The sequence below is a fragment of the Halocatena pleomorpha genome, assembly GCF_003862495.1.
GTDB lineage: Archaea > Halobacteriota > Halobacteria > Halobacteriales > Haloarculaceae > Halocatena > Halocatena pleomorpha.
Map to the genome: position 1 here is coordinate 1 of NZ_RRCH01000007.1, position 47714 is coordinate 47714.

43 protein-coding genes and 2 tRNA genes are annotated in these 47714 nt (G+C 58.5%); 25 read left to right on the forward strand and 20 right to left on the reverse strand.

The window, feature by feature from the left end; genetic code table 11:
• Positions 1–71: 71 nt before the first annotated feature.
• The 4 genes from EIK79_RS04145 to EIK79_RS04160 form a co-directional block, all read right to left on the reverse strand.
• The gene (locus tag EIK79_RS04145) at positions 72–623 is read right to left on the reverse strand and encodes a hypothetical protein (RefSeq protein WP_124953880.1); all 552 of its coding nucleotides are present in this window, start codon (positions 621–623) and stop codon (positions 72–74) included.
• A gap of 342 nt (positions 624–965) precedes the next feature.
• The gene (locus EIK79_RS04150; protein ID WP_124953881.1) at positions 966–1631 is read right to left on the reverse strand and encodes an HD domain-containing protein; all 666 of its coding nucleotides are present in this window, start codon (positions 1629–1631) and stop codon (positions 966–968) included.
• Positions 1632–1695: 64 nt separating this feature from the next.
• Complete coding sequence (locus EIK79_RS04155; RefSeq protein ID WP_124953882.1) at positions 1696–2481, reverse strand: enoyl-CoA hydratase/isomerase family protein; 786 nt, start codon at positions 2479–2481, stop codon at positions 1696–1698.
• A gap of 45 nt (positions 2482–2526) precedes the next feature.
• Entirely contained in the window at positions 2527–4278 is a 1752-nt protein-coding gene (locus EIK79_RS04160) for a Rieske (2Fe-2S) protein (RefSeq protein WP_124953883.1), read from the reverse strand.
• Between the two features lie 118 nt (positions 4279–4396).
• On the opposite strand from EIK79_RS04160, the gene dnaJ reads away from it, so the two are divergent.
• Complete coding sequence (gene dnaJ, locus EIK79_RS04165; RefSeq protein ID WP_124953884.1) at positions 4397–5539, forward strand: molecular chaperone DnaJ; 1143 nt, start codon at positions 4397–4399, stop codon at positions 5537–5539.
• Between the two features lie 61 nt (positions 5540–5600).
• The gene (locus EIK79_RS04170; protein WP_124953885.1) at positions 5601–6305 is read left to right on the forward strand and encodes an acyl-CoA synthetase family protein; all 705 of its coding nucleotides are present in this window, start codon (positions 5601–5603) and stop codon (positions 6303–6305) included.
• A 51-nt stretch (positions 6306–6356) separates the two neighbouring features.
• Here EIK79_RS04170 and EIK79_RS04175 read toward each other — a convergent pair whose 3' ends face one another.
• Both EIK79_RS04175 and EIK79_RS04180 read right to left on the reverse strand, forming a co-directional pair.
• The gene (locus tag EIK79_RS04175; protein WP_124953886.1) at positions 6357–7307 is read right to left on the reverse strand and encodes a CPBP family intramembrane glutamic endopeptidase; all 951 of its coding nucleotides are present in this window, start codon (positions 7305–7307) and stop codon (positions 6357–6359) included.
• A gap of 71 nt (positions 7308–7378) precedes the next feature.
• Positions 7379–9376 carry an AMP-binding protein gene (locus EIK79_RS04180; RefSeq protein ID WP_124953887.1) on the reverse strand — a complete coding sequence of 666 codons (1998 nt, stop codon included), beginning with the start codon at positions 9374–9376 and terminating at the stop codon, positions 7379–7381.
• Between the two features lie 173 nt (positions 9377–9549).
• Here EIK79_RS04180 and EIK79_RS04185 point away from each other — a divergent pair, with 173 nt between their 5' ends.
• From EIK79_RS04185 to EIK79_RS04215, 6 genes are all read left to right on the forward strand, one after another.
• Positions 9550–10161: a GNAT family N-acetyltransferase gene (locus tag EIK79_RS04185; protein ID WP_124953888.1), complete on the forward strand. Its 612-nt coding sequence runs from the start codon at positions 9550–9552 to the stop codon at positions 10159–10161.
• A gap of 116 nt (positions 10162–10277) precedes the next feature.
• Positions 10278–11960, forward strand: coding sequence for an acyl-CoA mutase large subunit family protein (locus tag EIK79_RS04190; protein ID WP_124953889.1), 1683 nt, complete (start codon positions 10278–10280; stop codon positions 11958–11960).
• Positions 11961–12050: 90 nt separating this feature from the next.
• The gene (gene mce / locus EIK79_RS04195) at positions 12051–12461 is read left to right on the forward strand and encodes a methylmalonyl-CoA epimerase (protein ID WP_124953890.1); all 411 of its coding nucleotides are present in this window, start codon (positions 12051–12053) and stop codon (positions 12459–12461) included.
• A gap of 96 nt (positions 12462–12557) precedes the next feature.
• Positions 12558–12992 carry a hypothetical protein gene (locus EIK79_RS04200; protein ID WP_124953891.1) on the forward strand — a complete coding sequence of 145 codons (435 nt, stop codon included), beginning with the start codon at positions 12558–12560 and terminating at the stop codon, positions 12990–12992.
• Between the two features lie 793 nt (positions 12993–13785).
• Positions 13786–14274 carry a deoxyuridine 5'-triphosphate nucleotidohydrolase gene (locus EIK79_RS04210; protein WP_124953893.1) on the forward strand — a complete coding sequence of 163 codons (489 nt, stop codon included), beginning with the start codon at positions 13786–13788 and terminating at the stop codon, positions 14272–14274.
• An 81-nt stretch (positions 14275–14355) separates the two neighbouring features.
• Entirely contained in the window at positions 14356–15897 is a 1542-nt protein-coding gene (locus EIK79_RS04215; RefSeq protein ID WP_124953894.1) for a winged helix-turn-helix transcriptional regulator, read from the forward strand.
• On the opposite strand, the gene EIK79_RS04220 is transcribed toward EIK79_RS04215, so the two are convergent.
• From EIK79_RS04220 to EIK79_RS04230, 3 genes are all read right to left on the reverse strand, one after another.
• Positions 15894–18563: a valine--tRNA ligase gene (locus EIK79_RS04220; protein WP_124953895.1), complete on the reverse strand. Its 2670-nt coding sequence runs from the start codon at positions 18561–18563 to the stop codon at positions 15894–15896. The two genes, EIK79_RS04215 and EIK79_RS04220, sit on opposite strands and share 4 nt — an antisense overlap.
• A 167-nt stretch (positions 18564–18730) precedes the next feature.
• Positions 18731–19150 (reverse strand): PIN domain-containing protein, encoded by a 420-nt coding sequence (locus EIK79_RS04225; RefSeq protein WP_124953896.1) that lies wholly within the window; start codon positions 19148–19150, stop codon positions 18731–18733.
• Complete coding sequence (locus EIK79_RS04230) at positions 19151–19456, reverse strand: AbrB/MazE/SpoVT family DNA-binding domain-containing protein (RefSeq protein ID WP_124953897.1); 306 nt, start codon at positions 19454–19456, stop codon at positions 19151–19153. It lies immediately after the preceding gene.
• 160 nt (positions 19457–19616) lie between these two features.
• On the opposite strand from EIK79_RS04230, the gene gnd reads away from it, so the two are divergent.
• The gene (gene gnd / locus EIK79_RS04235; RefSeq protein ID WP_124953898.1) at positions 19617–20510 is read left to right on the forward strand and encodes a phosphogluconate dehydrogenase (NAD(+)-dependent, decarboxylating); all 894 of its coding nucleotides are present in this window, start codon (positions 19617–19619) and stop codon (positions 20508–20510) included.
• A gap of 212 nt (positions 20511–20722) precedes the next feature.
• Here the strand turns inward: gnd and EIK79_RS04240 are convergent.
• Both EIK79_RS04240 and EIK79_RS04245 read right to left on the reverse strand, forming a co-directional pair.
• Positions 20723–20795: transfer RNA gene (locus EIK79_RS04240), tRNA-Arg, on the reverse strand.
• Positions 20796–20858: 63 nt separating this feature from the next.
• A complete protein-coding gene (locus tag EIK79_RS04245) occupies positions 20859–21449 on the reverse strand; it encodes a 2Fe-2S iron-sulfur cluster-binding protein (protein ID WP_124953899.1) in 591 nt (196 codons plus the stop codon).
• 261 nt (positions 21450–21710) lie between these two features.
• Between EIK79_RS04245 and EIK79_RS04250 the strand changes: the two genes are divergently transcribed.
• The 3 genes from EIK79_RS04250 (at position 21711) to EIK79_RS04260 (ending at position 23461) form a co-directional block, all read left to right on the forward strand.
• The gene (locus EIK79_RS04250; RefSeq protein WP_124953900.1) at positions 21711–22169 is read left to right on the forward strand and encodes a MaoC family dehydratase; all 459 of its coding nucleotides are present in this window, start codon (positions 21711–21713) and stop codon (positions 22167–22169) included.
• A gap of 126 nt (positions 22170–22295) precedes the next feature.
• Entirely contained in the window at positions 22296–22886 is a 591-nt protein-coding gene (locus tag EIK79_RS04255; RefSeq protein ID WP_124953901.1) for a PH domain-containing protein, read from the forward strand.
• Positions 22883–23461 carry a PH domain-containing protein gene (locus tag EIK79_RS04260; protein ID WP_124953902.1) on the forward strand — a complete coding sequence of 193 codons (579 nt, stop codon included), beginning with the start codon at positions 22883–22885 and terminating at the stop codon, positions 23459–23461. The genes EIK79_RS04255 and EIK79_RS04260 overlap by 4 nt, the downstream gene beginning before the upstream one ends.
• Positions 23462–23468: 7 nt before the next feature.
• On the opposite strand, the gene EIK79_RS04265 is transcribed toward EIK79_RS04260, so the two are convergent.
• The 4 genes from EIK79_RS04265 to EIK79_RS04280 all read right to left on the reverse strand — a co-directional run bounded on the left by EIK79_RS04265 (position 23469) and on the right by EIK79_RS04280 (position 27929).
• Positions 23469–25175 (reverse strand): acyl-CoA carboxylase subunit beta, encoded by a 1707-nt coding sequence (locus tag EIK79_RS04265; protein ID WP_124953903.1) that lies wholly within the window; start codon positions 25173–25175, stop codon positions 23469–23471.
• A gap of 74 nt (positions 25176–25249) precedes the next feature.
• Positions 25250–26224 (reverse strand): DUF2804 family protein, encoded by a 975-nt coding sequence (locus EIK79_RS04270; protein WP_124953904.1) that lies wholly within the window; start codon positions 26222–26224, stop codon positions 25250–25252.
• A 77-nt stretch (positions 26225–26301) separates the two neighbouring features.
• Entirely contained in the window at positions 26302–27144 is an 843-nt protein-coding gene (locus tag EIK79_RS04275) for a class 1 fructose-bisphosphatase (protein ID WP_124953905.1), read from the reverse strand.
• The gene (locus EIK79_RS04280) at positions 27141–27929 is read right to left on the reverse strand and encodes a class I fructose-bisphosphate aldolase (RefSeq protein ID WP_124953906.1); all 789 of its coding nucleotides are present in this window, start codon (positions 27927–27929) and stop codon (positions 27141–27143) included. The genes EIK79_RS04275 and EIK79_RS04280 overlap by 4 nt, the downstream gene beginning before the upstream one ends.
• 147 nt (positions 27930–28076) lie before the next feature.
• Here EIK79_RS04280 and EIK79_RS04285 point away from each other — a divergent pair, with 147 nt between their 5' ends.
• Positions 28077–28940 (forward strand): 3-hydroxyacyl-CoA dehydrogenase family protein, encoded by an 864-nt coding sequence (locus EIK79_RS04285; RefSeq protein WP_124953907.1) that lies wholly within the window; start codon positions 28077–28079, stop codon positions 28938–28940.
• A gap of 43 nt (positions 28941–28983) precedes the next feature.
• Here the strand turns inward: EIK79_RS04285 and EIK79_RS04290 are convergent, their stop codons facing one another.
• On the reverse strand, positions 28984–29211 hold the full coding sequence (locus EIK79_RS04290; protein ID WP_124953908.1) for a hypothetical protein: 228 nt from the start codon (positions 29209–29211) through the stop codon (positions 28984–28986).
• Between the two features lie 192 nt (positions 29212–29403).
• Here EIK79_RS04290 and EIK79_RS04295 point away from each other — a divergent pair, with 192 nt between their 5' ends.
• A complete protein-coding gene (locus tag EIK79_RS04295; protein ID WP_124953909.1) occupies positions 29404–30546 on the forward strand; it encodes an acyl-CoA dehydrogenase in 1143 nt (380 codons plus the stop codon).
• Between the two features lie 66 nt (positions 30547–30612).
• Entirely contained in the window at positions 30613–30882 is a 270-nt protein-coding gene (locus EIK79_RS04300) for a DUF7111 family protein (RefSeq protein ID WP_124953910.1), read from the forward strand.
• A gap of 138 nt (positions 30883–31020) precedes the next feature.
• Here EIK79_RS04300 and EIK79_RS04305 read toward each other — a convergent pair whose 3' ends face one another.
• Positions 31021–32166, reverse strand: a complete 1146-nt coding sequence (locus tag EIK79_RS04305) for a DsbA family protein (protein WP_124953911.1) — start codon at positions 32164–32166, stop codon at positions 31021–31023.
• A 332-nt stretch (positions 32167–32498) separates the two neighbouring features.
• Positions 32499–32571, reverse strand: a tRNA-Asp gene (locus EIK79_RS04310).
• Positions 32572–32762: 191 nt separating this feature from the next.
• Between EIK79_RS04310 and EIK79_RS04315 the strand changes: the two genes are divergently transcribed.
• Genes EIK79_RS04315 through rpoA2 form a run of 5 tightly spaced genes read left to right on the forward strand, consistent with a single transcriptional unit; the run spans position 32763 to position 40517 of the window.
• Positions 32763–32993, forward strand: a complete 231-nt coding sequence (locus EIK79_RS04315; protein WP_124953912.1) for a DNA-directed RNA polymerase subunit H — start codon at positions 32763–32765, stop codon at positions 32991–32993.
• On the forward strand, positions 32990–34552 hold the full coding sequence (locus tag EIK79_RS04320; RefSeq protein ID WP_124953913.1) for a DNA-directed RNA polymerase subunit B'': 1563 nt from the start codon (positions 32990–32992) through the stop codon (positions 34550–34552). Before EIK79_RS04315 ends, EIK79_RS04320 begins: the two co-directional genes overlap by 4 nt.
• Positions 34553–34561: 9 nt before the next feature.
• Positions 34562–36388 carry a DNA-directed RNA polymerase subunit B gene (gene rpoB / locus EIK79_RS04325; protein WP_124953914.1) on the forward strand — a complete coding sequence of 609 codons (1827 nt, stop codon included), beginning with the start codon at positions 34562–34564 and terminating at the stop codon, positions 36386–36388.
• Positions 36388–39324: a DNA-directed RNA polymerase subunit A' gene (locus tag EIK79_RS04330; RefSeq protein WP_185715502.1), complete on the forward strand. Its 2937-nt coding sequence runs from the start codon at positions 36388–36390 to the stop codon at positions 39322–39324. Before rpoB ends, EIK79_RS04330 begins: the two co-directional genes overlap by 1 nt.
• Positions 39324–40517 carry a DNA-directed RNA polymerase subunit A'' gene (gene rpoA2, locus EIK79_RS04335; RefSeq protein ID WP_124953915.1) on the forward strand — a complete coding sequence of 398 codons (1194 nt, stop codon included), beginning with the start codon at positions 39324–39326 and terminating at the stop codon, positions 40515–40517. The genes EIK79_RS04330 and rpoA2 overlap by 1 nt, the downstream gene beginning before the upstream one ends.
• A gap of 42 nt (positions 40518–40559) precedes the next feature.
• On the opposite strand, the gene EIK79_RS04340 is transcribed toward rpoA2, so the two are convergent.
• On the reverse strand, positions 40560–40829 hold the full coding sequence (locus tag EIK79_RS04340; protein ID WP_124953916.1) for a hypothetical protein: 270 nt from the start codon (positions 40827–40829) through the stop codon (positions 40560–40562).
• Between the two features lie 122 nt (positions 40830–40951).
• On the opposite strand from EIK79_RS04340, the gene EIK79_RS04345 reads away from it, so the two are divergent.
• Both EIK79_RS04345 and EIK79_RS04350 read left to right on the forward strand, forming a co-directional pair.
• Entirely contained in the window at positions 40952–41380 is a 429-nt protein-coding gene (locus tag EIK79_RS04345; protein ID WP_124953917.1) for a 30S ribosomal protein S12, read from the forward strand.
• Between the two features lies 1 nt (position 41381).
• Positions 41382–41996: a 30S ribosomal protein S7 gene (locus EIK79_RS04350; protein ID WP_124953918.1), complete on the forward strand. Its 615-nt coding sequence runs from the start codon at positions 41382–41384 to the stop codon at positions 41994–41996.
• 33 nt (positions 41997–42029) lie between these two features.
• Here the strand turns inward: EIK79_RS04350 and EIK79_RS04355 are convergent, their stop codons facing one another.
• Complete coding sequence (locus tag EIK79_RS04355; protein ID WP_124953919.1) at positions 42030–42920, reverse strand: DUF5781 family protein; 891 nt, start codon at positions 42918–42920, stop codon at positions 42030–42032.
• Positions 42921–43127: 207 nt separating this feature from the next.
• On the opposite strand from EIK79_RS04355, the gene EIK79_RS04360 reads away from it, so the two are divergent.
• The 3 genes from EIK79_RS04360 to EIK79_RS04370 form a co-directional block, all read left to right on the forward strand.
• Positions 43128–43895, forward strand: a complete 768-nt coding sequence (locus EIK79_RS04360) for an ABC transporter ATP-binding protein (RefSeq protein ID WP_124953920.1) — start codon at positions 43128–43130, stop codon at positions 43893–43895.
• Entirely contained in the window at positions 43892–45499 is a 1608-nt protein-coding gene (locus EIK79_RS04365; protein ID WP_124953921.1) for a hypothetical protein, read from the forward strand. Before EIK79_RS04360 ends, EIK79_RS04365 begins: the two co-directional genes overlap by 4 nt.
• Positions 45500–45604: 105 nt before the next feature.
• On the forward strand, positions 45605–47714 hold a 2110-nt coding region (locus EIK79_RS04370; RefSeq protein ID WP_124953922.1), incomplete at its 3' end, for an elongation factor EF-2.

Consider the following 47714-nt stretch of genomic DNA (forward strand, 5'->3'; position numbering starts at 1 on the left):
GTTGCGTTTTCGAGGACTTCGTTCGCGGTGAGTGACCTGCCCGCTCCGCGACCGCTACCGCCTTTCTGTTCTCAATCGTCGGCGTGGACAGCTGGCGGCGCGTCCACGACACGAGCCACGTCAGGGTAACAGGCCCGCAGTCCATCGAGATCGCCGCGCTGGCGATACTGACAGTACTCCGCCAACAGCTCTACCAGTGCGGCCGGGGCACTCCTCGCCTCGGGTTGTTCGGTCATCGCAGTCGGGTCCTGGTCGTCTTCGGGCGTGTACACCGACTGCACCACGGTCCCATCGCGCTGTTCGTGGTACCGAACGCGGCCACCGTTCTCGAACCACCCGGTGGTGACCAGCTCGCCCGTCGCCTCATACCGCGTGATGTTCGCAATGCCGGGCAAATCGTCGTACGCCACTTGTGACCGACCAAGCCCGGCCGTCGCTAAGATCTCCTCGATCTGGGTGGCGTGCGCACAGCCTGTACTCCGACAGGGCTTGCACCACACTCCTGTCCCCACGTCCATCACGTAGTACAGCTCAGCCTTCGAGATCTTTGATCGATCGTCGAGGGTCGAGATGTTCACCGACTCGCCCAGCCGATCCCAGAACTGAAACACCGGCAACGTCATCGACGACCCTCCAGCAGTGGACACCCCACCCGATGCGCGTACCGTGACCGAATCGGACGGCCACAGTTCCGGCAACGCTGGCGCTGTTCATATTCTTGATACGATTCGACACCGTTACATGTCTCTGCTTCGTTCCCAATCATGGGTTCTTGCACCGCAGAGGACCCAGCGTCGGGTGCTTGTGACACCCGGCGCGTTCACTATGAACGCACACGCCATGGGGCGCTGCTGGCGTCCTCGTTTATCGTTCCTTACCCCATCACATATAAAGGTACTGATCGTATCGGGTATATTATAATACACTAACAACTCGTCCGTGATGCTCACGCAGGGATCGCGGCCCTACCGGTTCCCATCAACACCGAGTTCAGCAGCGAACCGGTCGAAAAACGCCTCCATGAACTCCCAGCGAGCGGCTCCGAGCTGGCGCGCTGGTGGCGTGTACAACCGATCCAGACGCTCCCGCGCCCACTCTCGAAGGAGTGTCACGTCCGGGCGATCCGATTCGATCGTCTCCGATGCCGTCGCGTCGTCGATCACGGCGTACTGCTCTCCGGCTCGTCCCGATCGCTCACCGACGATACAAGCCAGCCGAACGATACCGCGCGCACCGGCAGCGTCCAACTTGTCCGCGTCGAACAGCAGTTTCGCCTCGATCGTCTCCGGCTCTGGAGAACTCGACCGAATGCTATGGGCACGGACGCAGTGTGTGATCGCATCGATTCGGGCACTTGCCACGCTTTCGGCGTCGAGCAGCGCCGCCGCTTTCGTCGTCGCCCACTTATCGTGATGATCGATCGCCCCGACGCGCTCCCGTGGACGACCAATGTCGTGGAGCCACGCCGCTGCGGACAGGATCGCGCGATCAACGGCAGTATCACACTCATCCGCCAGCCGAACAGACAGATCTCGCACGCGTTTAGCGTGGAATTCATCGTGCGCCGGAAGCGCGTCCTCGTAGTAGGGCATCGCCAACCGTCGAGCAAGCGAACCCAATTCTTCCGTCATAGGCGGGATCGACACCCAGACAGTATAGCGATTGTGGCTGGAATCCCCGACGCCGGTGGCCGATCTACCGACCAACGAACGCCGGATCGTCGTCGTCGAAAAACGCCGCATACCCCCGTTGATAGTCTTCAGTTCGGGCGGCAGTTGCGATAGCGTCGGTTTCCTCTGCGAGCTGTTGGGCGAGATCCCGGTCGAAGCTCTCGGTGAGCAGCCGTTTGGTCGCGCTGAGCGCGGCGGTCGGGCCGTCCGCGAGCCGTTGCGCGACGGCGTCGAGCCGCTCGTCGAACGAATCGGCGGAAACGCTCTCGGTAACGAGACCGAGACTCACCGCATGATCGGCTCCGATGGGTTCATCGAGCAGAGCGATCTCCTTGGCCCGGCGAAGCCCGACCAGTCGGGGCAACAGAAACGTCGCGCCGCCGTCGCCGGTGAGGCCGATCTCCGGATACGCGAACTGGATCGTTGCGTCTTCTGCCATCACGACGAGATCCCCACCGAGCGCCAGCCCGACGCCCGCACCGGCGGCAACGCCGTTGATCCCGGTCACAACCGGCGTGTCCGCCTGGTGAAGTTGGATCACGCTGTCGTGCAACATCGACGCGAGCCGTCGCAATCGCGGTGCGTCCCGCTCATCTCCATCCAATGCTGTGAGATCAGCACCCGAACAGAACGCGTCCGTCCCCGTGAGTACCAAACACCGTACGGCGTCATCATCGTTCAGCTCCGTGATCACGGTGAAGAGTTCCTCGGCCATCGTCGTCGTGAGCGAGTTGAAACCGGCTGGGCTGTCGAGCGTGATCCGAGCGACCGACTCGTCGGTCTCGACGCGAAGGGTCTCGTAATCGGTCATGACCCGTGTACAAGCGCAGCTGTGATAAAGCAAGTGGAGTGAAATTCATTCTGCCGTCGATGTGTGGATCGATTCACCCCGGTGGAGGCGGTCAGCGATCGTGTACGTCTGTTCGGCTTCGCGTCGGGTCGGGAAGTGGGCGGCCATATACCGGGCGGTCGCCATAAGCGCCACGCGTCGATCACCGTCGCAGTCAGCTCGGTCGAACTGCGAGAACGCGGCTTCAACGTTTTGGAGCGTGTGGAAGTTCGCGTCTTCGCGCAACAGTCCCGTTCCCAGCGTCTGTTTGAGTGCCACAGGATCACCACCCGCGTCGAAATGCTCGTTTACCAGCCGCGCGGCCCGATCGACCTGCCCCTGTTTGTCGAACGTTTCCAGCAGTCCCTCCCGAATCTCGGCAGGATCGCCGTCGGATGCTCCCGGTTCGGGATCAGGGATCGGGGCGGGAGGCGTGTTGAGAAACCGATCGAGGTAGACGCTCATCGCAGCGTCAATACAGCCACGATACACCTCGATGGCGTCGGTTCGTCGGGCCATGCCGTGAACGGCGTTCGCGTAGGAAAACGTGTGATGAACGGTGTTCCAGTCCGAGAACTCGTTACTGGTCGAAAACTGCACGATCCGGCGGGCGGCGGCGGTGGTGACCGCGTGGGCGAGTTGTTCGTGTGTCGCCCCTAAACGGATAGCGTCGGTGAGCGCCTCCGTGATCGCGTGGGGATCGTCTCCGAGGAGCGTTTCGATGAATCCAGCCGGGCGCTCCCACGTTCGACCGTCGCCCGCAACGACCAGTTCCGACAGCCGCTCGTCGGCGTCGAAACACAGCTGTGCCACGTCGATCGGTTGGCGCCACGCTGAGCGCTCCTCGCTCCGACTCGCGTCCGTGATCTGCTGGACCGTCGCTGCGAGAATCGAATCGGCGTGCTCCCACCCGAGGTGATCAACTGTTTCGAGCGCTTTGTTGATGAAATCGAGCGTATGTCCCGTATTCATGTACAGGTGATCAGTGGCGGCAGCGACCAGTATCCCCGCGACCTGTGGCGGAGCGAGGTTCTCGACAGCAGTGAGCAAACACCGCTCAGCGCCATCGGTGTCGCGCACGGCACACGTCTCCCGGAACCACGATTTCAGCCGGTCGTAGCCTAACGATCGATTCGCAAGCTGATACTGGCTGAACCGTGGTGGCTCATCCGCGCAGTCATCAGCGACGTATCGAACGCCCGTGTACAGCGCGCGGGTCCGATCGGCAACCGCGAGATCGTCGTAAATGTTCGCCATCGCAGCCAACACTGTCAGTCCTGATCCCCACCCCATATCACGGTAGTTCGTTCCAAAGTTCACCGCAGTCTCGATGGGCGTGTAAAACCCCTCGTCCTCGGCGTCGAGTCCGATGACCGCCTTCGCCATAACGAGCGGAAGGTTCTCCTGAAGACCGTCCGCGAGTCGGTTGCGCCAGTAGATCGGTTCGGAGACGGTTCGCTCGGGATCCGGATTCAGGTACACGCCGTCATCGCGGAGTTCAACCGGATACGTCTGTACGTCGTCCGCCCAGATGTCGAACGTGTCTCCCTCTGCTAGCTCGAACCGGGCGTGGTGCCAGTGACAGGTCAGTATTCCCGAATCGACCGTTCCCTGTGAGAGGGGAAATCCCATGTGGGGACACCGGTTATCGACCGCGTACACCGTGCCGTCGTGGTGAAAGAGCGCGATTGCCTTCCCCGGATTGACGACCATCTGCCCGTCCGCCTTGACTGCCGACCGATCGGCAACCCGGACGAACGCTGATTCATCATCAGTCATACAGTGGTATGGTATTCCAACACACAAAACAGTTCCCTGAACAGTATTTTTGTAAGTAAATACGATAGATCGGGAGGCGTTCTTTTCAAGTATCTCAACAGCCAATAGTCTCTAACGAATGAGCGACGATTTTTATGATGTACTCGGCGTCTCTCGAGATGCGAGCGAGGACGAGATCAAATCGGCGTACCGGAAGAAGGCTGCGGAGTACCATCCAGACGTGAGCGATGAGCCGAACGCAGAAGAGAAGTTCAAGCAGGTGAAGAAGGCCAAGGAGGTGCTCACTGATCAGGAGGCCCGCAGAGCGTACGACCAGATGGGTCATGAGCGCTTTGAGCAAGCCGAAAAACGCGGCGGGTTCGATGGCGGTGCTGGAGCAGGGGCGGGGGGCAATCCGTTCGGTGGTGCTGGCGGTGATGGTCCCTTCGGTGATATCTTCGATCAGTTCTTTGGCGGCGGAAACGGTCGTCGCAGCGGTGCTCGTCCGGGGCGCGATCTCCAGACACGACTCCGGATTGATCTCGAAGACGCCTATCACGGCGTCGAAAAACGGATGACAGTCAACCGGCCCGAGCAGTGTGACGAATGCGGCGGGGCGGGACACCCACCGGACGCGGAATCTCGCACCTGTTCGGTGTGTAACGGCAGGGGGCAACAGACAACAGTTCAACAGACGCCGCTGGGACGGGTCCAGCAGACACAGACGTGCCGGGAGTGTGAAGGAACCGGCACGGTGTACACGGCAAGCTGCTCGGTGTGTGATGGTGACGGGCAGGTCATCAATGAGACGACACTCACGGTCGACGTTCCGGCAGGGATCAACGACGGACAGACGCTTCGCCTCGAACGGGAAGGTGCCCCGAGCGAGAGCGGCGGTCCGAACGGCGACCTCCTCGTTGAGATCGCCGTCGAATCGCATCCGGACTTCGAACGCGATGGCGACGACCTTGTCCATCGACTCGCGGTGTCGTTCCCACAAGTGGTGTTCGGTGATGAGGTCGAAGTGCCGACGATTGACGGGGCTGCGACCTTCGAGATCCCATCGGGAACCCAAAGCGGCGAACAGTTCCGGTTACAGGGGAAGGGAATGTCCCGGTTGCAACGGCGCGGGCACGGCGATCTCTATGTGTACGTACAGGTCGTCACGCCCGAAAGCATGAACGACGAACAGCGCGAGGCGCTGCAAGCGTTTGCCGAAGCCGGTGGCGAGGAGATCGACGTGAGCCAAGGATTCTTTGAGAAACTCAAACATTCCTTGTGAGACGATACGCACTGGTCTCTCTCCGACCGACGGTGTTTCCCGAGCGAGGGCAATCTCAGACATGACCAGACTCAACGAGTTACTCGCCCGCGATCGACGAACCGATGTGCTGGCGTTACGGGACGAAGCAAACGACCATCAGTACGACTACCGGCGGTTCTGTACGACGGCATGGAAAGTCGGGAACCTGCTTCATCACTTCGGTGTGCGGACGGGGACAACCGTCGTTGTCGCCGGAAGACAACGACCGGAACCAATACTGTCGGTGCTCGGAACGGCGTTGCTCGGCGGGACCGTTCGCGTCGGCTCTGAGATTGCAGACGCACGGGCACTGATTGCGCCGACAGTCGATTTCGACAGTGACACCCGTCAACCGGGAACTCACCGGATCGGGTATGGTGAGCGACCGACCGATCCGAGCGACACCTTTTTCGAACAGGATGTGTGGCGGGAGAATCCCACCCAGCCACCGGGTCGTGTCGCTCCCGATACACCCTTGGTAGAAACGACCGAAGCGACCTACACCCACAAGGCGGTGTTCAGCGCTGCCCAGTCGGTTGTCGACCGGTGGGATCTCACAGCCGACACCACGGTCGCCGTTCGCGCACCGCTTAAACGCCCCGAAACGATTGTCGCCGGCGTCGTCGCACCGCTGATGGCTGGTGCAACCGTTCTGCTTCCTGACGGCGGCGTGGGCGACTGCGCCGTCGTTGCTGAAACCGGACCAGAATCGCGGACGCTGACGGTCGATGCAATCGATCTCTGATTCAATTCGGTTGAGAACCTTACACAGCCAGTGAGACACTCCCGTCTGATATCATCCGAACGAATCCGAGCGAACGAGCAGCCACAACGCGAGCACCGCCAGCGGAAGAGACCCGACTACCCCGATCACCATCGGACCGAGCAGCCGACTCGGATCGCCCTGCTGGAAGAGCACGGCGAGACCCGTGTTCGCGTTGATGGCGGCGTGACCGATCACGGCTGGCCAAACGCTTTCACCCCGAAGTGCCACCCACGCCAAGAGCACGCCCACAACGGTAGTGAAATACACCATCCCGACGCTGCCGAGCAGCGGTGTGTCTGGGTAGTTGTGCCCCATCAGAATCAGTGGCCAGTGCCAGACGCCCCAGATCACGCCCGAGAGGAGGACCGCTTGCCGATTCCCGAGCGGGAGTAGTTTCGGAACGAGATACGCCCGCCACCCGAATTCCTCTCCGAACGTGGCGACACAGTTGATGGCAGTGGCAATTGTGAGCGCGCTGATCGTCTGAATGAGTACGAATTGCTCTGGTTGGAACGGAATCTCGCCGGACTGTCCCGTGCGGTGGAGCAACTCATTCACACTGCTCAGTGTCGGATCGAAAAACGCTGGGAACAGCGCGAAAAACAGCCCTCCTCCGAGATAGATCAGGAGCGGCAGACCGACCCACGCGAGAAGCCACCACTGCCAGTTGCGACGCAGGTGGGGACGGAGGTACAACCCACGCCAGCCTTCGTCCGTGACGACCCGTGTAAGAACGTTCCCGATCGCCGGTCCGAACATGTAGATTACGAGGAGCGCGTTCCACAATCGTATCCCAGCAAACAGCTCGGGACTGTCGGGACCGATGCCACCCGTCACGTAGACGACCGTTCCGATTATCCACGAGAATCCCATGGAAAACGCCACGAACAAATACACACGACGCCACGCCACCGCGCTGCGCTCGATCGCGCTCCATGTAACGGGAAGCAATGATAGCGTTTCAGGTTCTAATTTTGACATTCGTCGCTAGAACGAATTGCAATTATATTATACTATCGTCGTAAATACACTCTGGACGAGTAAATCAGTTGTTAGCGGGCGTCTTCGAGCCGATCGAGCGCACGGGGGTTTTCGATGCTCGAAAGGTCACCGAGGTGCTCGTCGTTGTACACCGACTCGATGGCGCGCCGGACGATCTTTCCGGACTGTGTTTTGGGGAACTCCTCGACGAACAGTATTTCTCGGGGCCGGAACGGCTTTCCGAGCGTCTCGCCCACCAGTTCCCGCAGTTGCGTCCGGAGATCGCCGGACACTTCGACATCGTTCTCCGCAATGACGTATGCGACAACCGCCGTTCCGGTCGTGGAATCGTCTGCACCGATGGCTGCGGCTTGGTTGACGGCGTCGCTGTCCATGAGCGCGCCCTCCACTTCAGCGGGACCGACCTTCCGCCCGGCCACGTTGAGCGCGTCATCAGCGCGGCCGTGAAGGAACCAAAAGCCGTCGGCGTCTTGTTGCGCCCAGTCACCGTGATCCCACAGCGGCGGGTCCTCGAACGTCGACCAGTACTCTTCGAGATACCGCTCGTCACCCGACCAGAGTGATTTCGTCATCGAGGGACACGAATCGCGGGCGACGAGAAACCCGCGCTCGTTGTCTTCAGCGACGCTCTCGCCCGACGCGTCTACGATGTCGACAGCCATACCGAGTCCGGGCTTACCGAGCGTGCACGGTTTGAGCGCCATTCCGGGGAGGGGCATCAGGAAACAGCCACAGATCTCGGTGCCGCCGGAGATGTTGATGATGGGAATCTCGCTGCCTCCCACGTTCTCGAAGAACCAGTGCCACGATTCGGGATCCCACGGCTCACCAGTCGATCCAAGGAGGCGAAGGGATGAGAGATCATAATCTGACGGCCGCACGTCGTCTTGCTTGCGGAGCGCACGGATCGCAGTGGGAGAGACGCCGAACACTGAGAGTTTGTGGCGATCGATCATCTCCCAGAACCGATCCGGGCTGGGATAATCAGGCGCACCCTCATAGATGAACACCGTACCGCCGAACGTGTGGTTACCGATGAGCGTCCACGGTCCCATCATCCAGCCGATGTCTGATACCCAGAAGAACCGATCGCCGGGCTTGTGATCGAAGCCGAAGTACACTTCCTTTGCACACTGCATCTGGATGCCGGCGTGGGTGTGCACGATCCCTTTCGGCATTCCGGTGGTGCCCGAGGAGTAGAGTAGCATCGATTCGTCGCTCGCGTCAAGTTCGCGGGTTTCGAACGCGGCCGAACACGCACCGACAGCCTCAGTCCACCGTTCATCACGGGAATCGTTCCACGGAACGTCAGCACCGAGCCGATCGTAGACGATCGTGTGCTCGACGTGGCCCGCCGCGTCGATCGCCGCGTCGGCGGTGTCTTTCAGGATGACATCGTTTCCGCGCCGACGGAAGCCGTCACCGGTGAACAACACCGAACAGCCCGCGTCCGCAATCCGGGTTGCGGTAGCATCCACGCCGAAGCCCGAAAAGATCGGCACCGCGATCGCGCCCGCTTTGAAACACCCATACAAGATCGACACGACTTCGGGGACCATGGGCATGTACAACCCCACCGTGTCGCCCGGTTCGATCCCCCGCTCCACCAGCGCGTTGGCCACCTTGTTCGACTCTCGGTACAGTTCGTGGTAGGTGACTTCCCGAACGGTGCCGTCTTCGCCCTCCCAGACCGTTGCAACCGAATTCCGGGTGGGGCTGTCCGGCGCAGCGTGACGATCGACCGTATTATGGGCGATGTTGATCGTCCCGCCGGGATACCAGTCGGTAAACTGAGGGCCTGCTGTGTCGTCGGACCGCGCCCGACTGCCTGAGGTGTCGTCTCGAACGCTGTCGTACGGCTCGTAAAATTCAATACCCAGATAATCCACCAGCTCGTCCCAGAACCATTCTACGTCTTGGCTGCGTTCGATCAACGCGTCGTAATCCTCGATGTCGTGTTCGTCCATGAACTCGAAGACGTTCGTCGATTCAACGGTCGCTTGGTCCGGCTCGTAAACGATCTCATCCATCGTCGGTGCATCGCTCATACTGGCGAATGTTACCCGAACAGCAAGTAATTTCGGACATATATCACTGATCGAGACAGGAACGGGACCGCTCCGGTGGAACGGACTGGATCAGGATTCATCCGGTGAAGGACGTGATCAGATGGAGTAGCGGGCGATAAACGCTTTTGTCGACTGCTAGCCAATCATCGAGTATGTACGTCCGGGACGCCAAAAACCGAGACGAAGTTTGGTTGCTCGACCACATCGAGGAAATGGAACTCGATGAAACCACGTTCCGGTCGCGTGATTACGTCATTGCTATCGACGAGCAGACAAACGAAAAAGCAGGATTCGGCCGTATTCGTCTGCACAAAACGGGGGCGGAGACCGAACGAAGCCCGAGCGGACAAGGTGAGGGTGGCGAGATCTGTGAACTCACGAGCATCGGTGTGCTCGACCACTGGCGCCGGCAAGGCGTGGGTGCACACGTCGTTGAGCGACTCGTCGAGACCGCTACGGACCAAGGGTACGAAACGGTGTATTCTCTCACCGACGAGCCGAGATATCTCGCACAGTTCGGATTCGAAGCGATCGAAACCGACGAACTCCCGACAGTCCTGCAACACCGACTATCGGAAAAACGCGAATCGCTCGCCCCCGAAGCGGTCCCGATGGCGATCGACAGCGGAGCGTTCGAGATGCCGACGCGACTCCGAGAGCGGTTCAAACACGCCTCCGAGCAGGTCCCAGAGGACGAACCGGAAGAGACACCCGAAGACTTCGGTATCGACTCCGAATCAGCGACGTACAAATACGACATATAATGTTTATTTTCACCCACTCCTCACTGACAGGTCTGTTCTACCTCGTAATATAAATATGATAATTTTTGAGCGGCAACCCACCAAGGGTTAAGCCTGCTCGTCGCCACGATCCACGCATGTTCGATGAAGAGGACCTTCGTTCGATTCGAGAGGGTCGAGACGAATGGGAAGAAGCGTTCCACCAGCCTACACTCGATCGGTTCGGTGAACGGAAAGACCAGTTTATGACCGACACGGGCGGACACGAAGTCGACGCCCTGTACACACCGAGTGATATCGCTGATCTCGACTACGAGGACGACCTCGGATTTCCGGGTGCAGAACCCTACACGCGCGGTGTCTATCCAACGATGTACCGCGGGCGGCTGTGGACGATGCGCCAGTATGCCGGGTTTTCGACGGCCGAAAAGACGAACGAACGATATCATTACCTCCTAGACGAAGGCCAAACCGGGCTGTCGATGGCGTTCGATCTCCCGACCCAAATGGGGTACGACTCCGACGCGGAGATGGCAGCAGGAGAAGTCGGAAAGTCCGGAGTCGCCATCGACTCGTTACACGACATGGAGACGGTGTTCGACGGCATCCCGTTGGACGAAGTATCGACCAGTATGACGATCAACGCACCGGCATCGGTGTTGTTGGCGATGTACATTGCCGTCGGTGATCAGCAAGGTGTCGACCGCTCACAGCTCCGGGGCACCATCCAAAACGACGTTCTCAAGGAGTACATCGCTCGCAACACCTACATCTATCCACCGGAGCCGTCGATGCGGATCATCACCGACATCTTCGAGTTCTGCGCGTCGGAGGTTCCGAAGTTCAACACCATCTCGATTTCTGGGTATCACATTCGAGAAGCCGGCTCGACCGCTGCACAGGAGATCGCCTTCACGCTCGCGGACGGGATGGAGTACGTCGAGACGGCACTCGACGCCGGACTAGAAGTCGACGAATTCGCCCCGCAGCTGTCCTTTTTCTTTGCGGCGTACAACAACATCTTAGAGGAGGTTGCGAAGTTCCGCGCCGCCCGGCGACTGTGGTACTCGCTGATGGAGGATCGATACGGCGCGGAGAATCCGAAGTCGAAACAGCTGAAGTTCCACACCCAAACGGCAGGCTCGACGCTCACTGCCCAGCAGATCGAGAACAACGTTGTCCGTGTCGCGTATCAAGCGCTCGCGGCCGTCCTCGGGGGAACACAGAGTCTCCACACCAACGGGAAAGATGAGGCGCTGTCGCTACCGACCGAGGAGAGCGTCCGTACTGCCCTCCGTACACAGCAGATCCTCGCCCACGAGTCGGGCGCGGCCGACACGATCGACCCCCTCGGAGGCAGCTACTACGTGGAGCACCTCACGGACAAACTGGAACAGCAAGCCCGCGAGATCATCGAGGAGATTGACGAACGCGACGGGATGCGCAACGCCATCGAAGAACAGTGGGTGCAACGCCAGATCCAAGACGCCGCGTTCGAACGCCAGCGCGAGATCGAGACGGACGAACGGATCATTGTGGGCGTCAACGAGTTCACCGTCGATGAAGAACCGACCGAAGACATCAAAGAGGTCAATCCTGCGGACGAAAAGCGCCAGATCGAACGGCTCGAAGGCGTCCGAAAGCGCCGCGACGACAGCGAAGTTGAAGACGCCCTCGGGGCGCTCAGAACGGCCGCCCGTGGCGAAGACAATCTGATGCCGTACCTCATCGACGCAGTCAAGGCGTATGCGACGACCGGCGAGATCTGCAACGCAATGCGAGACGTGTTCGGAGAGTACCAACCCGGTACCGCACTGTGAGCGATTGGTCACAGTTCCCACGGCGGACACCGCCGTCCCGAACTGCCCGTTCCCGAGTGTTTTATTCGTGGGGCCAATTACCAATCACATATGGACTTCGATCACGCCGGAATCGCTACGGACAACGCGGCGGAACTCGCCCACCAGTACTGTGAACTGTTCGAAACAAGCGTCGTTCACGAGGAGGAACTCGACAGCCTGCGCGTCCACTTTCTCGATGTCGACGGGGGCTACTTCGAACTACTCGAACCAACCGAACCGGGGACTGTCCAACGATATCTTGACCACAACGGTCCTGGCGTCCACCACCTCGCACTCACCACCCCGAACATCGAAAACGCACTCGAACGCGCACGAGAGATGGGAATCGAACTCATCGACACGACACCCCGTCCCGGTGCATGGGGACACGATGTCGCATTTCTCCACCCGAAGTCAACCGGCGGAATCCTCATCGAATTCGTTCAACACACCGATCGTGAATCGAACCCACGACACTGACGTCAGTACGAACGTAATAAATAATAGGTGATGAAAATGCTTACGGATATGGCTGCGATGGAGTAACTAATGACCATATCGATAGATCATTCAACTATGGATATAGAAGATGATAAAATATCTGAGCGAGGGGAGCTTAATAAGGGTTTTATTCGACGGCAGAAAGAGCGCATAGCGACCATCGAAGATCGAGACGATCACATCATTTACGACCGTCCTGCCAAGATCAGAATTCAGGCCGTCAAAGGACGGAACATCTCCGATTGGGATGTCGATTTTGAGACGACCGTAGAGGGGGGTGGATGGACTACGTTCGAGGTTACCGGCCACGAATATCGGATCAAACTGTACGGCATTGAGAAACGAGAAACCCATATCCACCAATTACAAAGTGGATTACACGTTTGCGTTTCAGTCGATCGGTTCGAGAACGACAGATGGGTCGAGTACATCGATAAGGGAGGGAGCCACCACCACGACCTGCGATGGGATGTCTCCTACGACATCGAATTCCTTAAGTTCATGGAATAATTTCGGTTCTCGAATCGATTCCCTGTCACATTCGTTCGCAGGGAACCCGAGCGGACCACTTCGACATTCTCAAACAAACCGAAGCGTTCGCTGTGATCTTTTGGAATAAACGGATAGCAACTGGTAACGAGATCACTTCGACCGACAAGTTAAAGCTGTATGAGTTCGTAACACATTCGCGCGCAGATACTATGGAGGGTGAATATGCTGATCCAGTGTAACGAATGTGGCAGTAAAAATACCGTGATTACCGAGGACAGGGAATTTATCCGTTGTCTTGAATGTGGTAACACCGAAGGGTAATTCGAGGGAAAGCGGTAAAACCTCCCGCCGGCCGCCAGTTTTTCGCTATTCAGCATCTAACAATATTCATTATAGAATTATATAAACTATAATTGTGATGTATTCTGAGTATGCGAACGGATGTAAATAGATCTACCCCGTCCCGCCGCATTCATGATTGAGTATTATCACATATCCACTAATGAAATTTATTTGTCTATTTAATCGAAGAGTGAAGAACTGACGCATTACGGATTATTCCAATCATTCGGCGCAGCAATTCGGATTCTCTTTTTGATCGGACCGTCTTAAAAGAGTGAGGAGATTTTCCGTATTCGACCGAATTACTGCTCCAAGAACCCAGCACCAAGTCCGATCTATCCGTAACAGTGGAATGAACCTTCGACACATTGTTATGTCAGCATATATTATAATAGCAATATAATTATTGCACAAGTTATGAAAATGAATATATAGAAAACATCATTTTGGATGCGCTCGGAGGCAAGGTATGTTCCGACGTGGTGCGTTCGTTCGTGAGCAGTGTACACCAGTTTCGGACGACCAACTACAGCCCAACGGGATCGACCTCACAGTAGGCAGCGTGTTCGAACAGATTGACGCGGGTCGTGTTGGGTGTGACAGTAAGGAGATTGGCGATCGTCGGGAGCGGACCCCACAATCCCTCACAGAAAACGAAGCACAAACGTACTATCTCGAACCCGGGGGATACATCGTTCGATATGGTGAAACGGTGACCATTCCAGACGATCACGTCGGATTCGTGTATCCCCGATCGACGCTCATGCGTAACTCCTGTATGCTTAACACGGCCGTCTGGGACGCCGGATACGAGGGCAAGGGGGAGGGGCTGTTGCAAGTTCATCACGACATTGAGCTCGAACAGGGTGCACGAATCGCACAACTCGTTCTCGCTCGGGCAAACCACGATGAGACGTACGACGGAACGTATCAGGGTGAAAACGTCGATACAGAGTAGAGATCCGACGCAGTCGCTGAGGCACGCCAGCAGTTGCTGGAATACCACGGCCGGAGGAGCAAACGGTTACAGAGCCCAACGATGCCACCACATTATTCACGGACAGCCATCACGGCCGTACTTGTGATCGCTGTCATCGGTCCAGTGCTCGGCGCGCCCGCAGCGCATCCAGCAGACGAGCACACGACACCGGACGATGTGGAGGGACACGGCAGTACTGACTGTCAGCCGCCTATCTTGTCTGAAAGTAATGGTGATCGGGCGGTGGACACTGGCACGGTTCCAGTCGCTGACACGGCACACAACACCAGCGAACGAGGAGAACAAGGGGTATCCGGGGACGATATCACCGAAACAATCGGGATCGCGAACAGCACGATCCGCTCCACGCTACTGTGTCATACCGTACCGACGTCCACGAGCGAAACGGACGATCAGAGTCCCATCACACTGGAACGACTCACCAACGCAGCGGTCCGAACGCTAAACCGAACTGGAGGAAGAACCATCACTGTCGTCGACACAGTGGAACACGGCGTCGTGCGCGTCGTCAACAGAACAGTTGTTGCGGTGCGTCTGCCGGGCCGAACGGAGAGACAGCCCACCACGCCGCCGACGGAGGCGAACGACGATTTACACAACGCCACTCGAACGGAACGAACGGACTCCGCACCGGTCAAGCGGACGATCAGCGCTGAAACCGAACGGCGGCAGTCGACTCCGTCGATCGACGAGACGGTCCCAAACACACCCACGCCAGCAGCAACGGCAACGACGCCAGCGGCGACAACAACAAGACAGCCGACGAACGTTCACTCCTCGTCCCCTGAAACGACGACGGAGCATCATCCGGATCGAGAAACGACAACCGTTTCTCTCCCAGTCTCAGTTCAGTCACCACCGGACAACAACGACGGTGGCTCGAACGCGCCGCGAGGAACGAAACCACCGTTCGAACCAGAACGGAAAACGGGGGCCGCCGTCGGTTTGAGTGCGACTGCGGTGCGGCTACTCCTCAGACACGGAAGCACTGCGTCCGAAACCGTATCGAGACCACACGCGGTGTCTGTCCAGTTCCGACTCACGACCGTCCTCAGTTCACTCTCGCAGGTGATGGTGCTGCTACGGTACAGTCGGTACGACGATTCGGATCCGCTCGAACACGACGGACGGGAAATCGTGTTTGAGGCGATCGAAGAGACGCCGGGGATCTATCTCTCAGCGATAAATAGCCACACAGAGTTCTCACTGTCGACGCTGCGCCACCATCTCCGAGTTCTGGAGCGAGAAGAACTCATCACGAGCGTGAAGGTGCATGGGAAACGGCGTTTTTATCCGACCAATAGCGAACGCATCGAACTCACGGCTGCGTTGGGAGAGGAAGCGACCGCGAACGTCATCGAAGCGCTCTCTGACCTGGGTCCCGTGACGGTATCGGAGTTAGCGGACGAACTGGATCGGGATCCGAGTACCGTGACTCACCACCTCCAACGGCTCGACGACGATGATCTCGTCTGTCGGAAACGATCCGGGCGTGTGGTGATAAATCGCCTCTCGGACGACGTTATGACGTATCTCACGGAGCAACCGGAGCGAATCCCGACAGCGTCGAGTGCTGATTAGCTGTAGATGAGGATCGTCGCCGCATCCAGTTCGATTACGTCGACTTCCTCGCCGCTCGCAGCGCGCTGTTCGTCGAGGATATCGACCGCATCAGGATCGAGTGCGACCGAATCGCCATCGACATCAACGGAGATTTCGCCGTTCGTTTCGATCTGTGCCGTCAGTTCGGCGGGATCAGCTGCTTCGAGCGCAGAGACGACAGCACCGGCTTGATCCCGGAACTGGGGACCGATCACCGAGTGATCGGGATCAATACCGACAGGAACGAGTTCGACGTTTGGCCGGCCGGATTCGATGTAGACGGGAGCGTTGACCGCAGAGCTGAGGTCGTAGGTGTCGATTGCGGGCTGTTCCTCGTCACGGTCGACATACAGCTCAATCCGATCTAACTCCGCGTTGAGCGCCATTCCGGTGTCGGACTTCCAGCCACGGATCGCGCTTGCGACGTTCACGATGAGCCGTCCCCGTTGAGCGGCGTCAGCGTTGAACGTTTGGAGCGACGGCCACATCTCCGTGTGCACGCTTTCGGTTCCGTCGGGAAGCGTCTGATACGCCTCTTCGGTGAGGAACGGGGCAAACGGGGAGAGCATCCGTAGCGAGGCCGACAACACGGTGTACAGGGCATGGCGAGCCGCATCCCGTTCACCGGGACGACCCTCATACAGGCGTCCTTTGAGCAGTTCGAGGTAGTCGTCAGCGAGATCGTGCCAAATGAATTCCCGCAGTTCGCGCAACGCAGCGTCGAACCGATAGGCGTCCATGTGTGCTTCAACCTGATCAGCGACATCGCTACACCGGATCAGGATCCACTTGTCGGCGTCGCGGTAGGCCGGATCCTGAATCGATGGGGTGTCCGCGTCAAAATGATTCGACGCGAATTTGGTGATGTTCCACACCTTCGTGAGAAACCGCGAGGCAGACGTGACTTCTTTCCACTGGAATTGGATATCGGTGCCGGGCTGTCCACCGAGCGCGATCGCCTGACGGAAGGCGTCAGCGGAGTACTCCGAAATGACTTCCTTTGGCTCGACGAAGTTCCCTTTCGATTTGCTCATCTTGTTGCCGTCCTCCCCGAACACCATGCCGTTGATCAGTGCACGATCCCACGGACGTTCGTCTTCGAGCGCAGTAGTCCTGAGAATGGTGTAGAACGCCCACGTCCGGATGATGTCGTGGCCCTGCTCGCGCAACTGAACCGATTCGAACGATGATTCGGGCCAGTCGGTCACGTACAACGGCGTGATTGAGGAGTCCATCCACGTGTCCATAACGTCGGTCTCTCCCTCCCAGTTTGTGCTACCACACTCCGGACACGAATGATCGGGATCAGTCTCAGTCGGATCGATCGGAAGCGCGCTTTCGTCAGCGGTGTGGACATGGCCACAGTCTTCGCAGAACCACGCCGGGATGGGCGTCGCAAACACCCGTTGGCGGGAGATAACCCAGTCCCAATCCATCCCTTCGGCCCACTCTTCGAGGCGGGCGTACATGTGCTCGGGGACCCATTCGATCTCTTGAGCCGTTTCGAGAATCTCCGCTTGGTCGACCCGGACGAACCACTGGTCTTTGCTCAAGATCTCGATCGGTGTGTCACACCGCCAGCAGATCCCCACCGACTGTTCGGTAGACTCGCGGTCGTTCAAAACGTCCGCCGCCGCAAGAGCCTGTGCGATCTCCTCTTTTGCCTCGCTCACACCGAGTCCTTCGAACTCACCCGCGCGTTCAGTGAGATGACCGGACTCGGTGATGACCGGTCGAAGATCCAGATCGTGTTCAGCCCACCACGTAACGTCTTGTTTATCACCGAACGTACAGACCATCACAGCACCGGTCCCAAACGTGCTATCGACTTCCTCGTCGGCAAACAGTTCGACTTCCTGACCGAACAGTGGCACCTCGAACGTCTCGCCGATCCGGTCGGCGTAGCGCTCATCGTCGGGGTTGACAGCGATTCCTACACACGCAGCGAGCAGCTCGGGGCGCGTCGTTGCGATCTCGATACCGTCGCTGTCGCCGGACTGCGTCCGGCTGTTCGAGGAACGTTGGTCCTCGCTGTCGCCGGAGAACGTGAGATAGTACAGTGTTCCGGTTCGGTCGTCGGTTTCGACTTCGGCGTCAGCGATCGCGGTTTCACAGCGCGGACACCAGTTGACAGGGTGGTCGTCGCGGTAGACGTAGCCGTCGTCGGCCATCCGAACGAACGAGCGTTGCGTTTCCCCCCAGTATTCGGGATCCATCGTCCGGAACTCGTGGGTCCAGTCCTGCGAGAAGCCGAGATCGAGCATCGTCTCGTACATCGCGTCGATCTGGGACTCGGTGTGTTCGATACACAGCTCCCGAAACTCCTCGCGGGGAACGTCTGTGCGGTGGATGTCGTGGTTCTCCTCGACTTTCACTTCGGTCGGAAGCCCGTGGCAGTCCCATCCCTGCGGAAACAACACGTCGTCGCCGCGCAACCGGTGATAGCGGGCAGCAAAATCCATATAACACCAGCCCAGCGCGTTTCCGATGTGGAAGTTCCCGGTCGGGTAGGGCGGCGGTGTGTCGATCACGTAATCTGGGCGCTCCTCGTCGTCGCGGTACTGGTACACGCCCATCTCCTGCCACTGCTCGCGCCACTTCTGCTCGATGCTGTCCGGATCGTATTCGTCCTCTATCTCTGTCATAGCTTACGGAGTGGTCGACGGTCGTGCCAACTGAGAAGAGTTGTGACTCCGATGTGCGCGTTCCGGTTGCGACACTCACACACGTACTACCGGCGACCAACGCATACCCGTCCGTTGTGTGGTTGTGCGTATAAACGTGTTCCTCCGACGTGGGTTTGTTGGGAATGTCAAGCCGGATCCTCACGGAACCGCTCGATCGCAACAGTCGTAATATCATCATAATCGTCATCTGCGCCCACGAGAAGCGTTCCGTCAACGGCTTCAGCAGTTGCCAACGCAAACGAATCACCCAAGGAAGGATTGTATTCGATGACATACTCGGCAGCGTTATCCCAGAGTGCCTCGATATTAACCGGTGTCAGTCCGAGATCAAGAAGCCAGTCAAGATATTCATCAGCCACGTTCCGATCGTATTTTCGCGCGATAATGTAGCGGATTTCGGTGAGATTCACCCGACTGATATACCCGGTGGCGTTCTCTGCGGTAATAGCGTTCAGGTACTCTTCGACCGACTCACTTCCGGGTTCGTCGTCAGCGTGAGCAACAATCGGTTCTATGTCAAAAACGACACGATCGGGGACCGACATTCACTTCTCCAACGATGGATGATCATCCCGGTCTTGCTTTTCCCGCTCGCGCTTCTCCTGGAGAAGTTGCGTTGCGGGTTTGTCGGTCGTCGCCTCGCCGTGTTCTTTTGCGAAACCTCGCATCTCACACGGGGAGCGAACGTGCTCAACCACAACCGCACCCTCTTCTGTTTCACGAAACAGGACCTTTCCCGGAGTGTCGATACCGAGCTTCTCACGGAACGGCTTTGGAATCGTTGCTTGTCCGTGTTTGGTTACAGAGACAACTCTTTTCTCTGAATTAGTGTCTGGTTTCGAGCCACTCATTATTCATAACTTCGGCTCAATCATACATAACCCCCTCCCCCGATATTTATAAGATGAAAGAGACATAGTGGTCTTCACAGTATCCGGAATACGACAAACTCCATCGAGAGCTGTTCCACCGAATCACAACACACACCGTCATGACCGTCGAACGCCGTGTATGCAACTCGGAGTCGTTGGTCTCGGACGGATGGGGCAGATTGTCGTCGATCGCGTTCTGGCTGCTGGTCACGACGTGGTGGCGTTCGATGTCGATGAGGCAGCAGTGGCAGAAGCGGCCGACGTAGGCGCACAGCCGGCCGATTCGCTCAGTGATCTCGTCGAGCAGTTGGGCGATGAAAAGCGAATCTGGCTCATGGTTCCCGCGGGCGAGGCGATCGATGCCGCGCTATCCGATCTCGAACCGCAACTCGGTGAGGAGGCTATCGTGATCGATGGCGGCAACTCCCATTTCGAGGCGTCGGTTCGACGGAGTCGGGAGACGAGCGCCGCGTATCTCGACTGTGGAACGAGCGGCGGACCGGCCGGTGCGAAGCTGGGCTTTTCGCTGATGATCGGCGGTCCCGAATGGGCCTACGAGGCGTGCGTGCCGGTGTTCGACGCGGTCGCCACCGGACCGGACGGACACGCGCGGATGGGACCGTCGGGAGCTGGACATTACGTGAAGATGGTTCACAACGGGATCGAATACGCGCTGATGCAGGCCTACGGCGAGGGGTTCGAACTGCTCGCAAACGGACGGTACGATCTCGATCTCGAATCGGTGGCCCAGACGTGGAATAATGGGGCTGTCATCCGGTCGTGGCTGCTCGAACTGTGTGAGGAGGCCTTCGCGGAGGAAGGTAACGATCTCGGGAACGTAGCTGACTACGTGGCTGGCGGCTCGACGGGGACATGGACCGTTGAAGAGGCGCTCACACAGGAGGTGCCGGTGCCACTCATCTACACCGCGCTGTCCGAACGGTTCGGCAGCCGGTCAGATCGGTTCTCGCGGCGACTCGCAAACCGGCTCCGATACGGGTTCGGACGCCACGAGGTAGCGCGCACGGAGTGACTACCCTCTGTGGACGAATGAGTGACAGTCACTATCCGAAGTTACACGGTCAGTCGCAGAAGCGGAGCAGTCGCGGAGCGGTCGCGGAGGCGGGGCGGTGCAGTCGCGGAGGATAAGACGTAGCACCGCGAGCTTCGCTCGCGGCTTTTTTAGTTCAGGTTTTTTACGGAAGGGTGCGTCCCACGCACCCTTCCGTAAAAAAAGTGGGTGTACGAGCCCGACGGGATTTGAACCCGCGACGTCTTGGTCCGGAACCAAGAACTCTGTCCACTGAGCTACAGGCTCACATCGTACGATTTTCGATGGGTGGATATAACAGTTTTGAGTCGTTGATCCTCTGCCGGAGGACTACGGCGATTCGCCGGTTTCGAGGCTGAGGTCAGCAGTCGGATAGGCAACACAAGTGAGAGTGTATCCGTCGGAGAGTTCGGCTTCACCGAGCATCTGGTTGGTGTGGTGTTCGACGTACTCCTCGGCGTGGCCGTTCGTGATGTGACCACCACAGGAGATACACTGGCCTTCACGGCACGCGTAGGGGAGATCCCATCCCTCCTCTTCGCCGGCTTCGAGGAGTGTGGTGTTCTCTTTGACTTCGATTGTCTGTCCCTCTTTGACGAATTCGACTTCGTACACGTCGGCCTCGTCGTCGGGGATCGCGGACGGATCGTCGTCGGCTCCGGCGGCTTCGCCGCCCTCTTCGAGTTCCCCTTCGGCTGCGGTCTCACCGGCGACGGCTGCCCCGACCCCGGCTGCCCCTCCACCGATCGATCGATTCATCGGCTCGGGAAATGCCGTTTCGGGCACGGTGGCAGCGCGGTGTTCGAGCACCTCGTCTGAGATGTCCTCCTGGGGTCGCCACCCGGTTCCTTTCGAGAAATGGAGCACGACCATGATGAGCGTAAACGTGATCCCCACCCCGAGACCCAGTGTGTCTACCATGACGGTCGGTTAGAAGCAAGCGTTTAACAGCGTTGTGATTCCGCACCCCCACCTTTTTTCGCTCGGGTGGCTGCGCCCCCCCTCGCGGAAAAAGATGGGGCAAAAAAGCCGCGAGCAAAGCTCGCGGTGCTGCGGGTTCATACCGCCTCCGCGACTGCACCGCCCCGCGACTGCTCCGCCTTCGCTGCAACAGTAGTGCCGTGCAGTTTTGCGGCGCTGTATCCCCATCTATTTAGCCCGCTCGGCCGATGAATTCGGGATATGGTCGGACGCTACTACGAGGAATATGAGATCGGTGAAACGATCGAACACGAGAAACGACGAACGATCAGTGAAAGTGATAACCAACGGTTCTGTGACATGACCATGAACCAGCAGCCATTGCATCTCGATCAAGCGTTCGCGGACGAAACACAGTTCGGACGGCAGTTGGTCAACGGCCTGTACACCATGTCGCTGGCCGTCGGACTGTCTATTCCCGACACCACGGACGGAACCATCGTCGCTAACCTCTCCTATGACAACGTCGAGCATCCCAATCCGGTGTTTCACGGGGACACGCTCCGCGCACAATCAACGGTGACGGACAAACGCGAAACCTCCGATGGGGAACGCGGCGTCGTCACCATGCACGTCGAGGCGTTCACGATCAACGGCGAAGCGGAAACGCTCGTTTGCGAATTCGATCGGACTGCACTTTCGTTGAAAAAACAGCAGTAACACGAGCCAGACGCGGAAATTATATTTCTGAGCATCAGAATGTGCCGAGTTGAGCGGCGGTACCCTGCGGTGATCAGACAGCCAACCCACCCAACAGTTATCAGCCGTGGTATGAGTATCGAACACATGGACGCGCCATCAGCGGATGAGTTCGAATGGTTGACGCTCGATGAGGATGAGGAGTTGTTATGGGGTGACACGCCACATCGACTCAGTTTGCTGCTATCGATCGGCGTCGGACTCCCGTTGTGTTTGGTGATCGTTGGAATCCCACTCGTGATTTCGTCGTATCTGCACCACACGAACACGAACTACGTGATCACGACCACAGCCGTATACAAAAAGCGGGGAATCTTTTCACGGAGCGTCAAACGGGTCGAGTTCGACAAAGTCCAAAACACCTCCTACCAGCAGTCGATGATGGGATCGTATTTCGGCTACGGAACGGTCGAGATCGCCACTGCCGGCACCGGTGGGGTCGAGATGCGGTTTCGAAACGTCGCGTCGCCCCGAGCGGTACAAGCGAGGATCAACGAGCGCAGCGCGGAGACAGAGAATGGAGCGAATGGAGAGGACGCCGAGGCAGTCCTTGATGAGATTCTCGCGGAACTACAAGCGATCCATCAGACGATCGATGAATCTGCTGACACGGCGAACCCAGAACGCGACGGGATGAATGCGGAACCGACAGCCAGCGAAGCCGAGGAGCCGTCATGAGTTCCGTCTCTGCGCTCTCACTCGACGCCGAGGAAACGGTGCATTGGACCGATCATCCTCGACTGATGCTCATCGTGCCCGACACCATGGTCGGAATAATGCTGGTGGTTGTCGGGATCACGGTGGTCCTCGTTCCGGAGATCGTAACCCCGGTTCTGTCCGAGGAGATCACGCCGTGGTTTGGAGTGCTTGTGCTCCCCGGTATCGCCCTCCCGGCGTGGTCGTATCTGGTCGTCGTGAATACGGTGTTCGTGATCACCGACCGAGCGCTGTACGTAAAACGGGGTGTCTTCAGCAAGCGCGTCGACCGAATCAGACACAGCCGTGTCCAAAACAGTTCATTCTCGCAAGGATATCAGGAGAAAATACTCGGCTACGGAACGGTGTCGGTCGACACGGCCGGCGTTTCGGCTGCGATCCGATTTTACGACATCGACAATCCGGAATCCGTTCGCGAACGCATCGACGCACACGCCTCTGAGGCGAGCGAAACGGAAATTCCAGGGAGTATCGAACAGTGGAACGCGGTCCTCGAAGAAGTACAAGCACTCAGAGCAGCACTCGAATCGAACTGAGCGGAACTTACAGCACTGTGCCGTGTTTCTTGTCTGGGAGATCCTTCTCAACGGTCTCGTAGAACGCAAACCTGTTTGCGAGTTCTTCGCGCAGGCTACTCGGGGGGACGATCTCGTCGATAACCATCTCACTGGCCATCCGGTGGATGTCGATGTCCTCGCGGTACTCCTCACGGAGTTGTCGCTCGCGCTCGGCGCGCTCCTCGGGATCGTCGATCGCGTCGAGTTTGTTGGCGTACACGGCGTTGATGGCTGCTTCCGGTCCCATGATTCCGATTTCACCGGACGGTAGCCCGATCGTTGATTCGGGACCGTAGGCCGGCCCAGACATGGCGTAAATCCCCGCGCCGTAGGCCTTCCGGGCCACTACACACTGTTTTGGAACCGTCGCTGACGAAGTGGCGTAGATCATCTTCTTCCCTTTTTCGAGGATCGCCTCTTGCTCGACGCTCGATCCGGCCATAAAGCCCGGCGTATCACACAGATACAGCAGAGGGATCTCGAACGCGTCGCACTTCCAGATGAACCGAGCGGCCTTCTCGGCTGCGTCAGGGAAGATGGCACCAGCGCGCTGGGCTGGCTGGTTGGCGACGATGCCGACCGGTCGGCCGTCGATGCGCGCGAACGCAGTGATGATCTCTGGTCCAAACGACGGTTGGAGCTCGAGAACCGACTCGCCATCGACGACACGGTCGATGAGATCGTGCATGTCGTACCCCTTGTTGGGGTGATCGGGAATGACACGGTCGGTAGTCGACGGCGAGATTGTCGGTGGGACAGTGTCTGTCGTCGGCGGGGACGCCTCGCAGTTGTCCGGAAGATAGGAGATCAGTTTGGCGACCAACTCCCGGGCGTGCTCTTCGTCGTCGGCAATGAGATCGGCGCTCCCGGACTGAGTGGTGTGAACCTCTGGACCGCCGAGATCCTGCATATCGATCGTCTCGCCAGTGACCATCTCCACCATCCGTGGGCTAGCGATCGCCATCGCTGACATGTCCCGAACCATGACCGTAAAATCAGCGAATACAGGAGTGTACGCAGCGCCGGCGATACAGGGACCGTACAGCACGCAGATCTGGGGCACCCGGCCCGAAAGCATCGAGTGGTTGTAATAGTACTTACCGATCCCTTCCCGGTTGGCAAAAAAGCCGGTCTGCTGATCGATGCGTCCGCCCGAGGAATCCATCAGATACAACACCGGACGGCCTGTGTCGAGCGCGCGCTGTTGCATTCTGAGGAATTTCTCGACGCCCTTCTCGGCCATGCTCCCCGCTTTCACAGTGAAATCGTTGGCCATGAAATGGATCGTTCGGCCTTCGAACTCCGCGCCGCCAGTAATGAGACCGTCGGCCGGGAGCCGATCATCGGCGTCGAATTCCGCGAACGTCCCGTCCTCGAACAGCACATCATCGAACCAGAGATCCAGTCGGTCCCTGACGAACAGCTTGCCGTGGTCTTCTAGCCGTTCTTTGTATTTTTCTGGTCCACCTTGTTCGATGCGAGCGATCTCCTCGATGAGCGCGATCTCTCGCTCGCTCGGTCCGATGTCATCCTCTGGAACAGCGTCTCCGACCTGGTCGCCCGTGTGAACGACGGCCGGCTCGGCTGCGTCCCCAATGTACACTTCGACCTCCTCGACAGCGTGACGTGCGAGCGCAGCAGCAGTCGCGCTTGCTTCCTCCGCACTCGCGTCCGTATCAATCCGGACCTTCATACATAATATTCCTAAACGGTCCTAATAGGACTTTGCGAATTGTCTGCCACGGCCGACGACGGCCGACCGTCCAGTTACCAGCTCGCGTCGTGGATCTCACAGACACCGGGGAGTTCGACCGTTCTGTCACCAAGCGTGCCCTGCCACCGACCGAATGGTTGGACAATGCGGTATGAGATCGGACCGAGGGAGACGGTGCGACGGTGAGGGTATTCGACATCGAGGGTGACGGACAAGGAGCCGTCTTCGGTTTCGATCCGCCACCCGTCGGAAGTGATAGTCGTCGGACCGACTCCTCGAGGCACTCCATCGATCCAGACGACGTTCCCAACACCCTCCGGATCCCCTCCGACAGTGAAGCCAACGGCCGTCCCATCAGCTGCGTATCCGCTAGCGAGCGCTCTGCGCCACGTCGTTGTGGTAGGCACGAGTCCGTGGGCGTATTCGAGCATCCCTGTGGCGTCCTCGGAAAACCGGTAGCGGTGACCGTCGGCGTTGAGCCAACCAGTCACCGGAAGTGATGTCGATCGCTGAGAGATCACGACGCGCTGAGAGGAGTCCCGACCGTCGGTAGTCGGACGAACAGCGGTCGTCGGTTCGGCCGCCGGGGTGTCGTAGCCGATCGTGAACTTCGTCCGTTCCATCCGTCCCGAAACTCGCGTCGTATCACCACGGTTATCGAGAGTCACGCGGTGATCCAGAAAGCGCGCGACTGCGATGGGATCTGCCATGGGATTGTCGTCGATCCGGGCCACGAACGGGGGAAGTACTGACGTGCTGTCGGTGAGTACCGTCCCTGCGTCGCGGTCGAACACCCATAACGAAACCATTCCAACCGGACCGGCGTCGATGACCGACCCGTACAGCGCAATCGCTTCATCGACCGCCCAAAACCGCTGGAGTTTCTTCTCGTGGCGCAGTCGGACGAAACGACCAAGTCCGAACCGAAAGCCGAGATCGATTGCCGTCGAGGTACACGACCCTCGGTATGTGCCGAACGCGATATCACCGTCGGATACGGGAACGGACGGCGCGGTCCCAAGATCCATACAGTATTAACACATACGCTATCAAGTATGTGTTGTGGTCATAACGGATCCAACAAACGGTGGAAAATGACGTAGTACTACCGTGTCTGAAGCCGCTCTTCTAATTGAGCGATGTACTCAGCGTTACCGACGTGGACAGGGACGCGCTGGTGGAGCGCACTCGGTGTACCGTCGAGCAACGACTGTGACCCGTCCGAGGAGCGGCCGCCTGCCGTTTCCACGATGTAGCCGATCGGAGCGCCCTCGAACAGCAGACGGAGCTTCCCGTCCGGATGCGATTCGAGCGCCGGATAGGCGAAGACACCGCCGTAGGTCATGACCTGATTGACATCAGCGATCATCGCACCACCGTATCTGAGTTTCAATTCCTGTTCGACTGATGAAGCGAACGTCGAGAAATCGTCCGGCCACTCCGGGACGCGGCCACCGAAGCCGTACACCACCGGGTCGTCAGGCAACGTGACGTTCTCCCGGACCGGTTGACGCGCGCCGTCCTCCACGACGTACTCGGTGACAGTGCCGTCGTGAGCGGTCATCATCGTTGTGAGCGGTCCGTACAGCACATACGCGGCTGCGATGAGGGACCGACCGGGTGCTGGTAGTTCGGCGTCGTACACACCGAGTACGGTTCCCATAGCGTTGTTAGACTTCACATTCGAAGAGCCATCGAGCGGATCAACAGCGACGGAATAGCCCGCTCCATCGGTGCTGATCTCCTCGCGTTCTTCGCTGGCGTACGCACCGACGGAATCGAGCGCGAGAAGTCGCTCTTCGAGCAACCGATCGGCGTGCACGTCTGCCGCGAGCTGTTGCTCGCCGCTTGGATTCTGCCCGTCTGCGTACGTTCGCCGTCCGGCCAAGCTGTCCCGGATATCATCGGTGCTCGACGCGATGACATCGAAGATCGTCTCGACGCTCATGTTTCGAGTGCGGTGTCAACTGAGGCCCCCTCGTAGATGATCTGTTCGAGCGAATCGAGGATCTGTTCGGGGTTCTCGCGCTGCCAGACGTTCCGGCCGACAGCGAGTCCCTTACCACCAGCGTCCATGACGGCTTTGACGCTCTCTAAGAACGCTCGATCGGATCGTTTGGAGCCACCGCTCATGATAACGTTCGTCTTTCCAGCCATTCTGACCGCTTTCTTCATCCCTTCTTTCGAACCAGGATATTTCACTTTCGCCACGTCAGCACCGAGTTCAAGCGCGAGCCGGGACGCGTACGCGATAACGCTGGATTTCGTATCGTTTTTCAGACCTTGACCGCGCGGATACGACCACATCACCACCGGCATGTCGTGCGCCCGAGCGTTCTCCTGAATCTCGCGGAACTCTTCTGCCATCTCGATCTCGTGGTTTGCGCCGCCGTACAGCGTGAAGCCGACGGAGCTCGCTCCGACCTCGCGGGCGTACTCAACCGAACAGTTGACGGCGCTGTCGGGTTCGCCCATCCAGAGGTTGGACGTGCCGTTGAGCTTCATGAGCAGATCGACAGCGTCCGAATACGACGGATAGTACGCCTCAGCAATCCCCTTCTGTACCGCGACCGACGTGACTGCCGGGTGGGTGGCCGCCTCGAACGTTCGAGACGGATCGGCGCTTTTGGGCACGTCCGTGAAATCGGTCGGACCGTGCTCAAGCCCGTGATCGTACGCCAAAATGAGTACCTTACCGTCCCGTGTAAGCGGCGCCTCGGTGATTGGGAGCATAGATGGAATCTTGCAGAGCGGAGTAATCAGTGTACCGGCCTGCGATTTTCAAAATATTAACTCGTCTCAAAATTCAGTATTTCAAATGATATGAGAGAAGGTATCGGATCTCGGCAGCTTTAGGGGTGGTCACCATCCACCGGTAGTATGCGCGACTTAGATGCGATCAAGCGCGTCGCCGTCGTCGGGGCGGGGACGATGGGGAACGGCATTGCCCAAGTGGCAGCGATGGCCGGCTACGACGTGGTGATGCGCGACATCGATCAGGACCGCGTTGATGCGGGGTTCGAGTCCATCGAGGAAAGCCTCTCGCGGCTCGTTGATAGCGAGGCACTCACGGAGGCGGAGGCGACGGCCGCCCGCGAACGGATCACTGGAACCACGGCACTGGGGGAACTGTCCGGCTGTGATTTCGCCATCGAGGCCGCTGTGGAGTCGATGGAGATCAAACAAGACATCTTCGCGGAGCTGGATGAAACACTCGCTGCGGAAGTGGTGTTAGCAACGAACACGAGCACGTTGTCGGTCACGACCATCGCCAGCGCGACCGACCGGCCTGAGCGCGTCGTCGGACTCCATTTCATGAATCCCGTTCCCGTGATGACCGGTGTCGAGATCGTCATCGGGGAGAAAACCGCACCGGCCACTGCCGAACTCGCGGATGGATTCGCAGAGGAACTGGACAAAGAGACGTGGGAGTCAGACGACAAACCCGGCTTCGTCTCGAATCGGATTTTGATGCCGTGGATCAACGAGGGGATCCGCGCCTACGACGAGGGCGTCGCCTCGAAGGGCGACATCGATCGCGGCATGAAACTCGGCACGAACGTCCCGATGGGACCGCTCGAACTCGCTGACCACATCGGGCTAGACATCTGTCTCGACGCAACCCAGACGCTCCACGAGGAGCTCGGTGACAGGTATAAACCCGCCTACCTGCTCAAACGGAAGGTCCACGCCGGAGATCTCGGGAAGAAAACTGGTGAAGGATTTTACGAGTACGAACAGTAACGTCGCTGTCATGGCAGGGGGGTGTTAAAGTCCGACACAGCAGTCAGGACCAAAAGCGTTCAGCCACCCGTGTAAGTCGATTACGATCACTCTTGCGCAACTTCTCGATCGCGTCACGCGTCTCAGTCGCCTGTTTGTCGCTGATGATCGGTTCTGCTGGTGGCGGAGTGTGTGTTAATCGTCGCAGCGTCTCACCCATCGTTTCATCGTCTCTCTTGTGCGAGGCGAGCCACCGGTGATACTCCTCTGGAACTCGAATCGTCTTCACCATGTATATATCTAAGATATACGTTTATGTATGGGTTGCGAGGGGATTGGGATAGACGACGAACAGGGCGTTCAGCCGGGACATCTCACGACTTGCGTTTGCTGTAACGAAGAGTCGTACTCGGTAGATACAAAGCGACGGTGCATCTGACAGCGGATGCTAACAATCAAGAACCGGTAGGACCCACCATCGTTCATGGACTTTAGCCTCACGGCTGAGCAAAAGCAGATCAAGGAGATGGTGTCGGAGTTCGTCGACGAGGAAATAAAGCCTGTTGCGGACGAGATTGACGCAACCGACGAATTCCCAGCGGAACTAGTTCGAGAGATGGGCGAGCTCGGACTGATGGGAATGCCATTCCCCGAGGAGTACGGCGGCGCAGGCCTGGATTACCACTCGTACGCCATTGGACTGTCTGAGATCAGTCGCGGGAGCGGCGGACTCGGCACCGTTGTCGCTGCGCACACCTCGCTCGCGGGGAATATGCTGTACGCGTTCGGTGACGAACATCAAAAGGAGACGTACCTGACGCCGCTGGCGGAAGGGACGGACGTGGGAGCGTTCGCGCTGTCGGAAGCGGGTGCTGGCAGCGACGTTCCTGCTATGGAAACGACCGCAGCGAAAGACGGCGACGAGTACGTCATCGAGGGCGGAAAGCTGTGGATCTCGAACGGCTCGGTCGCGGACACCGTCACGCTGTTCGCCAAAACCGACTCCGACGCTGGCACCGACGGTATCTCCTCGTTCATCGTCCGTCCGGAGGAAGACGACGGCTTCTATGTGGAAGGTACTGAGCACAAACTCGGTGACAAGGGCTGTCCGACTGCCGAACTCCGGTTTTCCGATCTCCGGATTCCCGCCGAGCGACGGCTTGGAGAAGAGGGCGATGGGTTCGTCCAAGCGTTGAAAACGCTCAACGGGGGTCGGATTACGATCGCAGCGCGAGGGGTTGGAATCGCACAGGCCGCACTGGACGCCGCTCTCGGATATGCCGAGCAGCGCGAGCAGTTCGGCCAGCCGATTTCCGGATTCCAATCCATTCAGCACAAGCTCGCAGACATGGACACGAAAGTGAGCGCGGCCCGCATGCTGATGCACAAGGCCGCAGACCGGAAAATCAGGGGCGAGTCGTTCATCAAGGAGGCTGCACAGGCGAAGCTGTACGCGAGTGAGGTGTCCCGAGAAGTCGCAAATGAGGGTATCCAGATCCACGGCGGGTACGGCTACACGAAGGACTTCCCCGCCGAACGGTTCTATCGCGACGCAAAACTCAACGAGATCTACGAAGGAACAAGCGAAATCCTGCGGAACACGATCGCCCAGCAACTCCTTGAGTGACGCTGCGATGAGCGTTCATCCGAGACCAACCAACAGCTACGACAGGATCCCGGTCGAACCGACAGTATGGACGAAGTAGCGACTGACGACATCACGGCTCAGTACTACGAAACTGAAAGCGAGCGTGTGCTTGCGTTCGAGCACGGCGAGGAAACGGTTGCGATCGCACAGAACACCGACGGCTACGCGATGGTGTCTGTCCGAACGTCACCGACAGGTGAGGAGGTAGAACGATACTACGGATTCGATATGGCGCTTGATCACGCCGCCGAGCGACTCGGCGTCCGAATAAACGATCTGCCGATCCCTGAACGCGCGAACGATATGGGGATGTAATCACTCGCTCACAGCCGGTCCGTCTCGAACGTTCGCTCTACCGTATCAACTCGGTAGTGGAGCGTATAAATGAACTAGATCGGGGTTCGAAACTCGATCCCAGCGAAGTGAGGATAACGACGACCTGAATCGGGTGCTTCACCGACGGCTACACGCGCCGGAGAGGGCGTTTTTGACCTGCGTCGTCTCCTCAGAGTCAGTGGCGGGTTTGACGTCGAGCTTTTTCGATTCCGATTTGATGTTCGCGCCGATCTTTTCGAGATCGAGCGGCTTCTCGTTTCGAAGGACATCGATCGGTTGCGTAAGCGTGAGATCGGTGATCTTACCGGTGTAGACGAAGGTGTCCTTCCACGGACCGACACCACCGCTTGCGGTCGAGCCGTCGATGACATCCGAGTCCTCAATCGAGGCCTCCATCGACCGATCCTGTTTGAACTCGCCTGAGACGGTGATTTCGTACTTCGCCCAGCCCTGCGCGGAGCTGCCGTCGAGCGTGATCGTACTCGTGGCGCTGCCACTTCCAGAACCGCTGCTCTCTCCAGAGGTAACCTCTTCAGAGTCCTCTTTCGGCAGGAGCTTGTCCGCCTTCGAGAGGTTGGCATTGATAAAGCTCACGAGATCGTTGAATTCGTCTGATTTTGGACCGACAAACGTCGAGTCAGCGATCTCGAACGTCGGAGTGTGCTCTATCTTCAGGTCCAGCGCGGACTCGTGGGAGTCCTTCACCAGACTATCATATTTGCCTTTCTTCACCCGCGCAACAATTTCCTCAGGATTATCGACGCCTGTCTTCTCCATAACGGGCTTGAGCTTCTCCGGAGTGACGGTTCCGCTGACGAGCGAGCCCGCGAACATCGACTCGAAGTACTTCCAGTACGCCTCGGGATCCTCTTCCCACACGCCGAGATGGGTCGCACTGATTTTGGGGTCGCTGTCAGAAATGAACGCGTTCGACTGTGTGCCGTGGGTCTTACCGCGTCCGTACGGCTCATACGAGATCGTACGGAAGCAGATGTTCAGCTTGCCTTCGACGACGTATTTGTCGACGAGATCCGGGAGAACGTTGTTGACGAAATCCTGCGTGAACGGGCACTTGAAGTTTCCGTACACCGTCGCAGTCGGATTATCCGCGTCCGTCCCCATCACAGGATACATCTGTGAAGTGTTGTCCGGTACTGGGACGTTACTGACCGGCGTAGCGGCGCTCGCAGAGCCGACACCAGCAACGCTCGTAACCGCAGCGCTACCTGTAACTGCCAGGAACTTTCGACGTGATGGCTTCATCCGTCTACCCCTGCACTGAACAGGGGTAAAAAGGCAAGTGGTCGTTTACGACCATTTACTGACAGTTTTGACTGTTGCAACTGTTGCAAGGGATCGTTTAACCGCAACATAGTAACGGTTTGGGACCCCCTAAACAGCGGATTGGGTGGGAAGAGACGGTACATTCCGTCTCAGTCGGGTACGTATACGCTATGCACTCGTCGATATTATTACTTTTTGTTAAAATATTGAATGAATATGGTGGGCGTGTGAGACGCTCCTGAATAATCAATGGAAACTAAGAGACAATACGGCAGCAGTGAATCCATATCGATCGAGGAGTACTGGAAAAGCGCCCGAGGCGGGATTTGAACCCGCGTCACGACCGTGACAGGGTCGTATGATGGGCCACTACACCACCCGGGCACGCTGCATTCGTTGGTATTAGGTTCTTTCATTTAAGCCTTTCTAAAGTGGCTGGCTGGATGTTGGCTATCGAACACAGATTCACGGGCGAGCGTGCTGTTAGCCGTCGGTAGTAACTCTTATGCCGGTCGCTCCGGTATCAATCTGTAGTATCTCGAGATAGCCTTCTCCACCACTGGTCAGAGACACACATGGTAGACGCAACCGAACACGAGCTCGTCCCAGAGCACTCGCTCGTTGACGAAGAGACACTCGAAGGAGTGCTCGACGAGTACAACATCGACCGAACAGATCTTCCAAAAATAAAGCGGCGCGACCCAGCACTCGCGGATATCGATGCGGAAGCTGGAGACGTGATTCGTATCGTTCGTGATTCACGAACTGCAGAAACGGCCGTAATATACCGACTCGTAATAGAATGAACAGAGAAAGCAGACGCGCAATTTCCCGGGAATATTTCTCACGGGATCGGCTTGCAGCTCACCACTTTCGGTCGTTCAACGCGTTCCTCAACCGAGGAATGCAGGAGGTGGTCGACGAAAAGGAAACCATCGACACCGATATCGGTGACAAGGAGGGCCAAGAACCGGTGTGGGTAGAACTCGGAAACGTCCGCGTGACGACTCCCCGTGTGCGCGAGGCCGACGGAAGTGAAGAGCTACAGTATCCACAGGAAGCCCGTCTCCGGAACATCACGTACGCCGCCCCGGTGTTCATGGAGATGACGATCGTTCGTGGCGGAGAAGACGAGGAAGAGCACATCGTCGATCAGGCCGAAACGAAGGTCGGTCGAATGCCGGTCATGGTCGGATCGGATAAATGTAATATCACTGGTTTTTCAGACGACGAACTCATCGAAATCGGGGAGGATCCGGCGGATCCGGGCGGCTATTTCATCGTCAACGGTTCCGAGCGAGTGTTAATGACCTCCGAAGATCTCGCTCCGAACAAGATCCTCGCGGAAGAAGACACGAAATACGGGGAGACGATACAGGTCGCAAAGACGTTCTCCCAGCGCCGTGGCTACCGCGCGCTCGTGCTGTGTGAGCGCAATCGTGAGGGATTGCTTGAAGTATCGTTCCCGTCCGTTTCGGGCAGTATCAACTTCGTGACGCTCGTTCGCGCGCTTGGACTAGAGTCGGACGAAGAGATTGTCCACCGTGTGAGCGACGACCCGGAAGTCGTGAAGTTCATGCTTGAGAACTTGGAAGCGGCGGAAGTCCAATCCACAACGGAAGCGATCGAAACGCTCGGGCAGCGCGTCGCCCAAGGCCAAGGGAAGAACTACCAGCTCAAACGCGCAAACTACGTTATCGATCGGTATCTGCTGCCACACCTTCACGAGGATGGGGTCCCCGAAGAGGAAGTTCGGCTGAACAAGGCGTTTTATCTCTGCCGGATGGCCGAGGCGTGTTTCGAGCTCGCGTTAGGCCGCCGAGAGGAGGACGACAAGGACCACTACGCCAACAAGCGGCTGAAAGTGTCCGGCGATCTGATGCGGGATCTGTTCCGAACGGCACTGAACAAACTCGCACGAGACGTGAAATACCAACTCGAACGAGCCAACATGCGCAACCGGCAGCTATCAGTGAGCACCGTCGTCCGCTCAGACGTGCTGACCGAACGGCTCGAACACCCGATTGCGACCGGAAACTGGGTCGGTGGTCGGTCGGGCGTCTCCCAGCTCGTCGATCGGACCGACTACATGGGTGTGCTCTCACACCTCCGCCGACTCCGGAGTCCGCTGTCTCGCAGCCAGCCCCACTTCGAAGCGCGAGACCTCCACGCAACCCAGTGGGGACGCATCTGTCCGTCCGAAACGCCGGAAGGACCGAACTGTGGACTCGTGAAAAACTTCGCACAAGCGATGGAGCTCTCACAGAACGTCGAAGACGAGCGGACCTTAAAGCGAGAGCTCTCGACGATGGGAGTGCGAGGAATCGCGGGGATCGACACACTCGAACGAACAGCAGGCGACTAACAGCAAACAATGAGTCAGGGACAAAACGCGAAAGTGTACGTTAACGGTAGTTTGGTCGGAACGCATCCCGAGCCCCAGCAGCTCGCAAGCGATATTCGAGAAGCACGCCGGCGCGGGGATATCGGAGAGATGGTGAACGTCGCAGTCAAAGAGCGCACCAGTGAAGTCATCGTCAACGCTGACGCAGGACGCGCGCGGCGGCCGCTCATCGTCGTTGAGAACGGCGAGCCACGGGTAGACGACGAGGACATCGAAGCGATCAAAGACGGAGGGATCGAATTCGAGGACCTCATCGCCAGCGGCGCAGTCGAGTTCATCGACGCTGAAGAAGAAGAAGACATCTACGTCGCTGTCGACGAGTCAGATCTCACCGAGGACCACACCCACCTCGAAATCGATCCGCAGCTGATGTTCGGAATCGGTGCGGGGATGATTCCCTATCCCGAACACAACGCTTCACCGCGTATCACGATGGGATCGGGGATGATCAAACAGTCGCTGGGGCTGCCATCAGCGAACTACCGCATCCGCCCGGATACGCGCCAACACCTGTTGCATTATCCCCAGCTGTCGATGGTCTCCACTCAGACCACAGAACAGATCGGGTACGACGACCGTCCAGCCGCTCAGAACTTCGTCGTTGCCGTGATGTCGTATGAAGGGTTCAACATCGAGGACGCGCTCGTTTTGAACAAAGGAAGCGTCGACCGTGCGCTCGCGCGGTCGCATTTCTTCCGGACATACGAGGGAGAGGAACGTCGGTACCCTGGTGGACAGGAAGACCACTTCGAGATTCCGGACGACGAGGTCCGTGGCGCACGCGGTGAGGAAGCCTACAACCACCTCGATGAGGACGGGTTGGTCAACCCCGAAACCGATGTTGGAGAAAACGACGTGCTGTTGGGCAAAACCAGCCCCCCCCGCTTCCTCGAAGAGCCGGACGACATGGGTGGACTTGGACGACAGAAACGCCGGGAGACCAGCGTAACGATGCGCTCAGGAGAGAATGGCGTGGTCGACACTGTCACGCTCATGGAGGGTGAAGACGGCTCAAAGCTCTCGAAAGTGAGCGTCCGCGACGAGCGGATTCCCGAACTCGGTGACAAGTTCGCGTCCCGGCACGGTCAGAAAGGCGTTATCGGGCACATCGCACCCCAAGAAGACATGCCGTTCACGCAGGACGGTGTCGTTCCGGACCTGATCCTCAATCCCCACGCGCTTCCGTCACGGATGACCGTCGGCCACATTCTTGAGATGCTCGGTGGGAAGGTCGGCGCGCTCGAAGGGCGGCGCGTCGACGGAACGCCGTTCCAAGGCGAAGGCGAGGAATCGCTCCGCTCGGCACTCGACGACCACGGCTTCAAATCCAGCGGCAAGGAGATCATGTACTCGGGCGTGACCGGCGAGAAGATCGACGCGGAGATCTTCGTCGGCGTTATCTTCTACCAGAAGCTGTATCACATGGTCTCGAACAAGATCCACGCTCGTTCGCGGGGGCCCGTTCAAGTGCTCACCCGCCAACCGACCGAAGGACGCGCTCGGGAGGGAGGACTCCGCGTCGGAGAGATGGAACGCGACGTGCTCATCGGGCACGGCGCGGCGATGGCGCTCAAAGAACGCTTACTGGATGAATCCGATCGAGAACAGGTGTATGTGAGCGCAGACACCGGAATGGTCGCCGTCAACGACGTTAACCAACGACGGGTGTACGACCCGCTCACCGGCGACGAAAGCGATATCCACGAGGTGGAGATCAGCTACGCGTTCAAACTCCTGCTAGACGAAATGATGGCGCTCGGCATCCGACCACGACTCAACCTAGAGGACGCAGTATAATGTCAATGCAAACGCCAAAAGACATCAGTTCGATCGATTTTGGACTGATGGATCCCGAGACGTATCGTGATATGTCAATAACGAAGGTTATCACGGCGGACACCTACGATGACGACGGATTCCCGATCGACATGGGGTTGATGGACCCGCGATTGGGCGTGATCGATCCGGGGTTAGAGTGTCCGACGTGCGGGCAGCGGTCGGGCTCTTGTCCCGGCCACTTCGGTCATATTGAGCTCGCGGCTCCGGTCATCCACGTCGGCTTTTCGAAGCGGGTTCGACGGCTGCTTCGCGGGACGTGTCGAGAGTGTTCACAACTGCTGTTGACCGCAGAAGAGCGGGGCGAATTCAGAGACCGGCTCCAGCGGACAATCGAGTTGGGTGACGACCAAAGCGACGTGATGAAAGCGGCGATCCGTCAAGCCCGAAAGAAAGACCAGTGTCCTCACTGTGGCGAAAAGCAGTTCGACATCAAACACGAGAAGCCGACGACGTACTACGAAGTACAGGACGTTCTCACGAACGAGTATCCCGAGTTGATCGCGGCGGCGATGCAAGGCGAAGCCATCGGTGATGAGGATCCCGAATCGGTGTCCCGAGAGCCGAAGTCACCCGACGAACTCGCAAACGAGACCGGGATCGATCTGTCGCGCATCAACGAGATCCTTTCGGGGACGTTCCGGCCGCGCCCGGAAGATCGCAAATCGATCGAGTCAGCGCTGTCGGCCGATCTGACCGAAGAGGACATGAACAAGCTGATGGCTTCGGACATCCGGGACTGGTTTGAGGACATTCCGGACGAGGACCTCTCGGTGTTGGGGATCGATCCCGACAACTCCCGGCCGGAATGGATGATCCTCACCGTGTTGCCGGTGCCGCCGGTGACAGCTCGACCGTCGATCACGCTGGACAACGGCCAGCGATCGGAGGACGATCTCACCCACAAGCTGGTCGATATCATCCGAATCAACCAGCGGTTCATGGAGAACCGCGAGGCAGGCGCACCACAGCTCATCATCGAGGACCTGTGGGAACTGCTCCAATACCACGTGACGACGTTCATGGACAACGAGATTTCCGGAACGCCACCGGCCCGGCACCGCTCGGGTCGCCCGCTGAAAACGCTGTCACAGCGGCTGAAAGGCAAGGAAGGTCGGTTCCGTGGGAGCCTCTCGGGCAAACGAGTCAACTTCTCGGCCCGGACGGTGATCAGCCCCGATCCGACGCTGTCGCTGAACGAAGTCGGTGTTCCACGACGGGTCGCAAGCGAGATGACCCAGACGATGAACGTCACAGAGCGCAACGTCGGGGAAGCGCGCCAGTACGTCCGTAACGGTCCGAACAGCCATCCAGGCGCAAACTACGTGAAACGGCCGGACGGACGGCGGCTGAAGGTGACTCAGAAGAACTGTGAGGAGCTTGCAGAGAAGGTTCAAGCCGGCTGGGAAGTGAACCGGCATCTCGTGGACGGAGACATCGTGATCTTCAACCGGCAGCCGTCGCTCCACCGGATGTCGATCATGGCCCACGAGGTTGTGGTGATGCCGTACAAGACCTTCCGGCTCAACACGACCGTCTGCCCGCCGTACAACGCCGACTTCGACGGCGACGAGATGAACATGCACGCCCTCCAAAACGAGGAGGCACGTGCAGAAGCGCGCGTACTCATGCGCGTTCAAGAGCAGATCCTCAGTCCTCGGTTCGGTGAGAACATCATCGGCGCAATTCAGGACCACATCTCAGGGACGTATCTGCTCACCAACGAAAATCCCAGCTTCAACGAGACCCAAGCGCTCGATCTGCTCCGAGCGACCCGAGTCGACGAGCTGCCCGAGCCAGATCACGTCGAGGGAGAGACCGAGTACTGGACCGGCCGGACGCTCTTCTCGGAGTTGCTTCCGGACGGGCTCAATCTCGAATTCACGAGCTCAACGGGCGATACAGTCGTTGTCGAGAACGGCCAACTCATGGACGGCACCGTCGACGAGGACGCTGTCGGTGCGTTCGGTGGTGAGGTAGTTGACACGATCTGCAAGCAGTACAGCACGACCCGAGCGCGGATGTTCGTCAACGAGGTGGCCGCGCTTGCGATGCGCGCGATCATGCACTTTGGGTTCTCGATCGGGATCGACGACGAGTCGATCCCACGGAACGCGCAAGCAGAGATCGAAGAAACCATCGACAACGCGTATGACCGCGTCGAAGAGCTGATCGAGGTGTACGAAAACGGGGACCTCGAATCGCTTCCCGGCCGAACCGTTCACGAAACCCTCGAAATGAAGATCATGCAGGCACTTGGAAAAGTGCGTGACACCGCCGGTGACATCGTCGGTGATCACTTCGGAAGCGACAACCCTGCGGTCGTGATGGCTCAATCCGGCGCGCGTGGTTCGATGCTGAACCTCACACAGATGGCTGGCTGTGTTGGCCAGCAGGCAGTTCGTGGCGAGCGGATCAACCGCGGCTATGAGAACCGCACGCTGAGTCACTACCAGGAGGACGATCTCGGTGCCGATGCCCACGGATTCGTGGAGTCGTCGTATCGCAACGGACTCTCCCCGCGTGAGTTCTTCTTCCACGCCGTGAGTGGCCGTGAAGGGTTGGTCGACACGGCAGTTCGAACGTCGAAATCCGGGTATCTCCAGCGCCGACTCATCAACGCACTGTCAGAGCTGGAGACCCAATACGACGGAACGGTGCGAAACACGAAAGACACGATCGTTCAGTTCGAATTTGGAGAGGACGGCACCAGTCCGGTGAAAGTCTCCTCTGATAAAGATCACGAGATCGACATCGAGGGCATCACCGAGTCAGTGCTCGAAGCCGAATTCGAAGACGAAGGGGTCGCGTTCCTCGGCGAGGAGCGCGACGCGACCGACACCCGAACGAACCTCTCTGAGCGCATGGACGCAACGATGGTTCAAGGTGATGACTGATGGCAGTGAGTGACGATATCGAACTCGTCGTTGAGGACACGGAACTCCCACGACGGCTCAAAGACAAGGTGTACAGCGTTATCAACGAGAAAGGCGTGACCGACATCGAGGACGCCGATCAGATCGCCCGCCAGGTCGAACGGGAGTACGTCGATACGCGCGTCGATCCGCTCGATCCTGTGGGCACCGTCAGCGCCCAATCCATCGGGGAGCCGGGGACGCAGATGACGATGAACACCTTCCACTACGCGGGGGTTGCAGAGATCGACGTGACCCAGGGGTTGCCACGTCTCATCGAGTTGGTTGACGCGCGGAAGACGCCGGACACGCCGACGATGACGGTGCATTTAGACGAAGAGCACGCCGAAAACCGCGAGAAGGCCCACGAAGTGGTGTGGAAGGTTGAGGCAACCCGCATTCTCGCGTTAGGTGACGTGTCGACCAACGTCGCTGACATGCTGGTACGGATCGATCTCAACGAAGAGACCCTCCGTGAGCGGTGGCCGACGGTCGAGAGTTTGGAGATCATCGTCACTGAGATCGCTGACACGATCGAAGGCGAACTTGGTGTTGAAACATATCACCAAGAGACGATGATCGAATTCGGGCCGGACGAACCGAGTTACCGTGATCTCCTCCAGTTGGTTGAGGAGCTTCGTGACATTGTCTTCAAAGGAATTGGGGACATCTCTCGGGTCGTCATCCGGAAAGAGGACCGCGAGGACGGAGACGGGCAGGAATTCGTGTTGTACACCGAAGGCGCGGCCTTCAAGAAAGTACTCGAAATCGAGGGCGTCGACGCGAGCCGAACGACGACCAACAACATCCACGAGGTGTACCGCGTACTGGGCGTCGAAGCCGCCCGTGAGCGCATTATCGAGGAGACGATGGACACCCTCGAAGAACAGGGTCTCGGCGACGTGAACATTCGACATCTGATGTTGGTCGCGGACATCATGACCAACCGAGGAACGATCGAATCGATCGGCCGACACGGCATTTCCGGGAACAAAGAGAGCGTTCTCGCGCGCGCTGCGTTCGAAGTGACCGTCAACCACCTGCTTGATGCCGCTGTTCACGGCGAATCCGACGAACTTGACGGCGTGACCGAGAACGTTATCGTCGGAAAGCCGATCAGACTCGGGACAGGAGACGTTACACTCCGAATGGGGTCGACGGCGTCAGACGAATAGGGGTCCGAACGCCGTGGTTCGGAACCGAAGCGGTTCCTCCCCTTACCGTACGGATATGACGATCCCAACCACGAGTCCGACCAGAACGATGACAGCCGCAAGCGAATAGGACATTCCGATGAGGACACTGACCATCGTGGAGTGTTCGATCAGTCCTGTGTTGATGGCTACCCAGTCGAGCAGGCGACCGAACACGAACAGGAAGACGACGAACGAAAATATTTTCCCAGTAATACTTCCGAAGAATTCCTTGAGCTTGTGACCGATCGAGCCATCAGAGTCGACCTGATCCGCTCGCGAGACGTTTGACATACCCTACCGGTAATGGGGCAAGCATAATGAGCGTGGTGATCGGTTCGACAGGACCCAACACGCTCCTCGAACGAGAGCGAAAAGGGAGCCTTAAGTAGCTCGATCAGGTACACGGGCGTACTATGGCGAACGGCAAGTACGCCGCGCGGAAACTGAAGAAGGACCGCCAGAATCATCGGTGGTCCGACTCGGAATACGCGCGACGCGCTCGCGGACTCGGAGAGAAATCCGATCCCTTAGAGGGTGCTCCTCAGGGACGAGGCATCGTGCTCGAGAAGGTCGGCGTCGAGGCAAAGCAGCCCAACTCGGCCATCCGGAAATGTGTCCGGGTGCAGCTCATCAAGAACGGAAAGCAGGTGACTGCGTTCTGTCCCGGCGATGGCGCGATCTCCTTTATCGATGAGCACGACGAAGTGACGATCGCCGGTATCGGTGGCGCGAAGGGTCGCGCAATGGGCGACCTCTCAGGCGTGAACTACAAAGTCGAAAAGGTAAACGGCGTCAGCCTGATCGAACTCGTCCGCGGGAACGCGGAGAAGCCGGTGCGATAATATGAGCGGCTCAGAAACACCGGATCCAGATCAGCCGGCGGGAAGCGACGAGATTGATGTCCACGCACAACTGTTTGCTCGGTGGAGCGTCTCCGATATCGCCTACTCTGATCCCTCGACCGAGCGCTATATCACGGTCACGCCGGTTGCCCACACGATGGGACGGCACTCCTCCAAACAGTTCAAGAAAAGCGAGATCAGCGTCGTCGAGCGGCTCATCAACCGACTGATGCGAACCGAGGAGAACACGGGCAAGAAAGGGATGACGACGCGGATCGTCCGCGAAGCGTTCGACATTGTCCACGACCGCACGGAAGAAAACCCGGTACAAGTGCTCGTGACAGCGGTCGAAAACGCTGCTCCGCGCGAGGAGACGGTCCGACTCAAATACGGCGGAATCTCCGTCCCGCAGGCCGTCGACGTCGCTCCGCAGCGCCGGGTCGACCAAGCACTCAAGTTCCTTGCTGAAGGCGCACACGAGGCGTCGTTTAAATCGACGACATCGGTCGAACAAGCACTTGCCGAGCAGTTGATCGGAGCGTCCAACTACGACGTGCAAACCTACGCCATCAACCAGAAAGAAGAGAAAGAGCGCGTCGCCGCAGCAGCACGATAACTGTTGGCTTCGAGTTTCGAGCCGTCGGAGCACTCATCCGTTCGTGCTGGCCGTGTACGCCCGCGTTACGTCTACGAGTGCGTTCCGGTATTCGGCTTCGTCAGGGTCGGTGGTGAGCGTCCGAAACCGTGATTTGAACGCGTCGAGATCGATGTTTGGGGCGTCGTTAGCGGCTGCGTGAGCGAGATCATACAGCCGGTGGTCCGTCCCAACCAGACCATGGCGTTCACACAACGCGAGCGCAAACGCCGCGTTCACAGCGGTGATGTCACCAGAACGCTTCGCGTTCTGGTTGCTAACCGAAACTCCCTGAGTTTCGGTGATGTCGCCAGAACTGGCTGGTTCTGGCTGCTGACCAGAATCCCGGATTCTGGTAATGTCACCAGAACGCTTCGCGTTCTGGTTGCTACCCGACCTCCGCTCGGCTTTTCGAGCAAGCCGTGACCAGACGACCGGAGCAGTTGTCGACTGGTTTATGATTGCACCCGCTAACCCGGATTCGAGGAACGTAACTAGCTTGTTCGATGGAGTGACATCGAGCGTGATGTCATCGGCGTAAATGTCTTTCATATGATTTGCGATCTGGTAGCAGTGGGCAAGTGTCCGGCGCTCAACGGACTGTCCGGCAAGCGCGAGGTAGATCGCTTCAGCCGTGGATTGGGTGTGAGAGGGATGCTGCTGTTCGTTACGGTGCATGTGAGAGAACTCGTGTAACGCCAGTTCGCGCGCCATTGTCGAACGCGCCGTTTTGTGTGACATATTGAGGAGGTGATGATCGTCGTAGTGAGCTGTCCACGTCCGTTCGTCTGGATCGGACCGAACACGGACGAAGACCCGTTTGTTGAGATCGTACTCCGTCTCGAACACATCACGCGCGCTCAAAAACGGATCCGCTGGACCACCACCCTGCACGTGTACCTCCATGCGTATGCATACCACGGCTCGAACGGGTATGATTCTTGTGTCGCCAATGAGTGATCTGAAAAATTCGTGGGCGAACGTGTGTTATGTTCGGTACGTACGTGGATAACCGAGTAATCATCGAGAGAGTCATCATTCATTGAAAATAATACAAACAGAATCTCATATGCATAACAGTTAGGGAGGACAAAAAAGATTCACAAAACGACAATGGTCTCCACGAACGCGGATGCCGTCGCCATCGAGGCGAACGACCTCCAAAAAACGTACGGGACGGAAACCGCTCTCGATACGGTATCGTTTTCCATTGAGACTGGAACAGTGTATGGGTTTCTCGGACCGAACGGCGCTGGCAAGACGACCACGATGCGGCTGTTGACCGGCCTGACACAACCGACCAGCGGAACGGTCCGGATCTGTGGGACTGCCGTTGACGATCGGCGCGCGATCGCGTCACTTGTGGGTTATCTCCCCGAGACGCCACCAGTGTATGAAGCGTTCAGTGCCCGCGAGCAGTTGGAATACGTCGCGGAACTGCGGGACATTCCAGCAGGGAGTGCGACTGAGCGGATCGAGCAGTATCTCGATCGGTTCGATCTCGCTGATGACGCCGACAAACGCATCAGCACCTACTCCAAGGGGATGAAACAGAAAACTGCCTTCATTCAGAGCGTGCTACACGATCCGGACGTGCTGTTGTTGGACGAACCGACTTCCGGCCTCGATCCGCGGGCAGCCCGGCGCATTCGGGAGTCAATCACCGAGCTTGCTGACGCGGGAACAGCCGTCTTCCTGTCGACGCATATTCTTCCGGTTGTGGAGGCGGTCGCTGACGCGGTCGGCGTGCTGTTCGACGGCCGATTGGTTACCGAGGGAACGCCGGAAGGCGTGACATCACTGGCTGAAACAGGCGAGGACGGAACGCTCGAAGACGCGTTCCTCGCCGTCACCAGCAAGGAGGCGGCCACCGACCGATGACCGGACGAAGAGACGTGCATCACGCCATCCGTATCGCCCGTGCAGAAGTCATCCGAGAGCTGCGAGGGGCCACCGGGGACAGACGGCGAGTGATCGGACTTCTCATGGTCGGGCTGTTCTACGGAAGCGGACTCCTCTTTGCTCTCCCAGCGGTGTACGCCCTCGGACAGGCGACTGGCACCGTGCAGTCGATCCCGTATCTTGGTGGAATCGCAACCGTGGCACCTGTCTCCATGGTAGTGCTTTCGATATTTCGGACGAGTCAACAGATCGGTACCATCGACAGCGAGGAGCTCGTCTTACTGACTGTCCACCCGCGAGCGGTCGTTCTCGGAGTGATCGGCGCAGAGGTCGTTCAGTCAATGCTCTGGTTCGGCGTTCCGATCGGGCTAATCGCCACCGCGTTCGCGTTGGGGATCGGAGCGCCAACGCTTCCCGTGACCGCTGGTCTCGTTCTCCTCCCGTTGTTCTGCTGGGCAACTGTCTGGGGATACGCAGGAGGAATCGGAATGTTGCGGCTGTTTCGCTGGCTGCCCGGACTCAAGCAACTCCTGAAGATCGGGTGGGCACTCGCGCTGTTGCCCATCATAGTCGGCTCACAGTACATCGGGACCGCCATCGCTGACAGGACGTTCTCGATAGCAGGACTGCTCGAAACGCTCGCGTTCGAACCACTGCAGTCGTACGTCGAACTCGCGTTCGTCGGCACCGAGCTGTTTCACTCCCCATCGATCGGTGCGATCGGGGTTCTCGGGGGACTGGTGGCACTCACGCCTGTCGGACTTGCCGTGGCGACGAGACAGGCGACGACGTTCTGGTTCACTGACGACCCGGCACCCGAGCAACCACAGCGGACCGAACGTTCTGTTGGTGGATTCGAGGCACCGCAACCGTTCGGCTCAACGAGCGCCGGAGCCATCGCGTGGGGCCATCTGGTCAGGGCCGTCCGCCAGCCCCAAGAATTCGCCCATCTCATGATAATGCTGGTCATGCTCGGACCGGCAGTCGCGCCGATCGTTCAGGTAGATGGGAACGTCGGCCCGATCGTCGCCGCTATCGGCGTCGTGGTCGGAACGTATCTCGCCGGCGCGGCGTTCGGCTTGAACCCGCTCGGTGACGATCGACCCGCGTTCCCGTTGTTGTTGCTCACTGAGGCGGGACCACGAACGCTGGTGTGGAGCCGAGTGATCGCCGGGCTGGCGATCGGAGCGCCGATCGCCTTCCTCATACCGCTGGGGTCGATCGTCGCCGGTACGCCCGCGCTCTTCGCCGTCGGCTTTGCGGTCGTCGGTTGTGGGATGTGTCTCACTGCGGCGATGTTCGCGGTCGGCATCGGAGCTGTGTACCCGATCTACGAGGAACAAGAATACTGGGGCACGGAGACGGTGGTCCCATCAACCGGCATCATGATGGTGTACTTTTGGGTCGTCGCTGGCGGGACGGTGATCGGCCTGATACTCACGTGGGTCGTACTCACTGGAGCGGGAAGTCTCAGCCTCCTCATCGCTGCCGGTGTCGGCGTGTATCTTCTATTGACAGCACTCGTTCCCTACGGGTCGTATCGGTACGCAATCCGACGCTATCGGACGTACACCCTTGAGTGATTGGACGGCGAACCACCGCCAGTGTTATCGTCGCAGTACATATCCGGTTCTCAGCGGCCATCGGAAACACTATGCTTTTCACTGCGCTTCTGATATAGCGCGGTAATGGGCCGACGTAAGAAGATCGTACAGGAGTGTGAGCGGCTGATGGACAGGCCGGAGAACATCCGGAACATTGCGATTGCCGCCCACATCGATCACGGAAAGACGACTCTAACTGATAATTTGTTGGCAGGTGCGGGAATGATCTCGGAGGATCTCGCTGGCGAGCAGTTAGCGATGGACACCGAGGAAGACGAACAGGAACGTGGGATCACCATCGACGCGGCGAACGTGTCGATGACCCACGAGTGGGAGGAAACGAACCACCTCATCAACCTCATCGACACGCCGGGCCACGTCGACTTCGGTGGCGACGTGACGCGTGCGATGCGCGCTGTCGACGGTGCGCTCGTGGTTGTTGACGCCGTTGAGGGGACGATGCCCCAGACTGAAACCGTGTTGCGCCAGGCGCTCCGGGAGGGCGTCAAGCCGGCGCTGTTCATCAACAAGGTCGACCGTCTCATCAACGAGCTACAGGAAGGACCTGAAGAGATGCAACAGCGCCTTCAGGGTGTCATCCGGGATGTCAACGAACTCATCCGCGGGATGGCAGAAGAAAAATACGAGGAGGAGAACTGGCGGGTCAGCGTTGAGGACGGCACCGTCGCCTTCGGATCGGCGCTGTACAACTGGGCTGTCTCTCTGCCCTCGATGCAGGCGACCGGCATCGACTTCGGTGACATCATCGACTACAACCGACGTGGCGAAGAGGGCATTGCCGAACTCAAAGAGCAGTCGCCGCTGTCGGACGTGGTGTTGGACATGGTCGCAGAACACTTCCCGAACCCGGTCGAAGCCCAGCCCGAGCGCATTCCAACGGTGTGGCGGGGCGACAGCGAGAGCGAGCTCGCGACGATGATGCAGGAAGTCGACAAGGATGGCGATGTCGTGTTCATGGTCACCGACATCGGTATGGACCCCCACGCCGGAGAGATCGCCACGGGACGGGTGTTCTCCGGGACGCTCGAACGCGGACAGGATCTGTACGTGTCGGGGACTGCTGGTACGAACCGCATTCAGTCGGTCGGGATCTTCATGGGCGGCGAACGCGAGGAAGTCGAACGCGTTCCCGCCGGGAACATCGCAAGCGTCACCGGGATGCGCGACGCGATCGCTGGCTCGACCGCATCCAGCGTCGAGATGACGCCGTTCGAGTCGATCGAACACATCTCCGAGCCGGTCATCACGAAATCCGTCGAGGCACAGCACATGGACGACCTGCCGAAACTCATCGAGACGCTCCGGCAGGTGTCCAAAGAGGATCCCACGATCAAAATCGAGATCAACGAGGACACCGGCGAGCACCTCATCAGCGGACAGGGCGAGCTCCACCTCGAAGTCATCACTCAGCGTATCGAGCGCGAACAGGGTATTCCAGTCACGACCGGTGAGCCGATCGTCGTCTTCCGGGAAGCACCACGCGAGGACAGCGAGGTCGTAGAGGGCATCTCTCCGAACCGCCACAACCGGTTTTACATCGGTGTTGAGCCGCTCTCGGAAGATCTCATTGAGCTGTTGAAACGCGGCGAGGCGACCAACGACATGCCGGAGTTGGAGCGGCGAGAGGCTCTCATGGAGGCCGGCATGGACAAAGACACCGCCCAGAACGTCGAACACATCCACAGCTCGAACATTCTCATCGACGACACGAAAGGGATCCAACACCTGAACGAAACGATGGAACTCGTCATCGAGGGGATCGAAGAGGCACTCAACGACGGGCCGCTTGCCGCCGAGCCGGTTCAGGGCTCGCTCATCCGTCTCAAAGACGCCAGGCTCCACGAGGACGCGATCCACCGCGGACCTGCGCAAGTGATCCCAGCGGTGCGTGAGGCGGCGCACAACGCGCTTATCGACGCCCGGATCTCGCTGCTCGAACCGATCCAAGACGTACGGATCGACGTACCCAACGAACACATGGGAGCTGCCTCCGGTGAGATTCAGGGCCGCCGGGGTCGCGTCGACGACATGTACCAAGAAGGCGATCTGATGGTCGTTGAAGGCGTCGCTCCGGTGGACGAGATGATCGGCTTTGCGAGCGACATCCGCTCAGCGACGGAAGGCCGCGCGTCGTGGAACACCGAAAACGCGGGCTTCCAAGTGATGGCCGACA

Bases quoted from the DNA above. Each gene is read 5' to 3' on its own strand.
- EIK79_RS04145 (WP_124953880.1), bottom strand. From the start codon at position 623: ATGACGTTGCCGGTGTTTCAGTTCTGGGATCGGCTGGGCGAGTCGGTG.
- EIK79_RS04150 (WP_124953881.1), bottom strand. From the start codon at position 1,631: ATGACGGAAGAATTGGGTTCGCTTGCTCGACGGTTGGCGATGCCCTAC.
- EIK79_RS04155 (WP_124953882.1), bottom strand. From the start codon at position 2,481: ATGACCGATTACGAGACCCTTCGCGTCGAGACCGACGAGTCGGTCGCT.
- EIK79_RS04160 (WP_124953883.1), bottom strand. From the start codon at position 4,278: ATGACTGATGATGAATCAGCGTTCGTCCGGGTTGCCGATCGGTCGGCA.
- dnaJ (WP_124953884.1), top strand. From the start codon at position 4,397: ATGAGCGACGATTTTTATGATGTACTCGGCGTCTCTCGAGATGCGAGC.
- EIK79_RS04170 (WP_124953885.1), top strand. From the start codon at position 5,601: ATGACCAGACTCAACGAGTTACTCGCCCGCGATCGACGAACCGATGTG.
- EIK79_RS04175 (WP_124953886.1), bottom strand. From the start codon at position 7,307: ATGTCAAAATTAGAACCTGAAACGCTATCATTGCTTCCCGTTACATGG.
- EIK79_RS04180 (WP_124953887.1), bottom strand. From the start codon at position 9,376: ATGAGCGATGCACCGACGATGGATGAGATCGTTTACGAGCCGGACCAA.
- EIK79_RS04185 (WP_124953888.1), top strand. From the start codon at position 9,550: ATGTACGTCCGGGACGCCAAAAACCGAGACGAAGTTTGGTTGCTCGAC.
- EIK79_RS04190 (WP_124953889.1), top strand. From the start codon at position 10,278: ATGTTCGATGAAGAGGACCTTCGTTCGATTCGAGAGGGTCGAGACGAA.
- mce (WP_124953890.1), top strand. From the start codon at position 12,051: ATGGACTTCGATCACGCCGGAATCGCTACGGACAACGCGGCGGAACTC.
- EIK79_RS04200 (WP_124953891.1), top strand. From the start codon at position 12,558: ATGGATATAGAAGATGATAAAATATCTGAGCGAGGGGAGCTTAATAAG.
- EIK79_RS04210 (WP_124953893.1), top strand. From the start codon at position 13,786: ATGTTCCGACGTGGTGCGTTCGTTCGTGAGCAGTGTACACCAGTTTCG.
- EIK79_RS04215 (WP_124953894.1), top strand. From the start codon at position 14,356: ATGCCACCACATTATTCACGGACAGCCATCACGGCCGTACTTGTGATC.
- EIK79_RS04220 (WP_124953895.1), bottom strand. From the start codon at position 18,563: ATGACAGAGATAGAGGACGAATACGATCCGGACAGCATCGAGCAGAAG.
- EIK79_RS04225 (WP_124953896.1), bottom strand. From the start codon at position 19,150: ATGTCGGTCCCCGATCGTGTCGTTTTTGACATAGAACCGATTGTTGCT.
- EIK79_RS04230 (WP_124953897.1), bottom strand. From the start codon at position 19,456: ATGAGTGGCTCGAAACCAGACACTAATTCAGAGAAAAGAGTTGTCTCT.
- gnd (WP_124953898.1), top strand. From the start codon at position 19,617: ATGCAACTCGGAGTCGTTGGTCTCGGACGGATGGGGCAGATTGTCGTC.
- EIK79_RS04245 (WP_124953899.1), bottom strand. From the start codon at position 21,449: ATGGTAGACACACTGGGTCTCGGGGTGGGGATCACGTTTACGCTCATC.
- EIK79_RS04250 (WP_124953900.1), top strand. From the start codon at position 21,711: ATGGTCGGACGCTACTACGAGGAATATGAGATCGGTGAAACGATCGAA.
- EIK79_RS04255 (WP_124953901.1), top strand. From the start codon at position 22,296: ATGGACGCGCCATCAGCGGATGAGTTCGAATGGTTGACGCTCGATGAG.
- EIK79_RS04260 (WP_124953902.1), top strand. From the start codon at position 22,883: ATGAGTTCCGTCTCTGCGCTCTCACTCGACGCCGAGGAAACGGTGCAT.
- EIK79_RS04265 (WP_124953903.1), bottom strand. From the start codon at position 25,175: ATGAAGGTCCGGATTGATACGGACGCGAGTGCGGAGGAAGCAAGCGCG.
- EIK79_RS04270 (WP_124953904.1), bottom strand. From the start codon at position 26,224: ATGGATCTTGGGACCGCGCCGTCCGTTCCCGTATCCGACGGTGATATC.
- EIK79_RS04275 (WP_124953905.1), bottom strand. From the start codon at position 27,144: ATGAGCGTCGAGACGATCTTCGATGTCATCGCGTCGAGCACCGATGAT.
- EIK79_RS04280 (WP_124953906.1), bottom strand. From the start codon at position 27,929: ATGCTCCCAATCACCGAGGCGCCGCTTACACGGGACGGTAAGGTACTC.
- EIK79_RS04285 (WP_124953907.1), top strand. From the start codon at position 28,077: ATGCGCGACTTAGATGCGATCAAGCGCGTCGCCGTCGTCGGGGCGGGG.
- EIK79_RS04290 (WP_124953908.1), bottom strand. From the start codon at position 29,211: ATGGTGAAGACGATTCGAGTTCCAGAGGAGTATCACCGGTGGCTCGCC.
- EIK79_RS04295 (WP_124953909.1), top strand. From the start codon at position 29,404: ATGGACTTTAGCCTCACGGCTGAGCAAAAGCAGATCAAGGAGATGGTG.
- EIK79_RS04300 (WP_124953910.1), top strand. From the start codon at position 30,613: ATGGACGAAGTAGCGACTGACGACATCACGGCTCAGTACTACGAAACT.
- EIK79_RS04305 (WP_124953911.1), bottom strand. From the start codon at position 32,166: ATGAAGCCATCACGTCGAAAGTTCCTGGCAGTTACAGGTAGCGCTGCG.
- EIK79_RS04315 (WP_124953912.1), top strand. From the start codon at position 32,763: ATGGTAGACGCAACCGAACACGAGCTCGTCCCAGAGCACTCGCTCGTT.
- EIK79_RS04320 (WP_124953913.1), top strand. From the start codon at position 32,990: ATGAACAGAGAAAGCAGACGCGCAATTTCCCGGGAATATTTCTCACGG.
- rpoB (WP_124953914.1), top strand. From the start codon at position 34,562: ATGAGTCAGGGACAAAACGCGAAAGTGTACGTTAACGGTAGTTTGGTC.
- EIK79_RS04330 (WP_185715502.1), top strand. From the start codon at position 36,388: ATGTCAATGCAAACGCCAAAAGACATCAGTTCGATCGATTTTGGACTG.
- rpoA2 (WP_124953915.1), top strand. From the start codon at position 39,324: ATGGCAGTGAGTGACGATATCGAACTCGTCGTTGAGGACACGGAACTC.
- EIK79_RS04340 (WP_124953916.1), bottom strand. From the start codon at position 40,829: ATGTCAAACGTCTCGCGAGCGGATCAGGTCGACTCTGATGGCTCGATC.
- EIK79_RS04345 (WP_124953917.1), top strand. From the start codon at position 40,952: ATGGCGAACGGCAAGTACGCCGCGCGGAAACTGAAGAAGGACCGCCAG.
- EIK79_RS04350 (WP_124953918.1), top strand. From the start codon at position 41,382: ATGAGCGGCTCAGAAACACCGGATCCAGATCAGCCGGCGGGAAGCGAC.
- EIK79_RS04355 (WP_124953919.1), bottom strand. From the start codon at position 42,920: ATGGAGGTACACGTGCAGGGTGGTGGTCCAGCGGATCCGTTTTTGAGC.
- EIK79_RS04360 (WP_124953920.1), top strand. From the start codon at position 43,128: ATGGTCTCCACGAACGCGGATGCCGTCGCCATCGAGGCGAACGACCTC.
- EIK79_RS04365 (WP_124953921.1), top strand. From the start codon at position 43,892: ATGACCGGACGAAGAGACGTGCATCACGCCATCCGTATCGCCCGTGCA.